At 31.5% G+C, this 57,671-nt stretch carries 52 protein-coding genes, 1 riboswitch and 1 other annotated feature (2 of these 54 only partly in view); of the genes, 46 read left to right on the top strand and 6 right to left on the bottom strand.

Annotated features, from left to right (window positions below; all coding sequences use genetic code 11):
* The 4 genes from ezrA to LQ608_RS01430 all read left to right on the top strand — a co-directional run.
* Positions 1–141, top strand: the 3' portion of a protein-coding gene (gene ezrA / locus LQ608_RS01445; RefSeq protein WP_239749264.1) for a septation ring formation regulator EzrA. The gene continues 1,554 nt to the left of window position 1, outside the view; only the last 141 of its 1,695 coding nucleotides appear in the window; its start codon lies beyond the left edge, outside the window; the stop codon is at positions 139–141.
* Between the two features lie 135 nt (positions 142–276).
* On the top strand, positions 277–1,422 hold the full coding sequence (locus LQ608_RS01440) for a cysteine desulfurase family protein (protein ID WP_239749263.1): 1,146 nt from the start codon (positions 277–279) through the stop codon (positions 1,420–1,422).
* Positions 1,412–2,629: a tRNA uracil 4-sulfurtransferase ThiI gene (thiI, locus tag LQ608_RS01435; RefSeq protein WP_239749262.1), complete on the top strand. Its 1,218-nt coding sequence runs from the start codon at positions 1,412–1,414 to the stop codon at positions 2,627–2,629. The genes LQ608_RS01440 and thiI overlap by 11 nt, the downstream gene beginning before the upstream one ends.
* Before the next feature lie 47 nt (positions 2,630–2,676).
* Positions 2,677–3,450: a sulfite exporter TauE/SafE family protein gene (locus LQ608_RS01430; protein ID WP_078356389.1), complete on the top strand. Its 774-nt coding sequence runs from the start codon at positions 2,677–2,679 to the stop codon at positions 3,448–3,450.
* A gap of 631 nt (positions 3,451–4,081) precedes the next feature.
* Here LQ608_RS01430 and LQ608_RS01425 read toward each other — a convergent pair.
* Positions 4,082–4,885, bottom strand: a complete 804-nt coding sequence (locus LQ608_RS01425; protein WP_239749261.1) for an NAD kinase — start codon at positions 4,883–4,885, stop codon at positions 4,082–4,084.
* 85 nt (positions 4,886–4,970) lie between these two features.
* On the opposite strand from LQ608_RS01425, the gene sppA reads away from it, so the two are divergent.
* From sppA to LQ608_RS01395, 7 genes are all read left to right on the top strand, one after another.
* Entirely contained in the window at positions 4,971–5,966 is a 996-nt protein-coding gene (gene sppA / locus LQ608_RS01420; protein WP_078356391.1) for a signal peptide peptidase SppA, read from the top strand.
* A 13-nt stretch (positions 5,967–5,979) separates the two neighbouring features.
* Positions 5,980–6,531, top strand: a complete 552-nt coding sequence (locus LQ608_RS01415; protein ID WP_239749260.1) for an RDD family protein — start codon at positions 5,980–5,982, stop codon at positions 6,529–6,531.
* An 80-nt stretch (positions 6,532–6,611) separates the two neighbouring features.
* Positions 6,612–7,112 carry a thiol peroxidase gene (gene tpx, locus LQ608_RS01410; RefSeq protein ID WP_239749259.1) on the top strand — a complete coding sequence of 167 codons (501 nt, stop codon included), beginning with the start codon at positions 6,612–6,614 and terminating at the stop codon, positions 7,110–7,112.
* Positions 7,113–7,173: 61 nt separating this feature from the next.
* Positions 7,174–8,118 carry a class I SAM-dependent methyltransferase gene (locus LQ608_RS01405; RefSeq protein WP_078356394.1) on the top strand — a complete coding sequence of 315 codons (945 nt, stop codon included), beginning with the start codon at positions 7,174–7,176 and terminating at the stop codon, positions 8,116–8,118.
* A gap of 75 nt (positions 8,119–8,193) precedes the next feature.
* Complete coding sequence (locus LQ608_RS01400; protein WP_239749258.1) at positions 8,194–9,390, top strand: acetate kinase; 1,197 nt, start codon at positions 8,194–8,196, stop codon at positions 9,388–9,390.
* A 178-nt stretch (positions 9,391–9,568) separates the two neighbouring features.
* Entirely contained in the window at positions 9,569–9,697 is a 129-nt protein-coding gene (locus LQ608_RS12460) for a hypothetical protein (RefSeq protein ID WP_256681917.1), read from the top strand.
* 217 nt (positions 9,698–9,914) lie between these two features.
* The gene (locus LQ608_RS01395) at positions 9,915–10,106 is read left to right on the top strand and encodes a hypothetical protein (protein WP_239749257.1); all 192 of its coding nucleotides are present in this window, start codon (positions 9,915–9,917) and stop codon (positions 10,104–10,106) included.
* A 123-nt stretch (positions 10,107–10,229) separates the two neighbouring features.
* Here LQ608_RS01395 and LQ608_RS01390 read toward each other — a convergent pair whose 3' ends face one another.
* Positions 10,230–10,736: a universal stress protein gene (locus tag LQ608_RS01390; RefSeq protein ID WP_107510073.1), complete on the bottom strand. Its 507-nt coding sequence runs from the start codon at positions 10,734–10,736 to the stop codon at positions 10,230–10,232.
* Positions 10,737–10,969: 233 nt separating this feature from the next.
* Between LQ608_RS01390 and ald the strand changes: the two genes are divergently transcribed.
* A complete protein-coding gene (gene ald, locus LQ608_RS01385) occupies positions 10,970–12,082 on the top strand; it encodes an alanine dehydrogenase (protein WP_107510072.1) in 1,113 nt (370 codons plus the stop codon).
* 622 nt (positions 12,083–12,704) lie between these two features.
* On the opposite strand, the gene LQ608_RS01380 is transcribed toward ald, so the two are convergent.
* Both LQ608_RS01380 and LQ608_RS01375 read right to left on the bottom strand, forming a co-directional pair.
* Complete coding sequence (locus LQ608_RS01380) at positions 12,705–13,334, bottom strand: copper homeostasis protein CutC (RefSeq protein WP_239749256.1); 630 nt, start codon at positions 13,332–13,334, stop codon at positions 12,705–12,707.
* Complete coding sequence (locus LQ608_RS01375; RefSeq protein WP_481817123.1) at positions 13,331–14,389, bottom strand: M24 family metallopeptidase; 1,059 nt, start codon at positions 14,387–14,389, stop codon at positions 13,331–13,333. Before LQ608_RS01375 ends, LQ608_RS01380 begins: the two co-directional genes overlap by 4 nt.
* Positions 14,390–14,497: 108 nt before the next feature.
* Between LQ608_RS01375 and LQ608_RS01370 the strand changes: the two genes are divergently transcribed.
* On the top strand, positions 14,498–15,187 hold the full coding sequence (locus tag LQ608_RS01370) for a metal-dependent hydrolase (RefSeq protein ID WP_078356401.1): 690 nt from the start codon (positions 14,498–14,500) through the stop codon (positions 15,185–15,187).
* A gap of 120 nt (positions 15,188–15,307) precedes the next feature.
* Positions 15,308–16,603 carry a DRTGG domain-containing protein gene (locus LQ608_RS01365; protein WP_239749253.1) on the top strand — a complete coding sequence of 432 codons (1,296 nt, stop codon included), beginning with the start codon at positions 15,308–15,310 and terminating at the stop codon, positions 16,601–16,603.
* Between the two features lie 33 nt (positions 16,604–16,636).
* Here LQ608_RS01365 and LQ608_RS01360 read toward each other — a convergent pair whose 3' ends face one another.
* The gene (locus tag LQ608_RS01360; protein ID WP_239749252.1) at positions 16,637–16,987 is read right to left on the bottom strand and encodes a YtpI family protein; all 351 of its coding nucleotides are present in this window, start codon (positions 16,985–16,987) and stop codon (positions 16,637–16,639) included.
* A gap of 74 nt (positions 16,988–17,061) precedes the next feature.
* Between LQ608_RS01360 and LQ608_RS01355 the strand changes: the two genes are divergently transcribed.
* From LQ608_RS01355 to pyk, 8 genes are all read left to right on the top strand, one after another.
* The gene (locus tag LQ608_RS01355) at positions 17,062–17,988 is read left to right on the top strand and encodes a DHH family phosphoesterase (RefSeq protein ID WP_208143740.1); all 927 of its coding nucleotides are present in this window, start codon (positions 17,062–17,064) and stop codon (positions 17,986–17,988) included.
* A 12-nt stretch (positions 17,989–18,000) separates the two neighbouring features.
* The gene (locus tag LQ608_RS01350) at positions 18,001–21,192 is read left to right on the top strand and encodes a DNA polymerase III subunit alpha (protein ID WP_239749251.1); all 3,192 of its coding nucleotides are present in this window, start codon (positions 18,001–18,003) and stop codon (positions 21,190–21,192) included.
* A 134-nt stretch (positions 21,193–21,326) separates the two neighbouring features.
* Complete coding sequence (gene ystJ / locus LQ608_RS01345; protein WP_239749250.1) at positions 21,327–22,556, top strand: NADP-dependent malic enzyme; 1,230 nt, start codon at positions 21,327–21,329, stop codon at positions 22,554–22,556.
* A gap of 20 nt (positions 22,557–22,576) precedes the next feature.
* Positions 22,577–23,032 (top strand): FadR/GntR family transcriptional regulator, encoded by a 456-nt coding sequence (locus LQ608_RS01340; RefSeq protein ID WP_078356407.1) that lies wholly within the window; start codon positions 22,577–22,579, stop codon positions 23,030–23,032.
* Between the two features lie 18 nt (positions 23,033–23,050).
* Positions 23,051–23,920, top strand: coding sequence for an acetyl-CoA carboxylase, carboxyltransferase subunit beta (gene accD / locus LQ608_RS01335; RefSeq protein ID WP_078356408.1), 870 nt, complete (start codon positions 23,051–23,053; stop codon positions 23,918–23,920).
* Positions 23,913–24,857, top strand: coding sequence for an acetyl-CoA carboxylase carboxyltransferase subunit alpha (locus LQ608_RS01330; protein ID WP_239749249.1), 945 nt, complete (start codon positions 23,913–23,915; stop codon positions 24,855–24,857). The genes accD and LQ608_RS01330 overlap by 8 nt, the downstream gene beginning before the upstream one ends.
* Positions 24,858–25,096: 239 nt before the next feature.
* Positions 25,097–26,062 (top strand): 6-phosphofructokinase, encoded by a 966-nt coding sequence (gene pfkA, locus LQ608_RS01325; RefSeq protein WP_239749248.1) that lies wholly within the window; start codon positions 25,097–25,099, stop codon positions 26,060–26,062.
* 31 nt (positions 26,063–26,093) lie between these two features.
* The gene (gene pyk, locus LQ608_RS01320) at positions 26,094–27,854 is read left to right on the top strand and encodes a pyruvate kinase (protein ID WP_208143745.1); all 1,761 of its coding nucleotides are present in this window, start codon (positions 26,094–26,096) and stop codon (positions 27,852–27,854) included.
* Between the two features lie 190 nt (positions 27,855–28,044).
* Here pyk and LQ608_RS01315 read toward each other — a convergent pair whose 3' ends face one another.
* A complete protein-coding gene (locus LQ608_RS01315; RefSeq protein ID WP_239749247.1) occupies positions 28,045–29,400 on the bottom strand; it encodes an amino acid permease in 1,356 nt (451 codons plus the stop codon).
* A 429-nt stretch (positions 29,401–29,829) separates the two neighbouring features.
* On the opposite strand from LQ608_RS01315, the gene LQ608_RS01310 reads away from it, so the two are divergent.
* The 24 genes from LQ608_RS01310 to LQ608_RS01195 all read left to right on the top strand — a co-directional run.
* A complete protein-coding gene (locus tag LQ608_RS01310) occupies positions 29,830–30,948 on the top strand; it encodes a citrate synthase (protein WP_239749246.1) in 1,119 nt (372 codons plus the stop codon).
* Positions 30,949–30,997: 49 nt separating this feature from the next.
* Positions 30,998–32,266 (top strand): NADP-dependent isocitrate dehydrogenase, encoded by a 1,269-nt coding sequence (icd, locus tag LQ608_RS01305; protein WP_078356414.1) that lies wholly within the window; start codon positions 30,998–31,000, stop codon positions 32,264–32,266.
* A gap of 63 nt (positions 32,267–32,329) precedes the next feature.
* Positions 32,330–33,262, top strand: coding sequence for a malate dehydrogenase (gene mdh, locus LQ608_RS01300; protein ID WP_107509859.1), 933 nt, complete (start codon positions 32,330–32,332; stop codon positions 33,260–33,262).
* A gap of 143 nt (positions 33,263–33,405) precedes the next feature.
* Complete coding sequence (locus LQ608_RS01295) at positions 33,406–34,116, top strand: response regulator transcription factor (RefSeq protein ID WP_078356416.1); 711 nt, start codon at positions 33,406–33,408, stop codon at positions 34,114–34,116.
* Positions 34,109–35,815 carry a two-component system histidine kinase PnpS gene (gene pnpS / locus LQ608_RS01290; protein WP_239749245.1) on the top strand — a complete coding sequence of 569 codons (1,707 nt, stop codon included), beginning with the start codon at positions 34,109–34,111 and terminating at the stop codon, positions 35,813–35,815. Before LQ608_RS01295 ends, pnpS begins: the two co-directional genes overlap by 8 nt.
* A gap of 191 nt (positions 35,816–36,006) precedes the next feature.
* Positions 36,007–38,628, top strand: a complete 2,622-nt coding sequence (polA, locus tag LQ608_RS01285) for a DNA polymerase I (RefSeq protein ID WP_239749244.1) — start codon at positions 36,007–36,009, stop codon at positions 38,626–38,628.
* Between the two features lie 21 nt (positions 38,629–38,649).
* Positions 38,650–39,522: a DNA-formamidopyrimidine glycosylase gene (gene mutM / locus LQ608_RS01280; protein ID WP_239749242.1), complete on the top strand. Its 873-nt coding sequence runs from the start codon at positions 38,650–38,652 to the stop codon at positions 39,520–39,522.
* A gap of 8 nt (positions 39,523–39,530) precedes the next feature.
* A complete protein-coding gene (coaE, locus tag LQ608_RS01275) occupies positions 39,531–40,124 on the top strand; it encodes a dephospho-CoA kinase (RefSeq protein ID WP_239749241.1) in 594 nt (197 codons plus the stop codon).
* Positions 40,125–40,353: 229 nt separating this feature from the next.
* A complete protein-coding gene (locus tag LQ608_RS01270) occupies positions 40,354–41,388 on the top strand; it encodes a glyceraldehyde-3-phosphate dehydrogenase (RefSeq protein ID WP_239749240.1) in 1,035 nt (344 codons plus the stop codon).
* Between the two features lie 191 nt (positions 41,389–41,579).
* On the top strand, positions 41,580–42,038 hold the full coding sequence (nrdR, locus tag LQ608_RS01265; RefSeq protein ID WP_078356422.1) for a transcriptional regulator NrdR: 459 nt from the start codon (positions 41,580–41,582) through the stop codon (positions 42,036–42,038).
* An 11-nt stretch (positions 42,039–42,049) separates the two neighbouring features.
* Positions 42,050–43,432 carry a replicative helicase loading/DNA remodeling protein DnaB gene (locus tag LQ608_RS01260; RefSeq protein WP_239749239.1) on the top strand — a complete coding sequence of 461 codons (1,383 nt, stop codon included), beginning with the start codon at positions 42,050–42,052 and terminating at the stop codon, positions 43,430–43,432.
* On the top strand, positions 43,432–44,352 hold the full coding sequence (dnaI, locus tag LQ608_RS01255) for a primosomal protein DnaI (RefSeq protein ID WP_239749238.1): 921 nt from the start codon (positions 43,432–43,434) through the stop codon (positions 44,350–44,352). Before LQ608_RS01260 ends, dnaI begins: the two co-directional genes overlap by 1 nt.
* A 316-nt stretch (positions 44,353–44,668) precedes the next feature.
* A complete protein-coding gene (gene thrS, locus LQ608_RS01250; RefSeq protein ID WP_239749237.1) occupies positions 44,669–46,597 on the top strand; it encodes a threonine--tRNA ligase in 1,929 nt (642 codons plus the stop codon).
* 69 nt (positions 46,598–46,666) lie between these two features.
* Positions 46,667–46,839: riboswitch (Lysine riboswitch) on the top strand.
* A gap of 89 nt (positions 46,840–46,928) precedes the next feature.
* The gene (locus LQ608_RS01245; protein ID WP_239749236.1) at positions 46,929–48,422 is read left to right on the top strand and encodes an amino acid permease; all 1,494 of its coding nucleotides are present in this window, start codon (positions 46,929–46,931) and stop codon (positions 48,420–48,422) included.
* A gap of 52 nt (positions 48,423–48,474) precedes the next feature.
* Positions 48,475–48,600, top strand: a sequence feature (ribosomal protein L20 leader region).
* Positions 48,601–48,623: 23 nt separating this feature from the next.
* Positions 48,624–49,154 carry a translation initiation factor IF-3 gene (gene infC, locus LQ608_RS01240; RefSeq protein ID WP_078356427.1) on the top strand — a complete coding sequence of 177 codons (531 nt, stop codon included), beginning with the start codon at positions 48,624–48,626 and terminating at the stop codon, positions 49,152–49,154.
* Positions 49,155–49,179: 25 nt separating this feature from the next.
* On the top strand, positions 49,180–49,380 hold the full coding sequence (rpmI, locus tag LQ608_RS01235) for a 50S ribosomal protein L35 (RefSeq protein ID WP_078356428.1): 201 nt from the start codon (positions 49,180–49,182) through the stop codon (positions 49,378–49,380).
* A gap of 42 nt (positions 49,381–49,422) precedes the next feature.
* On the top strand, positions 49,423–49,782 hold the full coding sequence (gene rplT, locus LQ608_RS01230) for a 50S ribosomal protein L20 (protein WP_208143750.1): 360 nt from the start codon (positions 49,423–49,425) through the stop codon (positions 49,780–49,782).
* A gap of 730 nt (positions 49,783–50,512) precedes the next feature.
* Complete coding sequence (locus LQ608_RS01225; protein WP_239749235.1) at positions 50,513–51,136, top strand: NUDIX domain-containing protein; 624 nt, start codon at positions 50,513–50,515, stop codon at positions 51,134–51,136.
* A 2-nt stretch (positions 51,137–51,138) separates the two neighbouring features.
* The gene (locus LQ608_RS01220; protein WP_239749234.1) at positions 51,139–52,065 is read left to right on the top strand and encodes a hypothetical protein; all 927 of its coding nucleotides are present in this window, start codon (positions 51,139–51,141) and stop codon (positions 52,063–52,065) included.
* A gap of 96 nt (positions 52,066–52,161) precedes the next feature.
* The gene (gene tig, locus LQ608_RS01215; protein WP_239749233.1) at positions 52,162–53,442 is read left to right on the top strand and encodes a trigger factor; all 1,281 of its coding nucleotides are present in this window, start codon (positions 52,162–52,164) and stop codon (positions 53,440–53,442) included.
* Between the two features lie 122 nt (positions 53,443–53,564).
* Positions 53,565–54,827, top strand: coding sequence for an ATP-dependent Clp protease ATP-binding subunit ClpX (clpX, locus tag LQ608_RS01210; protein WP_239749232.1), 1,263 nt, complete (start codon positions 53,565–53,567; stop codon positions 54,825–54,827).
* A gap of 120 nt (positions 54,828–54,947) precedes the next feature.
* Positions 54,948–55,535, top strand: coding sequence for a ribosome biogenesis GTP-binding protein YihA/YsxC (gene yihA / locus LQ608_RS01205; RefSeq protein WP_078356433.1), 588 nt, complete (start codon positions 54,948–54,950; stop codon positions 55,533–55,535).
* Positions 55,536–55,609: 74 nt separating this feature from the next.
* Positions 55,610–56,947, top strand: a complete 1,338-nt coding sequence (gene hemA, locus LQ608_RS01200; protein ID WP_239749374.1) for a glutamyl-tRNA reductase — start codon at positions 55,610–55,612, stop codon at positions 56,945–56,947.
* Between the two features lie 20 nt (positions 56,948–56,967).
* Positions 56,968–57,671, top strand: partial view of a cytochrome C assembly family protein gene (locus tag LQ608_RS01195; protein WP_107509049.1) — the 5' portion only. Its footprint extends 130 nt past the window's final position; 704 of the gene's 834 nt are visible here — the first part of the coding sequence; the start codon lies at positions 56,968–56,970; its stop codon lies beyond the right edge, outside the window.

Below are 57,671 nucleotides of genomic sequence, written 5' to 3'. Positions count from 1 at the left end.
CTGAATAAGAGTCTTAATGAAGCAGAAAGACTTTTTGCTAATAATAGATATAAGAGAGCTGTAGAAATTGCTGAAACAGCACTTGAAAAAGTTGAACCTGGAATCAGTGAAAAAATTGAAGAAGAAGTTAACAAACAATAATAGAACTTTAGAGGCTGAGACAAATTAATTTGTCTCAGCCTCTAAATGTTATCTACATGCTTTTATGAGCTAATAAGTATATCTATAGCAAATGACTTATGGTATCATTATATAATGAAAAAAAGAGGTGACAGTATGATATATCTTGATAATGCTGCAACTACGAAACCTAATGAGGACGTTATTCAATCATATATTCAAATGAATACACAATATTTTTTTAATCCGAATAGTCCTCATACAGCAGGTGTAAAAATTGCTCATTTAATTGATAAAGCTAGAGATAATATAAAACAGTACTTAAACTTAAACGATAAGTTTGACATCATTTTTACGAGCGGTGCGACTGAATCAAATAATATAGCATTGCAAGGTATGGCTCAAGCGAAGAAAAGGTTTGGTAAAACAATTTTAACTACAAAAATTGAACATCCTTCTGTTTTAGAAACTATGAGAGCACTAGAAGAACAAGGTTTTAACCTACAATATATCAACACGTTAGAGAATGGAAAGTTAGATATTACATCATTGAAAAAATTACTTAACGATGACGTTGTACTTGTAACATGTATGCATGTGAATAATATAATGGGACAAATTCAACCAATTGAAGAAATCAGTAATATTTTAAAAGACTATCCAAAAGTACATTTTCACGTAGATGGTGTTCAAGGATTTGGTAAAGTTAATTTAAATATTAATTTAGTAGATAGCTATAGTTTAAGTGCGCATAAATTTCATGGACTAAAAGGTTCTGGTATTTTAGCCTTTAAGCAAGCAAAAACGATTCAGCCAATTATTTTTGGTGGTGGACAAGAGTATGGTATTAGAAGTGGTACAGTAAATGCTCCCGTGAATATTGCTTTAGCAAAAGCAATGCGACAAATGAATGCTCAAATGGATAGTAATATTAAATTATTAACTGAAAAAGGAAAAGAAATACGTCAATTTATTGATCAGTATGAAGGGGTTTTAATTAATTCTCCTATAGATGCTGCACCATATATATTGAATGTATCGTTTCCAGGAGTTAAAGGAGAAGTATTAGTTAACGCATTTTCTAAATATGAAATTTATTTATCCACTACAAGTGCATGTTCTTCCAAAAAAAGTTCTCATAATGAAACATTGAAAGCTATGGGGCTAAGCAATATTATAATTGAAGGAAGTATAAGAATAAGCATTGCACCAGATTTAACAAACGAACAAATAGAAGCATTTAAAGATGCCTTTGACAAAGTATATAATGAGGTAAAGGAGTTATTAAAATATGAATTATGATCACATATTGGTTAGATATGGGGAATTGACCCTTAAGACAGGTAATAGAAATATGTTCGTTAATAAATTAAAAGCAAATATTAAAAGTAGATTAATGCCACTTCAAGGTTATAAAGTACGTGCTAATCGTGACAGAATGTATATAGATGTACATGAAGGTTCAGATATTGAAGAAATGATGAGTCGTATACAAACAGTGTTCGGCGTACACTCAGTAAGTCCAATAATAAGAATTGAAAAAGAATTGGACACTATGAAAGAAGTTGCTATAAAGTTTGCTGAGGATTTCAATGATGGTGATACTTTTAAAATTGATGTAAAAAGAGCAGATAAAACATTTGAACTAGATACATTTCAACTGCAACAAGAACTAGGTGGACACGTTCTTCAAAACACTGAAAATATAACAGTAAATGTTAAACAACCTGATCATAAAATTAAAGTTGAAGTACGTAAAGATGCCATTTATATGTATAACCGAGTACTCGAAGGAGTAGGAGGATTGCCAGTAGGAACGGGTGGTAAAACATTACTGATGCTTTCAGGTGGAATTGATTCACCAGTAGCAGGAATGGAAGTAATGAAAAGAGGCGTGACGATTGAAGCTATACATTTTCATAGTCCCCCATATACAAGCGAACAAGCGAAACAAAAAGTTATTGATTTAACAAAGCAACTTGCAAATTTAACTGGAGACATCAAACTACATATTGTTCCTTTTACAGAATTACAAAAACAAATTCATAAAGTAGTCGAAGAAAGTTTTACTATGACGAGTACTAGAAGAATGATGTTAAGAGTAACTGAAAAAGTAGCACATGAAATTGGTGCACTTGCAATCGTCAATGGTGAAAATCTTGGACAAGTTGCAAGTCAAACTTTAGGTAGTATGTATGCAATCAATAGCGTGACATCTATGCCAATTTTAAGACCGTTACTTACTTTTGATAAAGAAGACATCGTTAAAAAAGCTAAAGCAATAAATACATTTGAATTATCAATACAACCATTTGAAGATTGCTGTACAATATTTACACCAAAAAATCCAAAAACAAATCCTAAACTTGAAAAAGTTGAATATTTTGAGTCTAAATTTGATTTTGGTCCATTAATCGAAGAAGCGGTAAAAAATATAGAAACAATTACAATTTCTAAACATGATGATATACAGCAACAAAAAGATGAGTGGATGGATGAACTACTTTAATAATGACGTTGGGATGTCGCTATCATTAAAGTAGAGGAGATGTCCAGATGGAATTTGATTTAAATATTTTACTTATTATTATTTTATTTGGTTTAATAGCATCATTTATAGATTCCGTAGTTGGTGGAGGAGGACTAATTTCTTTACCAGCATTATTAGCTGTAGGTATGGATCCAGCAACAGCTTTAGGTACAAATAAATTAGCAAGTTCATTTGGAACGTTTACGAGTACAATGAAGTTTATAAAAGCTAGAAAAGTAGATTTTGATATAGTAGGAAAGTTGTTTCCGTTAAGTTTTGTCGGTTCAATATTTGGTGCGATTACTGCTACATATTTACCACCAGAATATTTAAAACCACTGGCAATTATAATATTAGCATTAGTGACTGTTTACTCAATTGTTAAAAAAGATTGGGGAGATATCAATAAATATAAGAAATTATCACTTAAAAAAGCAATCTTATTCATTATAGGTGTTATAGTAATCGGATATTATGATGGATTTTTAGGTGGAGGTACCGGATCATTCTTTTTATTTATGTTGTTATTAATCGGTCTGGATTATTTACATGCAGCAGGCAATGCTAAATTTTTAAATCTAGCTTCCAATCTAGGCGCTTTACTTTTATTTATGATATTAGGACAAGTGAATTATATTTATGGATTCAGCATGGCAGCAGCTATGGTAGTCGGTTCATATTTAGGAGTTACATTTGCTATAAGAAAAGGTGTATCCTATGTAAAAGTCTTATTTATAGTAGTCACAATTCTATTAATACTTAAAAATGTATACGACTACGTTAATAGTCATTTCATGTAAAGAACAGGGGCATAGGTGCCTTAGAAAATTAATAAGAGCAGAAATTCATTATTAAAATTGAATTTCTGCTCTTGTTTTTTATGAAAATCATTTTGGTAGCTCATAGAACTACCAAAATGATTGCCCGCAAAGTCTAAGACTTTGTTGGTATTTTTTATGCGCATGCTTTCCGCGGGCATGTTCTCAGCCTGTAGTCTTCGAATCATGCTTTTCCCGCAGGAGTCAGCGCTAAAAAATACCAAATATTAATTAAATATTTATTATATAATTGGAATTCATTCAAGAACTGTTTCTATGTTTAATAAATCTACTTATTAAAACAAAAAAACAAACTGAATTTATAAATTTAAGTTCAATTTGTTCACTGTCCGTAGTAGCACTTAGAGCTACCATTTTTCTATATAAAGCATCTCGTTAATTTGGTTTTTATTGTATATTTTCACGATTTTGTGAAGTGCTGACGCCTGAGGGAATAGTATGAGTGAGAGACTACAGGCTCGAACCATACCCCTAGGCAAGCATGCACGAACAAAATCGTAAGATTGTATAAAAAAATAAGTGAGCATGCACGAACGAAATCGTAAGATTGTATAAAAAATAGGCAAGCATGCACGAACAAAATTATAAGATTTTATAAGAATTTTCTTTGAACTTTGCTCCAAAATGAATTTTGAGGTAATTTAAGTGTTCTTATATATTTATCTTTAATTCTAAGGCTTATAAAATCAGTTTCTTGAATACTTAGTGCTTCATTATCTAGACCCATGATTGGATAATAATTGCCTTCTTTATCAAGTGATATTTTAAGTGTTCTTGTATCGCCTAATACAACAGAACTACTTACTGTTCTAAAATTATTATTATTTAATGATGCAATTTCTGTTAATTGCATACTTCTTATTTTAGGATCTATAATTGCGCCATCTAAAGATTTATTATAACCTGTAGATCCAGTTGGTGTAGATATCAATAATCCATCTCCGTTAAATGCCTCGAAGTATTCATCATCTATAAATATTTCCATTTTCATTGGCTTGATAACGCTAGATTTAATGTAAAAATCATTTAAACACATATAAGACATTTGATTGTTTAAATTTACTTCTAGTACTGGGTATTTTCTTACCATAACTTCTTCGGAATCTATTGATTTAATTAAGTGTGGTATATCATCAACGCTAAAATCAACATATAAATAATTTTGATCTAATCTTGTTTTTATACCAATATATACTTTATCTTTGTTGAAATTTGTTTTTCTACATGCTTGAAGGAAACTTCCGTCGCCACCAATTGAAGCAATAATGTCTGCATCATCATAGTTTGATACAAATTCAAAGCCGTGTGGTTCCATTTGGTTTTGTATTTTTTTTCGAGTCACTAAGACATCGCTATCTTTTGAAGTGAATAAGTAAATATGTTTTTTTGTTGCCATAATTTGTTCCTCCCAAAAGTTACAGTTATTATTAAAGTCTGTTATTATTATAAATGTAAATATTTAAAATAGAAAGGAAGATACTATGTCTAAAAGAATTATTGCTATTATCATCGCTGTTATTCTAGTGGTTGGTGGTATTGTTGTCAGTACTGTTGGCATATTTTTGGATGATTCATGGAAAAAAACTGTGACAGATTCAGATGGCATTAGCGAGTCGGTTCAATCTGGTAGTGATAGTAGTAATAAAATCGTAAAATTATCTGTGAATGGTACAATTCAAGATACAGGTGCGGAAGAATCACTATTCAGTGATGGAGGATATAACCATCAAGCATTTTTAAAACAACTTGATAAAATCAAGAAAGATAAAAGCGTTAAAGGTGTACTACTAGAAGTGAATTCTCCAGGTGGAGGAACATATGAGAGTGATGAAATACATAAAAAATTAGAAGAAATAAAAGCCAAAGATAAAAAAGTATATGTTCAAATGAAGAATATGGCAGCCTCAGGTGGTTATTATATCTCAACACCAGCAGATAAAATTTATGCAGGTTCTCAAACATTAACTGGTTCTTTAGGTGTTATTATTTCAAGTATAAATTACGCAGATTTAGCCAATGACTTAGGTGTTAAAGATGAATCCGTAACATCTGGTAAGCATAAGCAAATATTAAATCCAATGAAAGATATGACTAAAGAAGAACGTAATATTATGCAATCAATCATTGATGATAGCTACAAACAATTTGTAGATGTTATTAAAGATGGTAGACATATGTCTGAATCTGAAGTTAAAAAATTAGCTGACGGTAGAATTTATTCTGCACAACAAGCTAAATCAAATGGATTAATTGATGAGATTGGTTATGAAGATGATGCAATTAAAGACTTAAGAAGTGATATTAAATCTAAAAATGCACAAGTCGTAACTTATGATACATCATCAGGATTCTTAAACTTCCCAATGGGAGCTAAAAGTAAAATATCTTCTATGATGGGCTTAGATGATTTAAGTAAATATGAATCTTTAGTTAAAGCAAATAAATCACCACAACCTATGTACTTGTATGGTGAGTAAGGAGGGATTTTAAATGACTGAAGCAAGTTACGAACAAGTCGCTACAACTCGTGAACAAAGTGTTATTGAGCGTACAGTTAATAAACACATGTCTGATATAAAATCCATCGTATTTGCAGGATTCTGGGTTAGATTTTTAGCTTATATCATTGATATATTAGCTTTAGCAGGTTTTAAAGGAATAGTGTTAAGCCCTCTATTTGCATTAACACAAATTAAAAATGAATATTTATTTGTGCAATACTTTAGCGTTGGAAATATAATAAGTGCCTTAATATTTTATTTATATTTTGTACTTATGACATATTATTTTAAAGCAACACTCGGTAAAATGATTCTAGGATTAAGTGTATACAGAGAAGATGCAAAATCGCTGAAGTTGAAAGATGTACTATTTAGAGAGTGGATTGGAAGAATTATATCAGGTGCATTATTAGGAATACCATATTTAGTAGTAGCTTTTAATAAAAAACATAAAGGTATTCACGACTATTTTGGTGAGACAGTAGTGCTTAAAAATAAATATATTCAACTAAGAAACGACTTCCAAAAGGCTACAAGATAAGCATGTTATAAACAAAAAAATTTTAAAGTCTCTTTAATCATGATAAAATATATTTATCAAGAATAAGGAGGCTTTTTTTAATGGCGCAAGTTACATTCAAGAATGAACCAGTTACAATATTAGGCAAGGAAATTACAGTAGGTTCAGTAGCACCAGATTTTACTGTATTAGCAAATGATTTATCTGAAAAGACTTTAAAAGACTATGAAGGTAAAAAGAAACTTATTAGTGCCGTACCTTCTTTAGATACAGGAGTTTGTAGTCAACAAACTCGTAAATTCAACGAAGATGCTGCAAATGAACAAGATGGAGTTATCTTAACGATATCTAATGACTTACCATTCGCACAAAAAAGATGGTGTGCAGCTGAAGGTTTAGAAAATGTTGTTACATTAAGTGACCACCGTGATTTATCATTCGGTGAAAACTTTGGTGTTATAATGAAAGAACTTCGTTTATTAGCTCGTTCAGTATTTGTTTTGGACAAAGATAATAAAGTAGTTTACGCTGAAGTAGTGAGTGAAGGTACTAACCATCCTGACTATGATAAAGCTTTAGAAGCTTTTAGAAATTTAAACTAATTAACAACCATAAATCGCTGTCCATTAGATTGGACAGCTTTTTATACGAAAGAGGGCAATTATGACTGAAGAAAAGAATATAATGGAAATATTATTTGAAAAACTTGATGTAAAAAGTAAAGACCTCCATGACGAAAATGGCCAAAGCTATATTGAAAATTTAGGTTTAGCAATGGAAGAAATTTATACGAATCAAAGAGATTTGTTAGAACAATCTACTTTACAAGAACGTAGAAAAGCATTCCAATTTGCTTATTTAAGTTTATTAAAAGAAGAAGTTATTCAACCGAATCATCAAATGACGCCTGATTCAATCGGGTTTATTTTAAGTTATCTTGTAAACTTATTTAATAAAAATAGAGAATCACTAAATATAGTAGATATCGCAAGTGGTACTGGACATTTAAGTGCAACAATTAATGAACAAAACCAAGAAAAAACAGTTATGCATCATTTAATTGAAGTGGATCCAGTTTTACAACGTGTAAGCATTCATTTAGCTAACTTTTTAGAAATACCATTTGATGTATATCCACAAGATGCGATTATGCCTTTACCATTAGAGGAAGCAGATGTAATAGTTGGTGACTTACCAGTAGGCTATTATCCTGTTGATGAGCGTAGTAAAGAAATGAAATTAGGTTTTAGTGAAGGTCATAGTTATAGTCATTATTTATTATTAGAGCAAGCTGTAACTGCAACTAAGCCTGGTGGATATGTCTTTTTAATAGTTCCTACAAAATTATTTGAAGGTGAAGAAGTGAAACAGTTGCAAAAATATATTGCAACAGAGACGGAAATGCAAGCATTCTTGAATTTCCCTAACTCATTATTCAAAACAGAACAGTCGCGTAAATCACTATTGATCCTACAAAAGAAAGATCAAGGAAATACTAAGAGTGTAGAGGTATTGCTTGCTAATATTCCTGACTTTAAGGCACAATCACAATTGCAAACGTTTTTATCTGAAGTAGATGAATGGATGGAAAAAAATCATTCTTCATAAACTGTATTAATGCTTGATTCATAACTGTATTAGTGTTTAAATAGTATAGAAAAGTATTATCAGGAGGAAGTCTAAATGACAAAAATAATAGCAATTAATGCCGGTAGCTCATCTTTAAAATTTCAATTATTTGAAATGCCAGAAGAAAAAGTTATCACTAAAGGGTTAATCGAGCGTATAGGGTTAAAAAATTCAATTTTCTCAATTTCTGTAAATGGAGAAAAAATAACTGAAACATTAGATATAGAAAATCATGATGTTGCAGTAAATATTATGTTAGATGCATTGAAAGAACATAATATTATTAATGACATCAATGATATTCAAGGTACAGGACACCGCGTTGTACATGGTGGGGAACTATTCCCTGAATCTGCACTTGTTACTGATGATGTATTGGCTAAAATCGAAACATTAACTGATTTAGCGCCATTACACAATCCAGCCAATTTAATGGGTATTAAAGCATTCAGAAAATTATTACCAAGTATTCCACATGTTGCTGTATTTGATACATCATTCCACCAGACTATGCCTGAAGAATCATATTTATATAGTTTGCCATATCATTTCTATAAAGATTATGGTATTCGTAAATATGGTTTCCATGGAACAAGTCATAAATATGTATCAGAAAGAGCAGCTGAATTATTAGATCGTCCATTAGACCAACTTAGAATTATTTCTTGTCATATCGGTAATGGTGCTTCTATTGCAGCTATTGATGGCGGTAAATCTGTAGATACATCAATGGGCTTCACACCATTAGCAGGTGTTACGATGGGTACACGTTCAGGTAACCTTGACCCAGCGTTAATTCCATATATAATGGAAAAAACAGGTAAAAATGCAGAAGAAGTATTAAATATTCTTAACAAAGAATCTGGTCTTCTTGGTATCTCAGGATCATCTAGTGACTTAAGAGATATCCAACAAGATGCAAATGAAGGTAATGAACGTGCTAAATTAGCATTGGATGTATTCGCATCTAGAATTCATAAATATATGGGTTCATATGCAACAAGAATGCACGGCTTAGATGCAATTGTATTTACAGCAGGTGTTGGTGAAAACTCTGATACTGTACGTGCTAAAGTATTAGAAGGATTAGAGTTTATGGGTGTTTATTGGGATCAACGCCTAAACACTGGATTACATGGTGAAGAAGCATTTATTAATTATCCACATTCACCAGTTAAAGTAATTGTAATTCCAACAGATGAAGAAGTTATGATTGCACGTGATGTATTGAAATTCGGTAACTTAGGTTAATATATTAAAGAACTTCACAATTTGTGTCGTTCTTAAACTGTCAATAAAGTATGAGACTTTGTTGACAGTTTTTTTATACGAATTTTTAGTAAAAACCCCACTGAAAGTGAATATATATATGTTTAAAGTTATCTTGATTGGATATAACTAATTAATGTCTATTTTGAGGAGGATATTTATGAGACCAGAGAGAGCATTAATGCGTTTAGTCAGAATAGTAACGAGAAGAGTAGCTAAAGAACAATCTAGAAAACAAAAACAAGAAAACAAACAAAATTTAAAAAACCAAAATGTAGATAATAAATAAATATAAGAAAAAAGCGTTCAGTTATACTGAACGCTTCAGAGTGTCGACAAAGTCTTAGACTTTGCCGGCATTTTTTTATGCGCATGCTTTCCGCGGGCATGTTCTCAGCCTGTAGTCTTCGAATCATGCTTTTCCCGCAGGAGTCAGCGCAAAAAAATACCAAATATTAACAAATTATTTTATAATATAGATGAAATTTTATTTAGGAGTTGATTCTATGTTAAATAAATGTACGGAAAACAAAACCTATATTAGAGAAATCCGTAGACATGTTTGGCAAGATGATTTAGATATAATCGAAGATTTAAGGTTTATAGATACAATTAAAAAAGCATATAAATTAAGAAGTCAAACAGTAGAAAGACGATTTGACGATGCAAAAGAACAGCCTAGTTTAAACGCAGTTTAAGCTTAAATTTAATAAAATATACTCATTAAAACAAAAAAACAAACTGAACTTATTAATTTAAGTTCAGTTTGTCCACAGTCTGAAGCCTTCAGTTATACTGAACGCTTTTTTATATTGTAAGAATTATTTACTTTCATGGTGTTCATCAAATAATTCTTGTGTAGCTACAATAGGTTCGAAGTCATCTGGCATTGTTTCTGTTCTAACAACTAGAACGTCACAAGGTGAATTTCGCACGATTGATTCAGAAACTGAACCTACGATAAATCGTTCAACAGCATTTAAGCCTGAAGTACCACACATAATAAGGTCTACATCATAATCTATTGCTAATTTTTTAGGAATAACTGTTTTTGGTGAACCAAATTCAAGTTTAGTTGCTACATTAGAAACGCCATTTTTTTCAGCGAATTCTTTATATCCAGATAGTAAACTTTCAGCAAAGCTAGTAGCTTTATTTACTATTTGAGTATCGTAAGCCTCGACACTTGCATAAGATCGAGAATCTACAACATTGACGATTGTTAATTTTGCATCATTACGTTTAGCGACTGCCACAGCTTTGTTGTATGCCCATTCTGACTCAGTTGAACCATCTACAGCTATTAAAATATTTTTGTAACTTAACATAAAAACCGCCTCCTAGTTCTTTTGTTTAATTATATCATAATTTTCTGAAAAAATAACATTATAAACTTTTAAATAAAAGGGAATATTGAACAGTTTTATGAGAAATATGTTAAAGTATAAATGTAGTAATAATTATTTGAAAATTTAGAAAATAAAGATAATATAAAAATTGAATAATAATGATTGCGCTTTCAAATTAGTGGCGTTAAGATTGAATCAAGGAGGAATGTAAAATGATTATAGGGGTACCAAGAGAAATTAAAAATAATGAAAATAGGGTGGCATTAACACCTAGTGGCGTAGCTAGTTTAATCGCACAAAATCATGTAGTTAAAGTTGAGACAGAAGCTGGAATTGGTTCACAATTCACTGACGAAGATTATAAACAATCTGGCGCAGAAATTGTTAGTCAAGAACAAGCTTGGAATGTAGATATGGTTATGAAAGTTAAAGAACCACTTAAAGAAGAATATCAATTTTTCAAAAAAGATTTAATTTTATTTACATACTTACATTTAGCAGCAGAAGAGTCTTTAACTAACGCATTATTAGAAAAAGAAGTTACATCAATAGCTTACGAAACTGTACAGTTAAGCAATCGTTCATTACCATTATTAGCTCCAATGAGTGAAGTTGCAGGTAGAATGTCGACACAAATCGGCGCGCAATTTCTTCAAAAAACTAATGGTGGAATTGGTATACTATTATCTGGTGTTCCAGGTGTTAAACGCGGTAAAGTTACAATAATTGGTGGAGGACAAGCTGGTACAAATGCTGCTAAAATGGCAGTTGGACTTGGCGCAGACGTAACAATTATTGACTTAAATCCAACACGTTTACAACAATTAGACGATTTATTTGGTGCAAGTGTTCAAACAATGATGTCATCACCTTTAAATATTGAAGAAGCGGTAGTTGAAAGTGATTTAGTTATTGGTTCAGTACTTATTCCAGGAGCAAAAGCCCCGAAACTTGTAACTGAAGATATGGTTAAAAAAATGAAACCAGGTTCAGTATTAGTAGATATCGCAATTGACCAAGGTGGATCATTCGAAACTTCAGACAGAATTACAACACATGATGATCCAACTTACGTAAAACATGGCGTAGTACATTATGCAGTTGCTAACATGCCAGGAGCAGTTCCAAGAACATCTACAATTGCATTAAATAATGCAACTACACCATATGCAATTCAATTAGCAAACAAAGGCTATGTAAAAGCATGTCAAGATAATGAAGCACTAGCAAAAGGTTTAAACACAATTCATGGTAAATTAACTTATGAAGAAGTAGCTAAAGCTTTTGATAAAGAATTCACACCATATCAAGAAATATTAAAATAAGCAGAAATTGAAAAAATCCTGTCTCTCTAAAGCCTGAGACAGGGTTTTTTGTTTTTTTGCAGCTTGAGAAAATAAATATGAACAACTATAATTTGTATGTAATTTTATTGATTTACTTATAACAACGACGAGAAAGGTGAGCAAATGTTCCCATAGCATAATAAAGTGTAAGGGACATAATTCTGAGAAATGTCCGTAAGAGTGGTGCTAAGGGACATAATTCTGAGAAATGTCCGCAAGAGGTGTTGTTAGGGACATAATTCCGAGAAATGTCTGCAAGAGGTGTTGTTAGGGACATAATTCTGAGAAATGTCCGTAAGAGTTAGTATCTAAGGAGCAAAATTCAGAATTCTGCCAGTAAGAACAATCTAAGGAGCAAAATTCAGAATCCTGCCAGTAAGAACAATCTAAGGAGCAAAATTTAGAATTCTGCCAGTAAGAACAGTCTAAGGAGCATAATTCTGAATTATGCCAGTAAGCGCAATCTAAGGAGCATAATTCGTAATTCTGCCAGTAAGCGTAGTGCTAGTTCCAAAACCAAGACTAACTATATAGCTCTCCATTTTTAACACACTAAAATCCGCATCTCATTAAGGTATGAGATGCGGATTTATATTAATACTTATACTATTTTCGTACCGTGGACTTCATCAAATGGGATATCTTCTGTTAATGCTGAAAAATTATCTTTATTTAGTCCGCCACCTGGCATGATTGTTATGTTTCCTTTTGAATGGATTAATAATTTGCCAAGATGGTTTACGTTATCGAATATTGAAGTGTCACTTGGTCCGCCATGTGTTAATAAACGTGTAAATTGTTGGTTGATTAACCAATCTAACGATTTAAGTTGGTTGTACGGATTGATGGAATCAAATGCCATATGACAAACGGCTGGTATTACACCACATGCTTCTTTTAAAGACTGCATTTTCCATTCATCTAAATGTTCGTTTTCGTCTAAGCAACCAAATACAAAGGCATCAACATTTAATTCTTTTAATTGTATGATGTCTTGTCTCATTATTTCGTATTCAAAGTAATCATAATTAAAATCTCCGCCACGTGGTCTAATCATAACTGCAACTTCGACATTGTTTTGATGACAAAGTTCTACTGCTATTTTTACCATTCCATAGCTTGGTGTTGTGCCACCTACTGAAAGGTTATCACAAAGTTCTATTCTGTTAGCACCGTTTTTAATAGCGTTATTTATTTGAGTAATTGTTTCTACGCAAGCTTCTTTGATCATTTTTTATATCCAGTCAAAATTTTATGTCCGTCTTTAGTTACGACAATATCATCTTCAATTCTAACGCCAGCAACTGTAGGAACGTAAATACCTGGTTCTACTGTTAATACCATACCTTCTTGGAATTCATCCTTATTTGTACTAGAGATGTCTGGGAATTCGTGAACACTTAATCCGAGTCCATGTCCTAGTCTATGAGGGAAGTATTCACCATAACCTGCATTACTAATAATATCTCTTGCTACTTTATCGCAATCTGAAATTTTAGCACCAGGTTTTATCATGTCTATAGCTTGTTTGTTTGCATTAAGTACAACATTATAAATTTCTTTAGCTTTTTCTGACGGTGTACCGAATGGAACTGTTCTAGTTATGTCTGAACAGTAACCTTTATAAATTACACCTAAATCAAATAACACATATTCGTTGTCTTTTAACTTTCTATCTCCAGGTGTACCATGTGGAGCAGCAGCATGGTCGCCAAACAATACCATAGTATCGAAGCTCATTTTTGAAATGCCATGTTGTTTCATCGTTGTTTCGATATGATTTAATACTTCTATTTCAGAAATACCTTCTTCTAACTTTTCAACACCAGCTTGAATAGCTAAATCTGCATACTTAGCCGCTTCTTGTAACATTTCAATTTCATTATCTGTTTTAACATTTCTAATATCTTTTAATACTTGATCAATATCGACAATTGTTTCTACGTTAAAAGCTTTTTCAATTTCACGAAGTCTTTTAACAGATAAATGTTCAGATTCTATTGCAAATGTTTTATAAGTTTGTTGCTCGATTATATCAAAAGGTGATTCAGTATCTAAATAACCAACGATATTGCCTTTGAAACCAGCGTTCTTAGCTTCTTCTACTTCCATTTTTGGACAAAATAAAGTTTCGTCACCATCTTTAGTAATTAATAAACTAAATAATCGTTCATGAGGCTCAGATAAATAACCCGTTAAATAAAAAATGTTTAATGGAGTTGTTATCCATGCCGCATCTACACCTTTTTCTTTTAAAAATGTTGTAATTTCATTATGTTTCATTATTATGCCTCCCGCTTCTCTTTCTTACATTATTATTTTAGACTTCTTGATTCATAAATTCAAATTTAGGGTATATAACATATGGAAAAGACAATATGAGGAGGGAAAGTCATGAAAGTATCATTTCATGGACAATCAGTAATCTATTTTGAGAGTAAAGGACAAAAAGTGATTGTGGATCCATTTATTACTGGAAATCCAATGTCAGATTTAACAGCAGATGAAGTAGAGGTCGATTATATTATTTTAACTCATGGTCATGGAGATCATTTAGGTGATACTGCTAGCATTGCAAAAAGAACTGGTGCAACAGTAATTGCTTTCCCAGAAGCGATTGATTATTTATCAAATAAATATAACCTGGAAAACTTACATCCAATGAATATTGGAGGCAATGTTGAATTCAAATTTGGTAAAGTTAAATACGTTCAAGCATTTCATAGTAATAGTATTACAGAAGAAAATGGTGAAATCGTGTATTTAGGTATGCCAGCAGGGATTGTATTAGAAACTGAAGCTGGAACGATTTACCATACAGGAGATACAGGATTATTTAGCGATATGAAATTAATTGCAGATAGACATCCTGTTGATTTATGTTTCATTCCAATTGGTGATAATTTCACAATGGGAATTGATGATGCAAGTTATGCAATTAATGAATTTATTAAACCTAAAAAGGTAGTACCAATACATTACGATACATTTGATTATATTAAGCAAGATCCTAAAGAGTTTGAAAAGGCTGTTACGTCATCTGAAGTAAGTATTCTAAAAGCAGGAGAATACGTCGAATTATAAAATAGAGATTAGAAGTGGTTGCATATAAATGCAACCACTTTTCTTTTGTAAACATATCATTTAACCACTCAAAAATGTATAATAGAAAGTAATTCATTAAATTTGATAGAGGGTATAAACATGACGAAACATGAACAAATTATAAAGTACATTGAGTCGTTATCTGTTGGACATAAAATCTCTGTCAGGCAGATAGCCAAGGATTTAAATGTCTCAGAAGGTACTGCTTATCGAGCAATAAAAGAAGCGGATAACAAAGGGCTCGTAGCTTCAATTGATAGAGTTGGTACTGTTAGAATTGAGCGTAAGTCTAGAGAACAAATTGAGAATTTAACTTTTAACGAAATTGTTAAAATAGTAGATGGTCAAGTATTAGGCGGAAAGCAAGGTTTATATAAAACATTATCCAAATTTGCTATTGGGGCAATGGAGTTAAATGATGTAGTAAAATATTTAACTAAAAATACATTGCTTATAGTGGGTAACCGTGCTGATGTTCAATTGGAAGCTTTAAAGAGAGGTTCGGCAGTACTAATTACTGGTGGGTTTGAAGCAAATGAAGAAATTATTGAATATGCTAATGAATTTGAACTACCAATTATTTCTTCAAATTACGACACTTTTTTAGTTGCAAATGTTATTAATAGAGCCATCTATGATCAAATGATTAAGAAAGAAATTCTAATGGTCGAAGATATTATGATACCTATAGAATCAACTTCTCATCTTGATGACACACAAAAAGTAAGAGATTGGAATGAATTATCCCAACTTACTTCTCACACACGTTTTCCTGTAATTGACAGTGAATCGAAAGTTGTGGGCATCTTGACAAGTAAAGACATTGTGAATGAAGAACTAGATAGAAGTATTAAACCATTAATGACTAAATCACCTATAGTTGCACATTTGAATACAACGATTGCAACATGTGCGCATCTCATGATTTGGGAAGGTATAGAATTGTTACCAGTTGTTTCAAATTCTAAAGAATTGATTGGTATTATATCAAGAGAAGATGTATTAAAGACTATGCAGTTAATGAGTAAACAACCACAAATTGGAGAAACAATTCATGACCAAATTGCGAAACAAATAACGATGGTTAATGGAAATGTTGTTGTAAATATATCGCCACAACTTACAAATCAATTTGGTATGATGACGAAATCTGTATATATTGCTGTCATTGAAGAAGCATTGCGCTATGAAATACGAAAAATGAAAAAATCTGAAATTATGATTGAACATATAGATATTTATTATTTAAAGACCGTTCAAATAGATGATGATGTCGAAGTGAAAATCTCTACTTTAGATATCGGAAGATTATTTGCTAAATTTGAAGTGACTATGGTAAGTGGAAGTGCAACAGTTGCCAAAGCTTTACTTATGTGTCAAATTTTCGAAAAATAAAAAAGCGTTATAAATACAACGCTTTTAAAGAAATTAATTATGCTTTTTTTGTTCGAACTCTTCCCAAGCTTTATTTTCAATGGGTAAGTTGCCTTTAAAGTATTTGCTTGCTTTATAACCATAAGTAAGATTCAAAATACCAAAGAATAATAATACGATTACAATGATATACGTTACTAAAGTTGGAAATAAAAATACTTGGTCAGCTGCAAATGCTATCATAAATATACCGAAATAAAATCTAGAGCGTGCTTTATGATAGGCTTTTCTAACATCGCGTTTTGTTCTAAATGAACGCGCAAGATTTAAAATTGCAAATATTAAAGCTAGAATCATAATTGTTACTGCTAAAGCAACAAATGTGGACATAATTTCAGGTGACATGATTTATTCCTCCTACCAAATCGAATTATATCAATTAATAAAATATAAGTAAATATAAAGAAAGAAGGATAACAATGGAAGAAATATTAAATAAAATTAAGCAATATGAAACAATTATTATACATAGACATGTGAGACCGGATCCTGATGCATACGGTTCACAGTTAGGATTGAAATATATATTACAAGATACTTTTCCAGAAAAGAATATATATGCAGTAGGTCAATCAGAACCTACTTTAGAATTTATAGGTGATTTAGATGAAATATCTGATGATACTTATAATGGTGCACTAGTGATTGTGTGTGATACAGCTAATTCACCTAGAATTGATGATGAACGATTTAACAAAGGTTCAGAACTAATTAAAATAGACCATCATCCACCAGTTGATTCATATGGTGATATTAATTTCGTTAATACAAATGCATCATCGACTAGTGAAATAATCTTTGATTTAAATCATTCATGGAATTTGAATGACTCAAATGTTAGTGAGCGAGCAAGCCGAGTTTTATATTTAGGTATTGTTGGAGATACTGGAAGATTCTTGTTTGATAACACAACACCACATACTATGGAAGTTGCAGCACAATTGATGACGCAAGAGTTTGAACGTAATAGACTGCTCAATCAATTAAGTGAACGTGAACCTGAGTTATTACACTTTCAAGGTTATATATTACAAAACTTCAATTATGATGGTGAAGGCTTTTGTTCTATAAAAATTACGAAAGACATTCTTGAAAAATTTAATTTAAAACCTAACGAAGCTTCATTATTTGTAAATACAGTTGCAGATATTAAAGGACTTAAAGCATGGGTATTTGCTGTCGATGAAGGTAAGGAAATTAGATGTAGAATACGGTCAAAAGGAATTAAAATCAATCACATAGCTGCTAAGTATAATGGTGGTGGACATCCAAATGCTTCAGGTGCCTCCGTATATAGTTGGGAAGAGTTTGATGCATTAACTGCAGATATTAAATCTGAAATTTAGGAGGTGTAGCGCATGGTAAGTCATTTAAATATTCATTCATCATATGATTTATTAAATTCAAGCATCAGAATTTCAGATGTCGTTGAAAAAGGTAAAGATGAAAATTATCAAGCGCTAGCTTTAACGGATTTAAATGTTATGCACGGTGCATTACAATTTTATGATGAATGTTTAAAGGTAAATATAAAGCCGATTATTGGATTAACAGTATATTTAGATGATCAACTTAATCAAGTTGAATGCGTTTTATTAGCAAAAAACAATATTGGTTATCATAATTTAATTAAACTATCATCAGCAATTTCTCTTAAAGAGCGGTTTTCAACGCCTGTTGAGTGGTTGAATACTTATTCTGATGGCTTAATCATTATAGCAAAACAACTTAGCCCAGATAATGCCTATTTGTTCCAAGCAATTCAAATTAATGATGATGACAAATATTTATCTCATAATTCTAGTGCGGAATTAACACATAAAAAAGTGTATATACAATCTGCATTATATTTGAATCAAGATGACGGAGATAGTTTGATTGGTTTAAAAGCGATTAAAAATAATGAAAAATTAACGATTAGTGATTTTAACAAGAATATAAACAGACATTTCTTATCTGAAAAAGAATTGCCGAATTTAGATGTTTCAAATGAATATATTGAAAATACTGATGAGATAGCGCATAAATGTAACGTTGATATTACATATCATCAAGATTTATTACCTAAATTTGACACACCAGAGCATAAAACAAGTAATGAATACCTTTGGGAATTGTTAATGATTAATAAAGAAAGATACCCACAATTCAATGAAGAATATGAAAAAAGATTAAAATATGAATATGACATTATTGTCTCAATGGGCTATGCTGATTACTTTTTAATTGTTAGTGATTTGATTCAATATGCTAAAGAACAAAATGTACTAGTCGGACCAGGACGTGGATCATCAGGAGGTTCATTAGTTAGTTATATTTTAAATATAACGACAATTGATCCGATAGAGTTTGATCTGTTATTTGAACGTTTTTTAAATCCGCAACGTGTAACAATGCCAGATATTGATATTGATTTTCAAGATACTAAAAGAGATAAAGTAATTCAATATGTACAAAATAAATATGGAGACAATAAAGTAGCAGGTATTGTTACATATGGTCATTTACAAGCAAGAGCGGTAGCAAGAGATGTAGGAAGAATTCTACAGTTTGATGATGCGACTTTAAATTATATATCTAAACTGATACCACATAAATTAGGTATTACACTGAACGAAGCATATGAGAGTGAAGAATTTAAGCAATTTGTTAATCAAAATCATTTACATGAAAAATGGTTTGAACTCAGTAAACAACTTGAAGGATTACCACGTCATACGTCTACTCATGCAGCGGGTATTATTATAAATGACCAATCATTACATCAATTTGTTCCTACTATGATGGGTGACACAGGTGTTTTAACACAGTGGACAATGACAGAAACTGAAAAAATAGGCTTGCTAAAAATTGACTTTCTTGGATTAAGAAACTTATCTATTATTCAACAAGTCGTTAATCAAGTTAAATATCAAGAAAATAAAAATATAGATATTGAAGAAATACCTTTCGACGATGCTAAAGTTTTTCAGCTTTTATCAAGAGGAGAAACTACAGGAATATTCCAACTTGAATCACAAGGCGTTCGAAGTGTATTAAAAAGATTAAAGCCTGATCATTTCTTGGATATTGTTGCCGTAACTTCTCTTTATAGACCTGGCCCAATGGAAGAAATTCCTACTTATATAAAACGGCGAAGACAGAATGAACAAATTGAATACTTACATCCAGATTTAGAAGGTATATTGAAATCAACATATGGTGTTATTATTTATCAAGAACAAATTATGCAAATTGCAAGCAAATTTGCTGGATTTTCTTATGGGGAAGCGGATATTCTAAGACGTGCGATGAGTAAGAAAAATAGAGCAGTATTAGAAAATGAAAGAAAGCATTTTGTTAACGGTAGCTTAGAACGTGGGTACGAGGAATCAACAGCAATAAAAATATTTGATTTAATTCTTAAATTTGCTGATTACGGTTATCCGAAAGCGCATGCTGTAGCTTACAGTAAAATTGCATATATCATGACATATTTAAAAGTTCATTATCCGACTTATTTTTATGCCTCTATACTATCCAATGTAGTAGGTAATGAAGTGAAAACTGAACAAATGGTAACTGAACTGAAAAGAATAGGTGTTAAAATTTATCCACCATCCATTAATGATAGTGAATGGTTTTATAAAGCAACTTCAGACGGAATTTACACATCACTTGGAGCAATAAAAAGTGTTGGTTATCAAAGTGTCAAAAGTATTGTCGATGAAAGAAAGACAAATGGTAAATATAAAGATATGTATGATATTGTTCATAGACTTCCTAATAAAGTGAAAAATAAAAAAATGATACAATCACTTATTTATTCAGGTGCATTAGATACTTTCGGTCAAACAAGAGCTACCATGTTACAGTCAATTGACGATGTTTATGAAAGTAGTGAGTCAGTTGGAGATGCCAATAATTTACTTGCAGAACTAGGCTTAAATGTAAAAAAAGAATTCAAAGAAGTTGAAGAAATGCCTAGCCTTATGAAAAGTGAATATGAAAAAGAATATTTAGGATTTTATGCGACTGAGCATCCTATTCTATCTTTATTCAAACAACTCCAATATTTATCTATTTATCCAATTAGAATACAAAATGACAAAGTACCTATGTTAGTTATGATTTCTTCTTTAAGAAAAATCAGGACTAAAAAAGGGCAAAATATGGCTTTTGTAAATATAATTGATGGTATAAATGAAGTGGAAGGTGTTATTTTTCCAGATGCATATAAACTAATTGAAACAACTGAAATTATAAACGTACCAATTATTATTCAAGGTAAGTTTGAGAAAAGAAATGGAAAGATGCAAATCATTATTAATAGTATAGAAATGTTAGAAGACTTTAAAAAAGAAAAGTTAGCAACTACTAAAGAAGTTGTGGTTAGAAATGTGACAAGTCTGGATGAATGGGTAACAAAATCAGAGGAAAGTAAAATTAAAGTAACATACTTTAACGATAATGATTTTACCTCAAAATCACTTGGATATTTAAATTTGAATAAAGGTGATTTTGAAGAATTTATAAATATAGTAGGTTATGAAAATGTACGACTTTTATAGTCTTTATTAATTAAATAAATTATGATATAGTATTCTTCATGGTGGTCTGACCACTGTGGAGAATTTTTTAATTTAAATAATAAAATTTCATGTATAATAAAGGGATAGATACATAAAATGAAGGGATGATCATTTTGTCACTAAGAGACGATGCTCTATATATGCACAAAGAAAAACAAGGTAAATTAGGTGTCTACGCAAAGGTTAAAGTTACTAATAAAGAGGAGTTAAGCCTTGCTTATTCACCGGGAGTTGCTGAGCCATGTAAAGATATACATGAAGATGTACGTAAAGTATATGACTATACAATGAAATCAAATGCTGTAGCAGTTATTACTGATGGTACTGCTGTATTAGGTCTTGGAGATATTGGTCCTGAAGCAAGTATTCCAGTTATGGAAGGTAAAGCAGTATTATTTAAAAGCTTTGCAGGCGTAGATGGCGTTCCAATTGCATTAAACACGACAGATGTTGATGAAATTGTAAACACAGTTAAACTACTAGAACCTAACTATGGCGGCGTTAACTTAGAAGACATTTCAGCTCCTAGATGTTTTGAAATTGAAGAGAGACTTAAAAAAGAAACTAAAATACCTGTATTTCATGATGATCAACATGGTACTGCAATCGTCACAGTGGCTGGATTAATAAATGCACTCAAAATTACTAACAGAAAAGTATCCGATATAAAAGTAGTCTTAAATGGCGCTGGTGCTGCTGGTATTGCAATTATAAAATTATTATATAGTTATGGCGTAAGAAACATGATTATGTGTGATTCTAGAGGTGCAATTTATGAAGATCGTCCTTATGGAATGAATCCTACTAAAGATTTTGTAGCTAAATGGACTAATAAAGACAAAATCGAAGGAAAACTAGAAGATGTTATTAAAGAAGCTGATGTTTTTGTTGGTGTTTCAGTAGAAGGCGCATTAACAAAAGAATTAGTTGAAACTATGGCAGAGGACCCAATTATTTTTGCTATGGCCAATCCGGTTCCTGAAATTATGCCTAATATTGCAAAAGAAGCTGGTGCAAAAGTTATAGGCACAGGACGTTCAGATTTTCCAAATCAAATTAATAATGTATTAGCATTCCCTGGTATTTTTAGAGGTGCTTTGGATATTAGAGCAACACATATAAACGAAGAAATGAAACAAGCGGCTGTAGAAGCCATTGCTAACTTAGTTTCAGAAGATGAATTAAATTCAGACTATGTAATACCTGGTCCATTTGATGCAAGAGTTGCCCCTTATGTTGCTAGAGCTGTAGCTAAAGCCGGTATGGAATCAGGTGTAGCACGTATTGAAGTCGATTTAGATGAAATTGAGCGAAAAACATACGAATTAGCTGACTTGTCATAGCTTGGGAAGGAGGCACCACATTGGATAAAAATAAGCAAAAAGGTTTAATCAAGATTGTCGAACAAATTCAATCAATTATTGTTGAAAAAAATATTCAAGTGGGCGAAAAGCTACCTTCTGAAAGATTTTTAAGTGAGACACTTAATGTCGGGCGTTCAAGTATAAGAGAAGCTCTTAGAGCATTAGAGCTTCTCGGTGTAATACATACTAGGAGAGGTGAAGGTACATTTCTAAGTGATATGTACCAACACCAACTTTTTGATTTGATTGGTAGGTTTTTGATCCATAATGAATCTCAATTAGATGAAATAAATGAACTTAAATGGATGATTGAAAATTTTTGTGAAGAACATAATAGCATTGAAACAAATTCAAAAGAAGAACTTGTTTCTTCTAATAATAATCAAATTATGTATATGATTTGGAAACTACTCTCTCAATATAGTGATAGATTTGAAAGAGATAATTGTAAATAAGATCAGGGGGATAGTGACATGTTTAAAGACTTGTTCAATCGAAACCAAAAAAAGAAAAAATATGTAACTGTTCAAAACAGTAAAGATAACGACGTGCCAGAAGGTATTATGACTAAATGTCCAAAATGTAAAAAAATTATGTATACGAAAGAACTCGTACAAAATTTAAATGTTTGTTTTAATTGTGATCATCATATTGCGCTTAGTGCTCACGACAGAATTAAAACTGTAAGTGATGAAGACGCGTTTAAAGAATTCGATGTCGGTATGACTGCTTCAAATCCTTTAGAATTTCCTGGATATGAAGATAAGCTTGAAAAAGATAGACAAAAAACAGGTCTTAATGATGCTGTTGTGACAGGTGTTACAACAATAGATGGTATCCCTTATGGTATTTGCGTTATGGATTCCAGATTTAGAATGGGTAGTATGGGTGCTGTAGTCGGAGAGAAAATTTGTAGAATAGTAGATTATTGTGCAGATCATGATTTACCATTTGTATTATTTACAGCAAGTGGTGGTGCACGGATGCAAGAAGGTATAATTTCCCTTATGCAAATGGCTAAAACAAGCGTTTCAATCAAACGTCATAGTGATAAAGGTTTACTTTTTATTTCTTATATGACACATCCAACTACAGGAGGCGTTTCAGCTAGTTTCGCATCTGTAGGGGATTTAAATTTTGCAGAACCAAAAGCATTAATTGGATTCGCAGGTAGAAGAATCATTGAACAAACTATAAGTGAAAAACTACCTGATGATTTCCAAACGGCAGAATTTTTACTAGATCATGGACAACTTGATAAAGTTGTACATAGAAAAGATATGTACAAAACATTAAGTACTGTTCTTAAGATGCATCACAACGAGGTGAGAGATAATGCTTGAATTTGAAAAACCTTTAGAAGAGATTAAAGAGAAGATAGCATCTCTAAAAGCTTATCAAGAAAAGCATGGTGTTAATTTAGTAGATGAAATTGAAATATTAGAAGCAACTTTGTCTAAAGAAACAGAACAAATATATAAAAACTTAAAGCCTTGGGATAGAGTACAAGTTGCTAGGTTGCAAGAAAGACCAACAACGCTAGATTATATTCCATATATATTCGATGACTTTATAGAATTACATGGCGATCGTACATTTAGAGATGATCCAGCATTAATAGGTGGATTAGCTTATTTTAATGGATTACCTGTAACAGTTATTGGTCATCAAAGAGGTAAAGATACGAAAGATAATATTTACCGAAACTTCGGTATGGCACATCCTGAAGGGTATCGTAAAGCTTTGAGATTAATGAAACAAGCAGAAAAATTCAACCGTCCTATTATAACCTTTATTGATACAAAAGGTGCATATCCAGGTAAAGCAGCTGAAGAACGTGGCCAAAGTGAATCAATTGCTAAAAACTTAATCGAAATGGCTTCATTAACTGTACCCGTTATTTCTATCGTAATTGGTGAAGGTGGAAGCGGCGGGGCACTTGGTTTAGGTGTTACGAACCGTTTACTTATGCTTGAAAATAGTACGTATTCTGTAATCTCTCCTGAGGGTGCAGCTGCATTATTATGGAAAGATTCAAGTTTAGCACAAATGGCAGCTGAAACGATGAAAATTACTGCTCCTGATTTATTTGAATTAGGGGTTGTAGATGAAGTGGTTAAAGAACCATTTGGTGGAGCACATAAACATTTAGAAAATCAAGCAACACTTATAAAGACTTCGATTAACAAACATATGTCTGAGTTAAAAACATTATCTCCAGAAAGTTTAGTTGAAGATAGGTTTAAAAAGTATCGTAATATAGGAAGTTATATTGATTAATAACAAACATGGAAAAGAAAGGTCTTGTTTAAAAGACTTTTCTTTTTCTTTGTTATGAGTATATATGCATAATAGAAATAAATGTATAGCGTTTTCAAGATTCCGAATATTACAAAACTTAGAATCTTTGTTTAAGAAGACGTTTACATATCTAAATAACGTTAGTTTTAATGGAATCAAGCAATTATTTGTGTTATTTTTAAATTAACAAACATATAACAAGAGAGGTCTGTATATTTATGAAAAAAATTGCAGTATTAACGAGTGGTGGAGATTCACCAGGGATGAACGCAGCTATTCGTGCGGTTGTTCGTAAAGCTATTTATCATGATATTGAAGTTTATGGTGTTTACCAAGGATATTTAGGTTTAATCAATGATAATATTGAAAAACTTGAATTAGGCTCAGTAGGTGACATGATTCAAAGAGGTGGAACATTCCTTTATTCTGCAAGGTGTCCAGAATTTAAAGAAAAAGAAGTTCGTGCTAAAGCTATCGATAACCTTGAAAAAAGAGGTATAGAAGGCTTGGTTGTTATCGGAGGCGATGGTAGCTATAGAGGCGCACAAAGATTAAGTGAAGAAGCAAAAAACCTTAAAACAATTGGTGTACCAGGTACAATCGATAATGATATAAATGGTACTGACTTCACAATCGGCTTTGACACAGCTCTTAACACAATTATAGAGTCTGTTGATAAAATTAGGGATACAGCATCAAGTCATGAACGTACTTTTATTATCGAAGTTATGGGTAGAGATGCTGGGGATTTAGCATTATGGTCAGGATTAGCTGCTGGAGCTGAAACAATTTTAATTCCAGAAGTAAAAGCGGACATAGAAGAAATTGCTGAAAAAATCCAACAAGGCATGGATCGTGGTAAGAAACACTCAATTATAGTATGTGCTGAAGGTGTTATGACAGGAAATCAATGCGGCGAAGAATTAAAAAAATATATCAACATTGATACACGCGTTTCATGTCTAGGTCATATTCAAAGAGGTGGTACACCTACAGGTATGGATAGAGTATTAGCATCAAGATTAGGTGGATACGCTGTCGAATTACTTATGCAAGGTGAAAGTGCTAAAGCAGTTGGCATTCAACAAAATGAGTTAACATGTACTCACTTTGATGGAATATTCCAATCAGAACATAATATCGATAGCAAAATGTATGAATTAGCGCATCAATTATCTATTTAAATCAAGTAAAAACTATGGAGGTCATTTTAAAATGAGAAAGACAAAAATTGTATGTACGATAGGTCCAGCATCAGAATCAGAAGAAATGTTAGAAAAATTAATGCTTGCAGGGATGAACGTCGCTAGATTAAACTTCTCTCACGGCAGTCACGAAGAACATAAAGGTCGTATAGATACAATTAGAAAAGTAAGTGCAAAATTAAACAAAAATATTGGTATCTTACTTGACACTAAAGGTCCAGAAATCAGAACGAATAATATGAAAAATGGTTTAATTGAACTTACTAAAGGTAGTGAAGTTACAGTTAAAACAACAGAAGTTGAAGGTACTCCTGAAGCATTTTCAGTAACTTATGAGAAATTAGCTGAAGACCTTGAAGTTGGTTCAACAATTCTACTTGATGATGGTTTAATAGAACTTACTGTTAAATCTATAGACGTTACTAAAGGTGAAGTTGTTTGTCATGTAGAGAATACAGGAGAACTTAAAAATAAAAAAGGTGTTAACTTACCAGGTGTTAAAGTAAATCTTCCAGGTATTACTGAGAAAGATGCTAGTGATATTCGTTTTGGTATCGAACAAAATGTAGATTTCATAGCTGCAAGTTTCGTAAGACGTCCTTCAGATGTTTTAGATATTCGTGGAATTTTAGAAGAAAAAGAAAACAATACAATTAAAGTTATTCCTAAAATTGAAAATGAAGAAGGAATTGAAAATATAGATGAAATTCTTCAAGTTTCAGACGGCTTAATGGTAGCTCGTGGTGATATGGGTGTTGAAATCTTACCAGAAGCTGTACCAATGGTTCAAAAACAATTAATTAAGAAATGTAATAAATTAGGTAAACCAGTTATTACAGCTACACAAATGTTAGACTCAATGCAAAGAAATCCTCGTTGTACAAGAGCTGAAGCAAGTGACGTAGCCAACGCTATTTATGACGGTACAGATGCAGTAATGTTATCTGGTGAAACTGCAGCTGGATTATATCCAGAAGAAGCTGTACGTACTATGCAAAATATCGCAGTAGCTGCTGAAGATGCGCAAGATTACAAAAAATTATTGTCAGACCGTTCAAAAATGATAGATACAAACTTAGTAAATGCTATAGGTGTGTCAGTGGCACATACAGCATTAAACTTAAATGTAGAATCAATCGTAGCTGCAACAGAAAGTGGAGCAACTGCACAAACAATTTCTAAATATAGACCACATTCACATATCATTGCTGTAACACCAAACGAAACAACAGCTCGTCATATGACATTAGTATGGGGTGTATTACCGGTTGTTAAAAAAGGTGAGCAAAATACGGATGAGTTATTAAACAATGCAGTATCAACAGCAGTAAACACTGGTTTAGTTGATAATGGTGATTTAATCATTATTACAGCAGGTGTTCCTACTGGAGAATCAGGTACAACTAACTTAATGAAAATACATTTAGTTGGGGATGAATTAGCTAAAGGCCAAGGTATTGGTCATAATTCAACAGTAGGTAAAGCAGTAGTTGTAAATAAAGCTGAAGATTTAAAAGGAAAAGATTTAAGTGAATCAATCGTAGTTACACAATCTACAGATGCAGAAATGGTTCCTTACTTAGAAAAAGCAAAAGGGATTGTAACTGAAGAAGGTGGTTTAACTTCACACGCAGCTGTAGTTGGACTTAACTTAGGCGTTGCAACAATAGTTGGAGTAGAAGATGCTCGTCAAAAAATTGTAGACGGTACTTTAATTACATTAGATCCTAAACAACATAAAATATATGAAGGATACGCTAACGTACTTTAATATATAGATTAACTTTAAAAGAGGATGAGACAATTAATTTGTCTCATCCTCTTTGTCATAGGTCCTCTATATTCACACAAGTCGAGAGAAGTGTAAGTAACCTATATAAAAAAAGAGTAGAAATTCACTTTCAACAATGAATTTCTACTCTTTTTTATATTTCTAAGACATTGTGTCCAAGCACTTTATCTTATTTAAATACTTTGTTCTTTTGCATAAAATACATCAAAGTTAAAAGGATAAACCAAATTGGAGTGATTAAGATAGCGATTAAGGTAACTTTGTTTGTCATCAATAAAATGAATACAAAGATAAAGAATATTAATGTTATCCATGCTACAGGTACGCCACCTGGCAATTTGAATTTAGAACTTTTATTTAACTCAGGGGAAATCTTACGATATTTAATATAAGCAATAATAATCAGCGACCATACAACTAAAAATAAAACGGTTGAAACAGATGTAACGTATTTAAATACTTCTCCAGCATCTTTTATAACGTAGTTTAGAATTACAGAAATCATTAATAAAAAACAACTGAATAGTGTAGCTTTATAAGGAACACCTGTCTTGTTTGTTTCGCCAAATCTTTTATTAGCTTGTCCATTTTGAGATAAACCATAGAGCATTCTACTATTTGAAAAGATTCCACTATTACAAGATGATGCTGCAGCTGTAAGAACTACAAAGTTAATAATTGCTGCAGCTATTGGAATCCCTATGAGGCCAAATAGTTTAACAAATGGACTTTCTGCAGGATCAATTTTATCCCATGGCGTAATAGACATGATGATAATTAGTGAACCTACATAAAAAATCATAATACGAATAGGGACACTGTTTATTGCTCTAGGAATTGTTTTGTGAGGGTCTTTCGTTTCACCTGCAGTGACACCTATTAATTCAATTCCAACAAAAGAAAATGTAGCCATTTGGAATGACATGAAGAATCCATTCATACCATTTGGAAATATTCCATCATGATCCCATATATGTGTTATAGATGCAGTACCATAAGGTGTTTCATACGCCATAACAATCATTATAATTCCTACAATTATTAGTGCTACAATTGTTGTGATTTTGATAATCGAAAACCAAAATTCTAATTCTCCAAATAGTTTAGCAGTCATTAAATTCAAGGACATTAAAACGAGTATAGTAAATAATGCTGTTAGCCATGTTGGTATATTTGGAAACCAAAAACTTATGTATTTTGCAACTGCTGTAACTTCAGCCATGCCTGTTACAATCCAACAGAACCAGTAAGTCCATCCTGTTATGTATCCAGCAAATGGTCCGATATATGTATGAGTTACATCTGCGAATGAATGAAAATCAGTATTTGACAGTAAGATTTCACCTAAAGCTCGCATAAATAAAAATAGTATTAATCCTATAATAATATAGGTAAGTAGAATTGATGGTCCGGCAGAATGAATTGTTTCTCCAGCGCCTAAAAACAAACCAGTACCGATTGCTCCCCCTATAGCAATAAGCTGTACGTGTCTATTACTCAACTCCCTTTGTAAATTATTAGACATAAATCCTATTTCCTTCTTTCATATTCAAAATTTTATGTTTTTATTATGCACTTGCTGTCAGAAAATAGCAATTAAAAACTTAAGTATATTAAAGCTTAAATTTTACTTAAATCATGATTTATAATTTTTATCATATATAATAATAAAAATGAATGGTTAAAGTGTAAAAAGGACTAAATCTGATAAATGTGATAAGATATAATTATCTTAAAAATCCTTTGTTGTTCACGTTTTGGAGGTATATTTAATTTATTATATGAATATTATAAAAACGATAAATTTACATTTGTTTAATTTAATTTAATTTCAATTACTAACTTTTTTCAAGTTTCAAAGGTCTTCGCATTCACAAATCAACAGAAATTATATATAATGTAATATGAAAGCCATTACATATATGGGCAATTATTTAGTAAGGGGGATATTATTATGGCACAAGTAGCAAAAGGTTTAGAAGGTATCATTGCTTCTGAAACTGAAATTAGTTCAATTATAGATAATCAATTAACTTACGCAGGTTATGAAATAGATGATCTAACTGAAAATGCATTATTTGAAGAGGTAATGTTTTTACTTTGGAATTTAAGATTACCTAATAAAGCAGAATTAGAAGAATTAAATGGGAAGTTATTTGATTATATGACTTTAAATCCAAGAATGTATAGTCACTTTGAAGATTATGCAACGGATAAAATACACCCAATGACAGGGTTACGTACATCGTTATCTTATCTTGCTCATTTTGATCCTAAAGCAGAAGTATTCGACGAAGAATCTAATTATGAACGTGCAATAAGAATCCAAGCGAAAATAGCTTCATTAGTAGCTTCATTTTCACGTGTGAGACAAGGTAAGCAAGTTGTTAAACCTAAAAAAGAATTAACATATGCAGCAAACTTCTTATATATGTTAAGAGGAGAAATACCAACTGATGTTGAAGTTGAAGGTTTCAATAAAGCTTTAATTTTACATGCAGACCATGAATTTAATGCATCTACATTTACAGCGAGAGTTGCAGTTTCAACTTTATCTGATATGTATTCAGGTGTAACTGCAGCAGCTGGAGCTCTTAAAGGACCATTACATGGTGGCGCTAACGAGCAAGTTATGAAAATGTTAACTGAAATTGGTACAGTCGATAAAACAGACGATTATATTAAAGAAAAAATAGCAAATAAAGAAAAAATTATGGGCTTTGGACATAGAGTATACAAAAATGGTGATCCAAGAGCTAAATATTTAAAAGAAATGAGTCGTCGTATAACAGATGAATCAGGTCAAAAAGAATTATTCGAAATTTCATTACGCATTGCTGAAATAATGAAAGAAGAAAAAGGATTATTACCTAATGTAGATTTCTATAGTGCTACTGTATATCATAGTATGGGTATTGACCATGACTTATTTACACCAATTTTCGCAATTAGTCGTATGTCAGGTTGGACAGCTCATATTCTTGAACAATATAGAACAAATAGAATAATGAGACCAAGAGCTGAATACACTGGCGCGCGTGATCGTAAATACGAAGCGATTGAAAAACGATAATATAGTTAATATAATATAAATAACACAAATTAGATGGAGGAATAATATAATGACAGCAGAAAAAATCACAACAAATCAAGGCGTATTAAATGTTCCAAATAACCCGGTCGTACCATTTATTATCGGAGACGGAATTGGTCCAGATATTTGGAATGCAGCAAGTAGAGTATTAGATGCTGCAGTAGAAAAAGCATATAATGGTGAGAAGAAAATCGAATGGAAAGAAGTTTTAGCTGGTCAAAAAGCATTCGATGAAACTGGCGAATGGTTACCTGAAGCGACTTTAGATACAATTAGAGAATATTTAATCGCAATTAAAGGACCATTAACAACTCCAATCGGTGGAGGTATTCGTTCACTAAACGTTGCTTTACGTCAAGAGTTAGATTTATTCACTTGTCTACGTCCTGTACGTTGGTTTAAAGGTGTTCCTTCACCAGTTAAACGTCCAGAAGATACAGATATGGTTATCTTCCGTGAAAATACAGAAGATATCTATGCTGGTATTGAATTCCAAGAAGGCACAGATGATGTTAAAAAAGTAGTAGACTTCTTACAAAATGAAATGGGTGCTAAAAACATTAGATTCCCAGAAACTTCAGGTATCGGTATCAAACCAGTTTCAAAAGAAGGAACTGAAAGACTAGTAAGAGCAGCTATTAACTATGCATTCGATAACAACCGTAGAAATGTTACTTTAGTGCATAAAGGTAACATCATGAAATTCACTGAAGGTGCATTCAAAAAATGGGGTTACGATCTAGCTGAACGTGAATTCGGTGATAGAGTATTTACTTGGCAACAATATGATAAAATTGTTGAAGAACAAGGTAAAGATGCAGCAAACAAAGCACAATCAAATGCTGAAGCAGAAGGTAAGTTAATTGTTAAAGATTCAATTGCTGATATCTTCTTGCAACAAATCTTAACTCGTCCAGCTGAATTTGATGTTGTAGCGACTATGAACTTAAATGGTGACTACATTTCAGATGCATTAGCAGCTCAAGTTGGTGGTATTGGAATTGCTCCAGGAGCGAATATTAACTATGAAACTGGACATGCAATATTTGAAGCTACTCACGGTACAGCTCCAAAATACGCTGGTTTAGACAAAGTAAACCCTTCATCAGTTTTACTTAGTGGTGTATTAATGTTAGAACATTTAGGATGGCAAGAAGCTGCAGATAAAGTAACTCAATCTGTAGAAGCAACAATTGCTTCTAAAGTAGTAACATATGACTTTGCTCGTTTAATGGATGGCGCGACTGAAGTTAAATCTTCAGAATTTGCTGATGAATTAATTAAAAATTTACCATAATTAAAGCATTAATTGAGGAAGGTTATTTATAACCTTCCTTTTATTTATAAGGAGATGAATATTATGGCAAGGAAGAAGATATCAATAATTGGTGCAGGATTTACTGGTGCAACTGCTGCTTTCATTGCAGCTCAAAAGGAATTAGGTGACATTGTTTTGGTAGATATGCCACAGTCAGAAAATCCTACTAAAGGAAAAGCACTCGATATAGCAGAAAGTGCTCCAGTATTATCTTTTGATTCAAAAGTAATAGGTACTTCAAACTATGAAGATACTAAAGACTCAGATGTTGTTATTATTACGGCTGGTATTGCGAGAAAGCCAGGTATGTCACGTGACGATTTAGTTCAAACAAATCAAAATGTAATGAAATCAGTAACAGAACAAATCGTTAAATATTCACCTAATACAGTTATTATAGTATTAACAAATCCTGTTGATGCAATGACTTATACAGTTTACAAAGAATCAGGTTTACCAAAAGAACGAGTAATCGGTCAGTCTGGTGTCCTTGATACTGCAAGATTTAGAACATTTGTCGCAGATGCTTTAGATTTATCTGTAAAAGACGTTACAGGATTCGTATTAGGTGGTCATGGTGATACAATGGTACCTTTAATTAGATATTCTACAGCTGGTGGTGTACCATTAGAAAATTTATTATCACAAGATAAAATTAATGAGATTGTAGATAGAACTAGAAAAGGTGGAGCTGAAATCGTTAACCTATTAGGGAATGGTTCTGCTTATTATGCACCTGGTGCAGCTTTAATAGAAATGACTGAAGCAATCTTGAAAGATCAGAAAAGAGTATTGCCTTCAATTGCATATTTAGAAGGCGAATATGGATATAATGATATATATTTAGGTGTGCCTACTGTATTAGGTAAAAATGGAATAGAAAGCGTCCTTGAATTAGACTTAACTGATGAAGAAAAAGAACTATTAGATGAATCTGCTGAATCAGTTAAAGTTGTCAGAGATATTTTACAATAAAATAATATGAATAAGGCTGATTCGGTAAAGAATCAGCCTTAATGTTTAGAAAGTGTTAACTTTTTGTAAAGTTCTCTAAATATGCATTATTTTTTTAATAATTTAAGTTATAATTATATTAAATCGCTTAAGGAGGACCTTGCATGTCACAAAAAGTATTGGTTGTAGACGATGAACAATCTATCGTTACATTGCTGAAATATAATATAGAACAAGCTGGATACCAAGTAATCGTAGCTTACGATGGTGTTCAAGCATTAGAAATGGTTAACGAAGAAAAGCCTGATTTATTAGTATTAGATGTAATGTTACCTGAAAAAGATGGAATTGAAGTATGTAAAACGATTCGTTCTGACAAAAATCAAGTTCCAATTTTAATGCTTACTGCCAAGGATGACGAATTTGATAGAGTATTAGGTCTAGAATTAGGTGCAGATGATTATATGACGAAGCCATTTTCACCTCGTGAAGTGGTAGCTCGTGTTAAAGCAATTTTACGACGTGTCGGTCAAGTTGAAACTCAAAACTCAGATGACGATGAAGATATTATTTTAGGTTCAATTAGAATCAGACCTGACTTTTTCGAAGTTTATAGAAATGACGAATTATTAGAATTAACACCTAAAGAATTTGAGCTTTTACTTTATTTAATTGAAAGACAAGGACGAGTTATAACACGTGAACATATGTTAAATTCAGTATGGAATTATGAATTTGCTGGCGACTCTAGAATAGTTGATGTACATATTAGCCATTTGAGGGATAAACTTGAAGAGAATCCTAAGCAACCTCAATTTATTAAAACAGTTAGGGGTTTAGGCTATAAGTTAGAAAGACCAAAGAACAATGATTAAATTTTATAATAAGTTATTAATTATACTTACAACGGTCACTGTTGTAAGTTTTCTTATATTAGGGTTTTTCCTTCATAATTCTAGTTATGATTTAATTTCTAAACAACAGCAAAAATTATTAAAAACAGAATCTCAAAAAATATATAACATTGCTAAAAAAGAGCCACAAAAAATTAACGAAATACTTGATGTATTTGAGCAAGATGTTTATCTAGAGAAAAATGGTAAAGTAATCTATAACTCAACAAAAAATAATACAAAACTATTTAAAAAAGAAAAAAATAAAGCAATTTCAGATGCAAAATCTTTTGATGAATATTTCTCAGTAGACAAAACTGATTCTGAAATTTTGTATGCTAAAAAATACAATGAATATACTATAGCTATAGCTAAGCAAACGGATACTATATCTATTATTCAAAAAGATATATGGAAGTATTTATTACTCGTACTATGCTTTATGTTACCGCTTATATATTTTGTAGTTAGATATATTAATACTTCTTATATACATCCAATAAAAGAAGTAACTTATGCTACAAAATTATTAGCTTCAGGAAAATATCGTGTTAGAGTTCCAGAAAGTAATGTTAAAGAAACGAAAGAGCTATTTATTAATACAAATGAGCTTGCTAGAACTTTAGATGATTTAAATAATGAGCAAAAATTACAAAGAAACAGATTAGAGACTACATTAGAAAATATACCTAGTGCAACATTGATGGTAGATAGAGATGGTGTTATCGTTATTGCGAATAAAACATATCATGATTTATTCGATCGTGTTGGTAATGCAGAAGGTCAATTATTTAAAGATGTAATGCCAAACGCTGAAATCTCTCAAATGATGAATGAATCATTAAAATTAGAAGAACCGATGTTTGAACAAGTTGAAATAACTATTAATAATGTTCATAATAAATTTTTTGAAGTATCAGTTATACCTGTGTTATCTAGAAGAAAGCGTAACTTATTAGGTTTGGTTGTCGTTATGCATGATATAACAAAATTAAAAAAATTAGAACATATGCGAAAAGATTTTGTTGCCAATGTTTCTCATGAGTTACGTACACCAATAACATCTATAAAAGGTTTTGCAGAAACATTGTTAGATGGAGCTAAAAATGATCCAGAATCATTAGATATGTTCTTAAATATTATTCTTGAGGAGTCTAATAGAATTCAGTCGTTAGTTCAAGATTTACTTGATTTATCAAAAATTGAACAAAATGATGAAATTCCAAAAGAGCAAATATCTCTCACTGAAATAGGAGAACATACAATAAATACAGTTGCCAATGTTGCTATGAAGAAAGACATAGAAATAATAAACAAAATAGACGAAAATGTTATTTCATTTGGAGATAAAGATAAAATCACTCAAGTTTTGATTAATTTATTAACAAATGCAATTAGTTATTCACCAAAATCTAGTCAAATCGTTCTTACAATCAAAAATGATGGAGATGGCCAAGTCATTTCAGTTAAAGACAATGGTATTGGTATATCAGTAGATGAACAAAGACGAATATTTGAAAGATTTTATAGAGTGGATAAAGCAAGAAGTAGAGATTCAGGTGGAACAGGATTAGGATTATCAATTACAAAACATATCATTGAAGCACATAATGGACAAATTAAAGTAGAATCAGAAGTCGGTAAAGGTTCTGATTTTATTGTGAAGCTATTTAATAAATAATCTTTATAGAATCTTTACAATTTATTCATGCTGAATTAATTATTGATAGATAGAATAAATATAGACCCCTTCATTTTGATGATTGAGCGAAATACATATGTATTTCGCTTTTTTTATTTTATGCGAAACAATCTGATTATAGTGTGAGGTATGATAAAATAAAATCAATATAATAATGGAGGTATCCTACATTGGAAAAATTGGTACTGATTGATGGTAATAGTTTATCATTTAGAGCGTTTTTTGCATTGCCTTTATTAACTAATAAAGCTGGTGTTTATACTAATGCAATATATGGTTTTACAATGATTTTAGATAAAATTATAAAAGAAGAAGAACCTACACACTTTATGGTTGCATTTGATGCAGGGAAGACTACGTTTAGAAATAAAATGTACAGTGAATACAAGGGTGGACGAGAGAAGACGCCAGATGAACTAAGAAGCCAATTACAATATATACGTCAGTTAGTAGAAAGCTATCATATTAAACATTATGAATTAGAAAATTATGAAGCAGATGACATTATCGGTACACTATCAAAACAAGCTGATGAAAAAAACTTAAAGACAATCATTATTACGGGTGATCGTGACTTAACACAATTAGCTAGTGAAAACGTAACGATTTATTATACAAAAAAAGGTGTAACTGATATTGATCATTATACTCCTGAATTTATTTCAGAAAAATATGATGGACTAGAACCAAAGCAAATTATAGAAATGAAAGGACTTATGGGTGATAAGTCTGATAACATTCCTGGTGTGCCTGGAATTGGCGAGAAAACTGCGATTAAATTGTTGAAACAATATGATACTGTTGATGGCGTTTATAATAATATAGATGAATTAAAACAATCTAAAATGAAAGAAAAACTTATAGATAATGAAGATAATGCAAAGCTTAGTAAAGAACTTGCAACAATCAATAGAGATAGTCCAATTGAAGTAACTTTAGATGATTTGAAGTTAACGGATAATGGTGATGAGGAAAAAATTAAATTATTCAAAACTTTAGAATTCAAACAGTTACTTGATCAAATGGATGCGAGTACTGAAGCATCAGACGATCGCATCATAGAATATCAAGATCATTTAAAAGATTTTGATTTTGCAAATATTAAAGAAGCAGCTATACATTTTGAAACAAACGAAAACAATTATTTAAAGGCTGATATTCTTGGATTTGCAATTCATGCCAATGATAAAACGTATGTCATTTCACTTGAAGAACTCGAACAAAATAAAGACTTACACGCTTGGTTAGAAAATGGGAATGTGAAATTCTCAGCATATGATTCTAAAAAGACAATTATTTTATGTGAAAGATTAGGTATTAAAGTTGAAAATATTCAATTTGATACAATGCTTGCTAGTTATATATTGGATCCATCTAGAACAATCGATGATGTGTACTCAGTTGTTTCTGAGTTTGGCATTTATTATGTACCAAATGATGAAAGTATATATGGTAAAGGTAAAAAGCTACATGTTCCTGAACGTGAAGTACTTTTTGAATGTATTGCTAAAAAAGTAACTGCAATATTTGAGTCAAAAGAAAAAATGGTCGAGCTACTGAAAGAAAGAGCGCAACTTAGTCTACATGATGATTTAGAGTTGCCATTAGCAAGAGTATTAGCTGAAATGGAATATATCGGTATAACTGTAGATAAAGATACATTAGTTGAAATGCAAGAAGATTTAAAAGTTCGTATCGATAAATTGATTGAACAGATTCACAATCATGCTGGAAGTGAATTTAATATAAATTCACCTAAACAGCTAGGTGTAGTTTTATTTGAAGATTTAAAATTACCTATTATTAAAAAAACAAAAACCGGCTATTCTACAGCAGTTGATGTATTAGAACAATTGAGAAATGAACATCCAATTATTGAAGATATTTTAGTTTATAGACAACTTGCTAAATTACAATCCACTTACATTGAAGGCTTACAAAAAATGATAACTTCAGAAGGTAAGATTCATACTAGATTTAATCAAACCTTGGCTCAAACTGGTAGATTAAGCTCAATAGAACCTAACTTACAAAATATACCGATACGGTTAGAAGAAGGTAGAAAAATCAGAAAAGCATTTCGTCCTAGTAAAGAAAATCACGTTATTTTTGCTGCTGACTATTCACAAATCGAGTTGCGAGTGTTGGCTGATATAACAGGTGACGAACATATGAAAGAAGCTTTTACTGCTAATGAAGATATCCATACAACTACTGCGATGAGAGTGTTTAACGTAGAAAAAGAGGAAGTAACGTCAAATATGAGGAGACAAGCAAAAGCAGTAAACTTTGGAATTGTATATGGTATAAGTGATTATGGACTTAGCCAAAGTTTAGGTATAACAAGAAAAGCTGCTAAAAAATTCATAGATGATTATTTAGATAGTTTCCCTAAAGTGAAAGAATATATGGATACTATCGTTCAAGATGCTAAACAAAAAGGTTATGTGGAAACATTGCTTCATAGACGTAGATACACACCTGATATTACGAATAGAAACTTTAATTTAAGAAGTTTTGCAGAAAGAACTGCAATGAACACACCAATTCAAGGTAGCGCAGCTGACATTATAAAATTAGCAATGGTTCAATTTTCTAATAAAATGAAAGAAAAAGAATTTAAAGCTAAATTGTTATTACAAGTACACGATGAATTGATTTTTGAAGTTCCGAAAGACGAATTAGAAACATTTAAACCATTCGTAGAAGATATCATGGATAATGCACTCGAGTTATCAGTGCCATTAAGTGTAGAATCAAGTTATGGAGAAACATGGTACGATGCAAAATAAGTAATAGAAAGAAGATTGAATATGCCAGAATTACCAGAAGTTGAAAGTGTTAAAAGAGTGATTACACCTAGAATACTAGGTGCAACTATTCAAAATGTAACTTTTTCAGATAAAGTGAAAATTGGAAAAGATGTTGGGAAAGAAACAATTATAAAAGGAACAACTTTAGAATTGTTTAAGGAACGAACAGAACAATTTAAAATCATAAATGTATATAGAAGAAGTAAATATATTTTTATGGAAATTGAAAAAGAATCAGAAAGTAAAATCATTATGTGTCATTTTGGAATGACTGGTGCATTCTTTACTGTTCCTGAGCTATCTAATATAGAAATAGAAAATCATAGAAAACATTGGCATGTGATTTTTGCATTAGATAATGGATTGAAACTTATTTATACAGATATTCGTAGATTTGGTGAATTGAGAGCGTTAGATGAGTTGAATGAGTATCCCTCTGTACTGAAAATAGCACCTGAACCATTTGTCAAAGAAGCTTATGAACATTATCTGAATAAAATTATGTCAAAGAAATTTATTAATAAACCAATAAAAGTTGCTATATTGGATCATACTGTTATATCAGGTTGTGGGAATATATACGCTTGTGAAGCTTTATTAAGAGCAGGCGTTTTACCTACGAGAATTATAAAAGATTTAACAGTAAATGAGAGAGAAAAAGTGTTTAAAGAAGTGGTTAACGTCCTGCAAGAAGGAATAGATAATGGTGGTTCGAGTATATCAGACTATTATAATGCAGACGGTGAAAAAGGAACGATGCAAGAGAAACATTTAATATATGGTAAAAAAGTATGTGGTCAATGTGGTGGGCCAGTACTCCAGAAAGTTATAGCGACAAGAAATACACATTATTGTCCAAATTGTCAAAAGTAGGTGAAAAAATGCCGAAAGTCATAGGCTTAACAGGAGGCATTGCAACGGGTAAATCAACCGTTTCAAAGATGTTAAAAGAACGTGGATTTTATATTGTTGATGCTGATGTTGCAAGTCGAAAAGCTGTAGAAACAGGTAGTAAAGGGCTTCGACAAGTAGAAGAAGTATTTGGTAATGAAGCAATATTAAATGGTGAAATGAATAGACAGTATGTAGGATCAATCGTTTTTAAAGACGAAGACATGAGGAAAAAACTTAATAACATTGTTCACCCTATTGTTAGAGAAATTATGGAAGAAGAAAAACAGTTAGGGTTAAAAAAAGATAAAAATGTCATTATGGATATACCATTATTATTTGAGAACAATCTTCAAGATACAGTAGATGAAACATGGTTGGTTTATACTACAAAGGAAACACAAATAGTTCGTCTGAAACAGCGCAATCAATTAACTGATGAAGAAGCATTATCAAGAATCAAATCACAAATGCCTATTGAAGAAAAAAAAGAAATGGCAGATGTTATTATAGACAATAATGGATCATTAGTAGATTTAACTCAAAATATAGAAACATTACTCACAAACAACTTTAATATATAGGTCGCTAAAGTAATAATTCTTATAAAATATATATAACACTCTCAGTCTGTTTGGAATTAATGGACTGAGAGTGTTTTTTGATACATTAGTATTTTTATTGCGTATTTTTATTTACATTAAACTAATGATAAATTTTTAAAAAACATATTAGAAAACGTTTTCAATAAACTTTTAATGTGATATACTAATTGCAATAAATAGTATATCACATTAAAAGGGGTTCTCGACTATGACGAAAAATATTGCAATTAATGGTTTAGGAAGAATTGGAAGAATGGTATTGAGAGGTTCACTTAAATCTGATCTTTTAAACATTGTAGCTATCAATGCTTCTTATCCACCAGAAACAATTGCACATTTAATTAAATATGATTCAACGCACGGTAAATTAGATGGAGAAATTGAAGCGGTTGAAGATGGTATTGTTATAGATGGTCATAAAATACTACTTGTTTCTGAAAGAGATCCTAAATTATTGCCATGGGGAACTTTAGATATTGATATCGTTATCGAAGCAACTGGTAAATTCAATCATGGAGATAAAGCAATTTCTCATATTGATGCTGGTGCTAAAAAAGTTATATTAACTGGACCTTCTAAAGGTGGTCAAGTTCAAACTATCGTAAGAGGTGTAAATGATAATGCGATTGATTTGAATGAGTATGACATATTATCCAACGCATCTTGTACAACAAATTGTTTAAGTCCTGTTGCTAAAGTACTTAATGATACTTTTGGCATTGAAAATGGATTAATGACAACTGTTCATGCTTTTACAAATGATCAAAAAAATCTAGATAATCCGCATAAAGATTTAAGAAGAGCTCGTTCTTGTACTGATAGTATTATTCCAACTTCAACAGGCGCTGCTAAAGCTTTAGCACTCGTACTTCCTGAACTTGAAGGTAAGATGCACGGTATGGCTTTGAGAGTTCCGACTTCCAATGTATCTCTTGTTGATTTAGTAGTAGATTTAAAAACAGATGTGACAGTTGAACAGGTTAACGATGCATTACGTCAAGCAAGTAATGGTCCATTGAAAGGTATTATGGATGTAAATGATGAACCGCTTGTATCTATAGACTTTAATACAGATCCTCATTCGGCAATTGTTGACGAGCAATCTACAATGGTAATCGATTCAAATAAAGTTAAAGTGTTAGCTTGGTACGACAATGAGTGGGGCTATTCAATGAGAGTAGTAGAATTAGCTGAACAAGTTGCAAATATTTTATCAGAAGTTAGAGAACAAAAAATTTCATAATTAATATAATTTACGAAAAGAACGTAATGTGGTAAAACTAATTCCACATTACGTTCTTTTTATTAAAATAATTTCTTTTAAGTGATAAATGTATTATTGTATACCCTATGTAAAATAGTGAGCGTTTAAAAATATACGAAACTACTGTATAATTTATGTATGAAATTAAATGTATATAAGAGGTGAAACGAATGAGATGTCCAAACTGTAAATACGAAAATTCTAAAGTAGTAGACTCTAGACATGCTGATGATTTAGTTGCAATTAGACGAAGAAGAGAATGTGAATCATGTGGCTTTCGTTTCACAACTTTCGAGAGGGTAGAACTTACGCCACTAATAGTCGTTAAAAAAGATGGAGCTAGACAAACTTTCAATAGAGATAAAATATTAAATGGATTGGTTCGATCATGTGAGAAAAGACCGGTTGCTTATCAAAAGTTGGAAGATATTACGAATCAAGTAGAAAAAGAATTAAGATCTGAAGGTATTACAGAAGTATCTTCCAATGATATTGGCGAAAAAGTTATGGAACATTTAATGGACGTGGATCAAGTTTCATATGTAAGATTCGCTTCAGTATATAGAGAATTTAAAGATGTCGATCAATTATTAAAATCAATGCAAGGTATATTGAAAGACCGAAAGTAAGGTGAGTATTAATGGCGGAATATTTTAATGGCGTAAAACCAAGTGATGGTTTTTATGTTAAATCAAATTATAATTATACACATGTTCATCAAGATATATTAATCAGCTTATACACGCCATTAATTGGAACAGATGCAATTGGTGTTTATTTATATTTATCACAATTTAACTATCATAATGAAATAGAAGCATATAACCATTACACGATAATGAATGATTTGAAAATTAATTTATCTAGTTTTAGAGATTCACTCGATTTGTTAGAAGGTATTGGTTTATTAAAAACTTTCTTTAAGACTAATCAACAAGAACAAACATTTGTATATATGCTAGAACAACCAGCAACAACAGAACAGTTTTTCAATGACCCATTGTTATCGGTATTTTTATACCAACAAATCGGTAAATCGAGATATATTTCATTAAAAAATAGATACAAAGATAAAAGTATATCAACAACAGAATATAATGAAGTGACGAAAAGTTTCACTGATGTGTTTAAAATTCCTAATTTATCAGAATTAGAACATCAAGATGATATTCAAATTAAATTAGACTCTAAAAGTAAAGGGCTTGATTTATCGGATGTGCAATTTGATTTTGAAATGTTAGAGTTATTATTGAATAATCATTTGATTTCTAAAGAAATATTGAACAAACAAACTAAAGAAGTCATTATTCAAATTGCAACTTTATATGGCATTACGCCAGTTGAAATGAAATCAATTATTTTAAAATCAATAACAGAAAATCAAACGATTTCTCTACAAGATTTAAGAAAACATGCACGTTCCATATATCAAATTGAGCACGAAGGTGAACTTCCTGCGCTAGAACTAAAACGAGAAAAACCAAAATCTGAACTAAATGATTCACAGCAGGAAGTATATTCTTTGTTGTCATGGTTTGAATTACTTGATACAACTAGTCCGATTGAGATGTTGTCATCATTTACAAAATCAGAACCTACGACTGCGCAAAAAAGGGTTGTTGAAGATATTATAACAAGAGAGAAATTACCGTTTGGCGTATTGAATATATTGTTACAATATGTAATGTTTACAAAAAACATGCAGTTACCGAAAGCATATATTGAAGAAATTGCTTCAAATTGGAAAAAACTAAAATTATCTTCTGCTGAAGAAGCGTATCATCATATTAAAAAACTTGATAAACAAACTGAAGAAAAGAAAAAAGAGCGTATTAATACATCGAATAACTCATTTAAGTTAAAATCAATTGAAAAAACGCCTGAATGGTTGTTGAAACAAAAGTCATCTGAAAAACCAAAAGATGAACAACAGAAAAATAACGAATCGAACGCTGCATTTGAAAAAAGAAAACAAGAGCTTCAAAAAGAAATGGAAGCTTTTTGGAAAGAAGGTGATCATTAATGGAAACATTAGGTCAACATTTAAAACAAAATAAAGATTTTCAAAAGAGATTGGAAAAGATAAAAAAAGATACACTCACTCATAAAGAAGTTAAAGCATTTTTAGATGAACACCAGTCAGAGTTAACAAATGAAATCATTGAGACTGATTTAGACCAGTTACAAGCTTATAAAGATCAATCTAAATGCTGTGAAAAATGTGCGAGTTATAGTAAATGTATAAATTTTGTAAAAGGGCATGTACCAGAATTATATATTGAAAATGATCACATAAAAACAAGGTATTTACCTTGTCCAAATAAAATTGAATATGACGAACGTAAATTTGAATCAAATCTTGTCACTTCATTCCAAATGCCAGAAGAAACTTTAAAGGCAACAATTAAAGATATATATGTTGATAATGAGTCGAGGATGACTATTATTAAAAAAGCCATGGAAATATGCAATAAAATTGTTGCTGGAGAAGATACAAAAGGTCTTTATGTTCATGGTCCTTTTGGTACAGGTAAATCTTATATTCTAGGTGCGATATCTAACCAACTTAAATTAAAAAAACAGCCATCTACAATAATTTATTTACCAGAATTTATTAGAGTGTTGAAAAATGGATTTAATGATGGATCCTTTAGTGATAGATTTGAATCAGCTCGTGAAGCAAAAGTATTGATGTTGGATGATATTGGTGCGGAAGAATTAACACCATGGGTAAGAGATGAAATATTAGGACCATTGCTACATTATAGAATGGTTCACAAATTGCCGACATTTTTTAGTTCTAATTTTAACTTTGATGAATTAGAGTTTCATTTAAGTAAGACGAGACAAGGTGCAGAAATTACAAAAGCGAGTCGTATTATGGAAAGAATCAAAACAATAACTGAAGATTACGAGCTAGAAGGTAAAAATTATAGAGCTTAAATTTAACTTGATATTTTAAAATAGAGTTGTATAATTGAATTATCTTAAATGAATATAAAAATTTAGAGGACATGACGTCTATAAAGCATTTACAGAGAGTCTCATATCGCTGGAATTGAGATAATGCAATATAAATTGTTACTCCCTCATACATGATGTGTTAATCCACATACGGCTCAAGACCGTTATCTTATGTAGAGTTATCGTGCTCAGTTTTTGAGTGCGTTAATGAGGGTGGTACCGCGAGAGATTTCGTCCCTTTGGATGAGGTCTCTTTTTTATGTTCTTTAATAGAAAAAATGAGGAGGAAGTCGTTATGAGTGAAATAAACATTAAATTTCCAGATGGTAATGTGAAAGGGTTTGAACAAGGCACTACAACTGAAGAAATTGCTCAATCTATTAGTCCAGGATTAAGAAAAAAAGCAGTTGCCGGTAAATTTAATAATCAACTAGTAGATTTAACAAGACCTTTGGAAAATGATGGGGAGCTAGAAATCGTTACACCAGGTAGTGATGATGCTTTAGAAGTATTAAGACATTCTACAGCACATTTAATGGCTCAAGCATTACAAAGATTATACGGTGATGTAAAGTTTGGTGTTGGTCCTGTTATTGAAGGTGGTTTCTATTATGATGTAGATACTGAACACAAAATTTCTAGTGACGACTTCGAAACTATAGAAAAAGAAATGAAGCAAATCGTAAATGAAAACTTTAAGATTGAACGTAAAGTTGTAACACGCGATGAAGCAAAAGATTTCTTTAAAAATGATGAATATAAATTGGAATTAATAGATGCTATACCTGAAGATGAAAATGTAACTTTATACGCTCAAGGTGAATTCACTGATTTATGCCGTGGCGTTCACGTACCTTCAACTTCAAAAATTAAAGAGTTCAAACTATTATCAACAGCTGGTGCTTATTGGAGAGGCGATTCAAATAATAAGATGCTTCAACGTATTTATGGCACTGCATTTTTCGATAAAAAAGAATTGAAAGCATATTTGAAAGTTTTAGAAGAAAGAAAAGAACGTGACCATAGAAAAATTGGTAAAGAGTTAGAATTATTTACTACTAACCAAGATGTTGGGGCAGGTCTACCATTATGGTTGCCTAATGGTGCAGTTATTAGACGTGAATTAGAACGTTATATTGTAGATAAAGAAGTAGCAATGGGCTATGACCATGTTTATACTCCAATTATGGCAAACGTTGATTTCTATAAAAAATCTGGTCACTGGGATCATTATCACGAAGACATGTTCCCTACAATGGATCTAGGAAATGAAGAATTAGTTCTTAGACCTATGAACTGTCCACATCATATGATGATTTATAAAAATAGTCGTCATTCATATAGAGAATTACCAATACGTATTGCAGAATTAGGAATGATGCATAGATATGAAGCAAGTGGTGCAGTATCTGGTTTACAACGTGTTAGAGGTATGACTTTAAATGATGCACATATCTTTGTAAGACCTGATCAAATTAAAGAAGAATTTAAACGTGTTGTAAATATGATTCTTGATGTATACGATGACTTTGGATTCGAAGATTATACATTTAGATTAAGTTATCGCAACCCAGAAGATAAAGAAAAGTATTTTGACGATGATGAAATGTGGAATAGAGCACAAACTGTTCTTAAAGAAGTAATTGATGAAATGGAATTACCTTATGAAGAAGCTATAGGGGAAGCGGCCTTTTATGGTCCAAAATTAGACGTACAAGTAAAAACAGCAATGGGTAAAGAAGAAACTTTATCAACAGCTCAACTTGATTTCTTATTACCTCAAAAATTTGATTTAACTTATATCGGTAATGATGGTGAAGAACATCGACCAGTCGTAATTCATAGAGGCGTTATTTCTACTATGGAAAGATTTACTGCATTCTTAATAGAAGAAACAAAAGGTGTATTCCCAATTTGGTTAGCACCGAAACAAGTGGAAATCATTCCTGTAAATATTGATTTACATTATGATTACGCTAGAACAATTCAAGAAGATTTGAAATCTCAAGGTGTACGTGTTCATATTGACGATCGAAATGAGAAAATGGGATATAAAATTCGTGAAGCTCAAATGAAAAAAATACCTTATCAGCTCGTTGTTGGTGACAAAGAAATGGAAAATCAAGAAGTGAATGTTCGCCAGTACGGTTCTAAAGATTCTAAAACAGTTGAAAAAGATGAATTTATTTGGAGCTTAGTTGATGAAATTAGATTGAAAAAGTAATAATCTATTGAAATTACTCGTTTCATCGGGTATAGTTTTAATAGTGAAATTTAATTAAATATTCCTCAGTAATGAGTTAGAGGTTGCGATGTTCAAAAGTAATTATTCAGAAGCGTAATGGCGCGTATGTTGAAATGATGAAAGGGGACGTTGCCGAAATAAATAGTATCCATAATACTATTTATTGGGCCAGTGTTGAATAAATACTGGACTGTCACACTAAGTGATGTGCTACCAATTTGTATGGAATGATCATATATAGGTCGCATATCTTAATGATATGCGACTTTTTTTAGTGGCTCGATTGTGGAATAAAGAAAGGGAAAAAACAATGGCTCAAGAAAAATCAACGAACAATGTTCAAAGAAAGCTTAAAGATAGACATATTTCTATGATTGCCATTGGAGGTTGTATAGGTACTGGTTTATTTATGACTTCTGGTGGTGCGATTAGAGATGCTGGACCAGGTGGAGCATTATTAGCATATGCTGTCGTAGGATTAATGGTGTTCTTCCTTATGACTTCTTTAGGAGAAATGGCAACATATTTGCCAGTTTCAGGATCTTTTAGTACGTATGCAACACGATTTGTAGATCCTTCATTAGGATTTGCATTAGGATGGAATTATTGGTTCAACTGGGTTATTACTGTTGCTGCAGATATTACAATTGCTTCACAAGTTGTCAGCTATTGGGAACCGTTAGAAATTATTCCATCGTGGTTATGGAGTGTCATATTTATGGCCGTTATATTTGGTCTGAATTCATTATCTGTACGTGTATATGGAGAAAGTGAATATTGGTTTGCTTTCATTAAAGTAGCTACAGTTATAATCTTTATCGGGATTGGGTTATTAACGATATTCGGATTACTAGGTGGAGAGTATTTAGGATTCGAAAACTTTGTAGCTGGAGATGCACCGTTCCTTGGAGATTCCAATGTTAATACATTCTTGCTAGTTCTAGGTGTGTTCTTAGTAGCAGGATTCTCTTTCCAAGGTACAGAGTTAATAGGTATTACTGCAGGTGAATCTGAAAATCCAGAACGTGCAGTACCTAAAGCAATTAAACAAGTATTTTGGAGAATAATATTATTCTATGTTTTAGCAATATTTGTAATTGGTATGATTATTCCTTATACTAATCCAAACTTAATGGGTGGAGATGAAATAGCAAAATCACCATTCACATTGGTATTTGAAAATGCTGGTTTAGCATTTGCTGCTTCATTTATGAATGCAGTAATATTAACTTCAGTATTATCAGCAGGTAATTCTGGTATGTATGCATCTGTGAGAATGTTATTCTCTATGAGTAAAGATAAACTTGCTTCACCAGTATTTTCTAAAACAAATAAATTTGGGGTGCCTTATACAGCACTTATGGCTACTGCAGTAGTTGTCGTTCTTATATTTGCTATAGAGCATTTAAGTGGTGGGGCGTATGAGTATATTATCGCAGCATCAGGTATGACAGGATTTATTGCTTGGCTAGGTATAGCAATCAGTCACTTTAGATTTAGAAGAGCATTTGATTTACAAAATTATGATAAATCAAAATTAAAATATACTGCAAAGCTATTCCCATTTGGTCCGTTATTTGCGTTTGCACTTTGCGCAATTGTAATTGTCGGTCAAGATGTTGACTTCATACAAACTGGTGAGTTTGAACCAAGAAGATTCTTCATCACATATATGGGTATTCCAGTATTTTTAGCATTCTTTATTTTCCATAAAGTGAAATATAAAACAAAAATGATACCACTTAAACAAGTTGATTTAAGTCAAGATATCGATATGAAAGAATTTGAAAATAATATTAAATAAAGATTGACATAAAGGTTTATAATTGGTAAGATAAGTTTTGTTGAATACGAAACGGACCAAGTAGAGGCATACCCGCTTCTCACCTGTAGTGACGCGTAAAGCAGTTAGCAGGTACAATAAACCTTTAATGTTTATGGAGGAGAGCGGGTGCATTGTGCATTCGTTCTTTTTTTCTTGGACGACTTCGTAAAATTCTAGGAGGTGTCAACCATAGCTAAAGATCAGACTCAAATAAACGACAAAATTCGTGCGAAAGAACTTCGCCTTATTGGCCAAGATGGGGAACAAATTGGTGTTAAATCAAAATTTGAAGCCATTGAAATGGCTGAAAGAGTAGATTTAGATGTAGTAGTAGTAGCGCCAAATGCTAAACCACCTGTTGCAAGAATTATGGATTACGGTAAATATAAATTCGAACAACAGAAAAAAGAAAAAGAAATGCGTAAGAAACAAAAAATTGTTAGTGTAAAAGAAATTCGATTAAGTCCAACTATCGAAGAACATGACTTTGAAACTAAATTGAAACATGCACAAAAATTCTTATCTAAAGAAGATAAAGTTAAAGTATCTATTAGATTTAGAGGACGTGCGATTACGCATAAAGAAATTGGTCAACGCGTGTTAGAACGCTTTGCAGAATCTTGTAAGGATATAGCAACAGTTGAACAAAGACCTAAAATGGAAGGGCGTTCAATGTTCTTAATGTTAGCGCCAATTTCAAACGACAAATAAACCGAAATAATAGGAGGAAATCTCAATGCCTAAAATGAAAACTCATCGTGGAGCAGCTAAACGTGTTAAAAGAACTGGTTCAGGTCAATTAAAACGTTCTAGATCATTTACTTCACACTTATTTGCAAACAAATCTACTAAAGCGAAACGTAAATTACGTAAAGCTTCATTAGTTTCTAAATCAGATACTAAACGAGTTAAACAAATGTTAACGTACGTAAAATAATAAACATAGCGGACTAATGGTCCATTTTAAGGAGGAATTATAATGCCACGTGTTAAAGGTGGAACAGTGACGAGAGCTCGTCGTAAAAAAGTTTTAAAATTATCTAAAGGTTACTTTGGATCAAAACATACATTATATAAAGTTGCTAAACAACAAGTAATGAAATCAGGTAACTATGCTTACCGTGACCGTCGTCAGAAAAAACGTGAATTCCGTAAATTATGGATTGCACGTATTAATGCAGCATCTCGTCAAAACGACATCAGCTATAGCCGTTTAATGAATGGTCTTAAATTAGCTGGTATTGAAATCAACCGTAAAATGCTTTCTGAAATCGCTGTTTCAGATGAAAAAGCATTTGCTGAATTAGCTACTAAAGCTAAAGACGCATTAGCTAAATAATATATTCTATATAAGAGCAGAAATTCTTCATTGAATTTCTGCTCTTATTTTTTTATAAAAATCATTTTGGTAACTCTTAGACTTTGTTGGTATTTTTTTGCTCGTGCTTACCCCACAGGAGTCAGCGCTACAAAATACCAAATATTAATTAAATATTTATAGTATAGGTGAAATTTATCCTAGAGTTGATTCTATGTTCAATAAATCTACTTATTAAAACAAAAAAACTGAACTTATAAATTCAAGTTCAATTTGTCCGCTATCCGTAGTAGCACTTAGAGCAACCATTTTTCTAATAAAAATAGATATTAAGAACGATTTTGTAAGTGCTGACGCCTGAGGGAATAGTATGCGTGAGAGACTACAGGCTCGAACCATACCCCTAGGCAAGCATGCACGAACAAAATCGTAAGATTGTATAAAAAAGGCAGACAAGCATGCACGAACAAAATCGTAAGATTGTATAAGAAAGTAGATAAGCATGTACGAACAAAATCGTAAGATTGTATAAAAAAGGTAGGCAAGCATGCACGAACAAAATCGTAAGATTGTATAAAAAGGTAGGCAAGCATGCACGAACAAAATCGTGAGATTGTATAAAAAAGGCAGGCAAACATGCACAAACAATATCATAAGATGTTATTAAAAAAAAGAACGAGTAGACCCAACTCCTTTACGCTTTATAAACGCTTTGATAAAATAGTGTAGAAATAAGAATAAGGAGATTATTATGTCTAAATTTGATGAAATGATAACAGTGGTACCAAGAAAGACAATTTTTAATAATGAAACATATCAATTCGATGGATTTAAATCTATCCAAGATGAAGAAACAAAATATATTTACGAAACAATTAATCAATACGAAACTAAAAGACGTGGTGACATGGAAGAAGATCCATCATATAAACAGTTAATTTCATATTGTATTTTAGAAAATGAAAATAACGAAGTGCTAGTTTATGAAAGGTTAACTGGTGGTGGAGAAGGTAGACTTCACGGATTGAGTTCAATAGGTGTAGGTGGACATATGAATGATGTTCCTAATGCTACTAATGTTGAAGAAGTGATAAGAGAAAATGCTGCAAGAGAACTTGAAGAAGAAGTTGGTTTGAGTAAAAAAGATGTAGAAAACATGGAGTTAATCGGATTTATCAATGATGATCAGAATGAAGTTGGTAAAGTTCATATTGGCGTAGTGTTTAAATTAAAAGTCCAAAAAGATAGTGTCGAAGCTATCGAAACTGACACATTGAAAATTAATTGGGTCAACCAATCGGAGTTATCTAATAATGAAAACTATGAAACATGGAGTAGTCTTATTATAGATGGTATATACAGAAGAGGTGAGTAACCTTGAGTGAAATCATTCCATTTCCAAAACTGAAAAACCAACTTATACAAAATATTAATACTGCTATGCAAAAGGAACAATTTGATGAAGCGTATCAAGTGTTCGAATTATATGAACAACATTTTGCAATGGATGAAGACTTATCATTAAAAAAATGTGAAGTTTTAAAAGCGTGTGGTCATTATTTAGAATTGAGAGAAGAAGCAAGTATATTGCTAAATCAAGGGCATGACTATTATGATAAGATTGTTATTTATTTTGTAGAAAGCCTATATTATTTAGAACAATATCAAACAGTAGTTGAAATCATTAATCAAATTAAAGATGAAAATATTGAACATTCTACTAGGATGGCACTACTTCCTATTCAAGATATGGCAAAAGACAAACTTAATCAAAGACAGTTAAAAGCATCAGAAATTTTGAGAGCATTTAAAGAAACACAATTTGAAGAACAAATTAATCTCTTAATAGACTTAATTGATAATCATTTAGGTGTGTTTAATTTAACTTTAGCTCAGATTATAGAGAATGAAACATTGCATCCCAATGTACAAAGTTTGATTTTAGAGTATTTAAGATTAAGTGAATGGTCTGCTGAAGTAAAATTTGAAAAATTAAACGAATTTTTAACTGTTAATCCTATAGAATTAGATGGCATTGAGAGAACAAATTTAAACAAAAATATAATACCTAAAGTAATAGATCAACTTGAAATTGATAGTCCTTCATCGATTGAATTAGCTAAAAGTTTATTGAATCAACATGCTATCGTAATGTATCCAATTGATTTTAGCGAGCTAGAAGATGAAACTTTAATTGCATGTTACTTGAAACTTTTATCAGAACGTTTTATTATAGACGCTAGCTACAATAGTGTTAATCAAGCAGATTGGGACAAATTCATAGATTTTATTGAAAAATTATAATGAATGTAAACACTATAGTTGAAACATCAGAAAGCTATGTTATAATTAAAGAGTTGAAAATTTATAAAATTAGGTTAATCACGGAGGTTTTTATACATGACAGCAACATGGGAAAAGAAGGAAGGTAACCAAGGTTTATTAACTGTTACGGTTCCTAAAGAAGAAGTAGATAAAGGTTTAGACAAAGCATTCAAAAAAGTTGTTAAACAAATTAATGTACCTGGTTTCCGTAAAGGTAAAATGCCAAGACCATTATTTGAACAAAGATTTGGTGTTGAATCATTATACCAAGATGCGTTAGATTTCATTTTACCTGAAGCATATGGTAATGCAGTTGAAGAAGCAGAAATCAACCCAGTTGATCGTCCGGAAATCGACGTTACACAAATGGAAAAAGGTAAAGAACTTATCTTTGAAGCTACTGTAACAGTTGAACCAGAAGTTGAATTAGGTGACTATAAAGGCCTAGCTATAGAAAAACAAGATCGTGAAGTAACTGACGAAGAATTCGATAAAGCTTTAGAAGAAGCAGTTAGTCGTCAAGCTGAATTAACAGTTAAAGAAGGCGAAATCGCTCAAGGTGACGTTGTAAACATTAACTTTGATGGTTATGTTGACGGCGAAGCATTTGAAGGTGGACAAGCTGAAGGTTATGATCTTGAAATTGGTTCTGGATCATTCATTCCAGGATTTGAAGAACAACTTATTGGTCTTAAAGCTAGCGATAGCAAAGAAGTTGTTGTTACATTCCCTGAAGAATACCATGCTGAAGAATTAGCTGGTAAAGAAGCAACATTCAAATGTGAAATTAACGAAGTAAAATCTAAAGAAATTCCAGAATTAGATGATGAGTTAGCTCAAGAGCTTGACGAATCAGTTAAAACAGTAGATGAATATAAAGAAAAATTACGTAAAGATTTAGCAGATGCTAAATTAAATCAAGCAGAAGCAACTGAAAAAGAAGAAGCAATTACTAAAGCTTCTGATAACGCTACAGTTGAAATTCCTGAAGCTATGATTAACACAGAATTAGATCGTATGATGCAAGAATTCGAACAACGTATTTCACAACAAGGATTAAACCTTGAATTATACTATCAATTCTCAGGCCAATCAGAAGAAGAACTTAAAGCACAAATGAAAGAAGACGCTGAAAAACGTGTTAAAACTAATTTAACTTTAAGAGCTATCGCTGATGCTGAGAACATTGAAGTTTCTGATTCAGATGTTGAAGCAGAATTGACTAAAATGAGCGAACAATTTGGATTATCTGTTGAAGATATTAAATCAACATTAGGTAATAACGATATTTTAGTTAACGACCTTAAAATTCAAAAAGTTATCGACTTATTAGTTGCTGAATCAGTTGGAGAATAATTGTTATTCGGTATAAATTAATTATAGTAGCAGAATTTTTCTGCTACTATTCTTTTTTAGTTCGTTTAATTTGAAAAAGTAAAAAACATTTAGTATAGTCTAAAAAGAATAGGGGTGTAAAAATGTTTAAATTTAACGATGGTGAAGAAAACTTAAAATGTTCTTTCTGTGGTAAAGAGCAGGATCAAGTTAAAAAACTTGTAGCTGGTAGTGGTGTCTATATATGTAATGAATGTATAGAGCTTTGTTCTGAAATAGTTGAAGAAGAATTGAAGTCACAAGAGCCAGAACAATTTACTGAAGTTCCTACACCTAAAGAAATTATGGAGCAATTAAACGATTATGTTATCGGACAAGAAAATGCTAAAAAATCATTAGCAGTTGCTGTCTATAACCATTATAAACGTGTTCAACAACCTTCAGAAAGTGAAGATGGTGTTGATTTACAAAAAAGTAATATCGCATTAATTGGGCCTACTGGTAGTGGTAAAACATTACTTGCTCAAACATTAGCCAAATCATTAAACGTTCCATTTGCAATAGCAGATGCAACTAGTTTAACGGAAGCTGGTTATGTAGGTGAAGACGTAGAAAATATACTTTTAAGATTAATCCAAGCAGCTGACTTTGATGTTGAAAGTGCTGAAAAGGGTATTATATATGTTGATGAGATTGACAAAATCGCACGTAAATCTGAAAATACATCTATAACAAGAGATGTTTCTGGTGAAGGTGTTCAACAAGCATTGCTTAAAATTCTTGAAGGTACAACAGCTAGTGTTCCGCCACAAGGTGGTAGGAAACATCCTAACCAAGAATTCATTCAAATAGATACAACAAATATACTATTTATTCTTGGTGGTGCGTTTGATGGAATCGATGAAGTCATTAAACGTAGATTAGGTGAAAAGATCATTGGATTTAGTAGTTCTGGTGAAGAAATTAGTGATGAAGAGTCATTACTATCACAAATCAGACCTGAAGATTTACAATCTTATGGTTTAATCCCAGAATTTATCGGCAGAATTCCTATTGTAGCTAATCTTGAAACATTAGATGTTGATGCATTGAAAAACATCTTAACTCAACCTAAGAATGCATTAGTAAAACAGTATACTAAAATGCTTGACTTAGATGACGTTGAATTACAATTTGATGAAAATGCATTAACTGCTATTAGTGAATTAGCTATAGAACGTAAAACTGGTGCACGTGGATTACGTTCTATAATTGAAGAAGCACTTATTGATATCATGTTTGATATTCCTTCAAGCAACGATGTTAGTAAAGTTGTGATTACTGAAGATACAATTAGAGATAATAAATTACCTAACTTATTTGATAGTGAAGGTAACTTAATAAATGATGAAAAAACATCAGCATAATCTTAATTAATCTATTAGAGGCTGGGACAATATATTGTCTCAGCCTTTAATCTTTGTGGTTTGTTTAAAATATAGCCAATATAAGATATAATAAAAGAAACAAATTTGTAGGAGAAAACAATGAAAATTAATCCGAATAACGTAGATATAATTATAAGTGCAGTTGATCCAAAGCAATATCCTGAAACTGGTTTGCCAGAGATTGCTCTAAGTGGGCGTTCTAATGTTGGTAAGTCAACGTTTATTAATACATTAATATCAAGAAAAAAAGTTGCTAGAACGTCATCTAAACCTGGGAAGACACAAACTTTAAACTTCTTTAATATAGATGAACAACTTGTATTTGTTGATGTACCAGGATATGGATATGCAAAAGTGAGTAAAAAGCAAAGAGAACAGTTTGGTAAGATGATAGAACAATATTTAACTACTAGAAATGAGTTGAAATGTGTCATTCAATTAGTGGATATAAGACATAAACCGACTCAAGATGATGTGTTGATGTATAATTATTTAAAACATTTTGAAATACCTACAATTATTATCGCGACTAAAGAGGATAAGATACCAAAAGGTAAAGTTCAAAAACATTTAAAAATTATACGAGAAACATTAGAGGTTGATTCTGAGGATAAATTAATAAGTTATTCTTCATTAAATAAAGATAAGACAGACAATATATGGGCGTTATTGTCACAATTTATTTAAACAAAATCCTCACATTCCTAAATTAGAAATGTTATAATTTAGACATTGGACATAAATTAATGGGGGCGTTAGAAGTGCATGTTGTTGTAGTAAGCGTAAACTATAAGACTGCAGATGTTGCGATGCGAGAAAAACTAGCATTTAATGATCAAGAAATTGAGAATGCACTCGTAACTCTTAGTAATAAAAAATCAATTTTAGAATGTGTCATTTTATCGACATGTAATAGAACTGAAGTATATGCTGTTGTAGATCAAATACACACTGGTAAATATTATATTCAGTCTTTCTTAGCTGATTGGTTTGACCAATCGTTAGATACAATTAAATCTTATACAAATGTGTTAACTGAGAATGAAGCAGTAGAACATTTGTTCAGAGTAACATCTGGTTTAGATTCAATGGTTCTAGGTGAAACGCAAATTTTAGGACAGATGAAAGATGCGTTTCAAATTGCACAAACTGAGGTTACAACAGGTACTATGTTTAATCGATTATTCAAACAAGCTATAACATTGGCTAAACGTGGTCATCACGAAACAGACATAGCTTCTAATGCCGTATCAGTTTCATATGCAGCTGTGGAATTATCGAAAAAAGTACTTGGCAAACTAGATAATAAGAAAGCATTAATCATTGGAGCAGGAGAAATGGCTGAGTTAGCAGTAGCTAATTTGAATGGTAGTGGTGTAAATGACATTACTGTTTTAAATAGAACTGTTGCAAAAGCTGAAGCATTAGCTATGCAATATAAAGGTGTAGCTAAAAGCATGAATGAACTACAATGTTCGTTGATGGAAGCTGATATCGTCATTAGTTCTACGAGTGCGGAGCATTATGTATTAACTAAAGATATGATGAAAGATGTTGAGCGCTTTAGAAAAAATAAACCACTTGTATTAATTGATATTGCTGTGCCGAGGGATATAGATCCTGAAGTGAATGATTTAGAACTAATGTTTAATTATGATGTGGATGATTTAAACGGCCTTGTAGATGCAAATCTAGCTGAACGTGAGCAAGCAGCTCGTGAAATAGAATTGCTTATTGCTAAAGAAATTGATAAGCATGAAGAATGGGTGAATATGCTTGGCGTTGTGCCGATAATTACAGCACTTAGAGGTAAAGCATCACATATACAAGAAGAAACAATGGTAAGTGTCGAAAGAAAACTACCTGATATGACTGAAAGAGAAAGAAAAGTCATTTCTAAGCATATGAAAAGTATCGTAAATCAATTATTAAAAGATCCGATAACTCAAGCTAAAGAATTATCAACTGATAAAAAATCAGCAGAAAAATTAGAATTATTCCAAGAAATCTTTAATATTACGAATGAAGTAGATCAATTAAATGATACAAAGAAAGAAATAAAAAGAAGTCAATTGTCTCCTAACACAGTTGAAACTTAATCAAAATATATGGTGATGCTATGCAAGATGTAATTGCGGTACGTTTGCATGAAATTGTCTTAGTTATTTACATGATTTGTTTAGGGTGCTATTTCTATGACTTTATTCAAAAAAATTCTAAAGTAAGAAAGCTTGGGTATTATGCACTGGGGATTGTTTGGATTTTTCAAACAATCTTTTTGTGCATGTATATTGTTACAACAAAACAATTTCCAATCTTGACGATATTTGAAGGATTTTATTTTTATACATGGATGATTATTACAGTTTCATTAGTTTTAAACTATTTTAAATCAACGGATTTAACAGTCTTTATTATTAATTTAATTGGATTTGTATTTTTAGTTATTCATACATTTAGACCTGAGCAATATGATACGGAAAATACGGCATCTAATATTATGAATGAATTACTATTAATACATATTTCTTTGGCTATATTAAGCTATGTTCTGTTTGCATTGAGTACATCACATGCAATTTTATATTTACTCCAGAGAAAAAATCTAAAAGAGAAAAAGTTCAACCAAAAGTTCTTTAGAATGGGTAGTATTGAACAACTAGAGCAAAATGTTTTTAGATTTTCTTTAATAGGATTTTTAGTGTTACTTATTAGTTTAATATTAGGTATACAATGGGGCTTAATTATAATTGGTAGTGAGATATGGATAGATATGAAAGTGATCGGTTCTTTAATTGTTTTACTACTTTATGGTGTTTATTT

This window comes from Mammaliicoccus sp. H-M34 (assembly GCF_022386495.1).
Taxonomy (GTDB): Bacteria; Bacillota; Bacilli; order Staphylococcales; family Staphylococcaceae; genus Mammaliicoccus; species Mammaliicoccus fleurettii.
The sequence above is the reverse complement of the archived record's forward strand: the minus strand, read 5'-3'. Positions and strand labels throughout refer to the sequence as shown.

Bases quoted from the DNA above. Each gene is read 5' to 3' on its own strand.
- LQ608_RS01415 (WP_239749260.1), top strand. From the start codon at position 5,980: ATGACTGAAGCAAGTTACGAACAAGTCGCTACAACTCGTGAACAAAGT.
- pfkA (WP_239749248.1), top strand. From the start codon at position 25,097: ATGAAAAAAATTGCAGTATTAACGAGTGGTGGAGATTCACCAGGGATG.
- coaE (WP_239749241.1), top strand. From the start codon at position 39,531: ATGCCGAAAGTCATAGGCTTAACAGGAGGCATTGCAACGGGTAAATCA.
- LQ608_RS01245 (WP_239749236.1), top strand. From the start codon at position 46,929: ATGGCTCAAGAAAAATCAACGAACAATGTTCAAAGAAAGCTTAAAGAT.
- tpx (WP_239749259.1), top strand. From the start codon at position 6,612: ATGGCGCAAGTTACATTCAAGAATGAACCAGTTACAATATTAGGCAAG.
- LQ608_RS01440 (WP_239749263.1), top strand. From the start codon at position 277: ATGATATATCTTGATAATGCTGCAACTACGAAACCTAATGAGGACGTT.
- LQ608_RS01310 (WP_239749246.1), top strand. From the start codon at position 29,830: ATGGCACAAGTAGCAAAAGGTTTAGAAGGTATCATTGCTTCTGAAACT.
- pnpS (WP_239749245.1), top strand. From the start codon at position 34,109: ATGATTAAATTTTATAATAAGTTATTAATTATACTTACAACGGTCACT.
- ald (WP_107510072.1), top strand. From the start codon at position 10,970: ATGATTATAGGGGTACCAAGAGAAATTAAAAATAATGAAAATAGGGTG.
- rplT (WP_208143750.1), top strand. From the start codon at position 49,423: ATGCCACGTGTTAAAGGTGGAACAGTGACGAGAGCTCGTCGTAAAAAA.
- LQ608_RS01430 (WP_078356389.1), top strand. From the start codon at position 2,677: ATGGAATTTGATTTAAATATTTTACTTATTATTATTTTATTTGGTTTA.
- LQ608_RS01395 (WP_239749257.1), top strand. From the start codon at position 9,915: ATGTTAAATAAATGTACGGAAAACAAAACCTATATTAGAGAAATCCGT.
- LQ608_RS01405 (WP_078356394.1), top strand. From the start codon at position 7,174: ATGACTGAAGAAAAGAATATAATGGAAATATTATTTGAAAAACTTGAT.
- LQ608_RS01225 (WP_239749235.1), top strand. From the start codon at position 50,513: ATGTCTAAATTTGATGAAATGATAACAGTGGTACCAAGAAAGACAATT.
- thiI (WP_239749262.1), top strand. From the start codon at position 1,412: ATGAATTATGATCACATATTGGTTAGATATGGGGAATTGACCCTTAAG.
- LQ608_RS01425 (WP_239749261.1), bottom strand. From the start codon at position 4,885: ATGGCAACAAAAAAACATATTTACTTATTCACTTCAAAAGATAGCGAT.
- LQ608_RS01390 (WP_107510073.1), bottom strand. From the start codon at position 10,736: ATGTTAAGTTACAAAAATATTTTAATAGCTGTAGATGGTTCAACTGAG.
- clpX (WP_239749232.1), top strand. From the start codon at position 53,565: ATGTTTAAATTTAACGATGGTGAAGAAAACTTAAAATGTTCTTTCTGT.
- dnaI (WP_239749238.1), top strand. From the start codon at position 43,432: ATGGAAACATTAGGTCAACATTTAAAACAAAATAAAGATTTTCAAAAG.
- mutM (WP_239749242.1), top strand. From the start codon at position 38,650: ATGCCAGAATTACCAGAAGTTGAAAGTGTTAAAAGAGTGATTACACCT.
- LQ608_RS01260 (WP_239749239.1), top strand. From the start codon at position 42,050: ATGGCGGAATATTTTAATGGCGTAAAACCAAGTGATGGTTTTTATGTT.
- accD (WP_078356408.1), top strand. From the start codon at position 23,051: ATGTTTAAAGACTTGTTCAATCGAAACCAAAAAAAGAAAAAATATGTA.
- sppA (WP_078356391.1), top strand. From the start codon at position 4,971: ATGTCTAAAAGAATTATTGCTATTATCATCGCTGTTATTCTAGTGGTT.
- LQ608_RS01355 (WP_208143740.1), top strand. From the start codon at position 17,062: ATGGAAGAAATATTAAATAAAATTAAGCAATATGAAACAATTATTATA.
- thrS (WP_239749237.1), top strand. From the start codon at position 44,669: ATGAGTGAAATAAACATTAAATTTCCAGATGGTAATGTGAAAGGGTTT.
- LQ608_RS01270 (WP_239749240.1), top strand. From the start codon at position 40,354: ATGACGAAAAATATTGCAATTAATGGTTTAGGAAGAATTGGAAGAATG.
- nrdR (WP_078356422.1), top strand. From the start codon at position 41,580: ATGAGATGTCCAAACTGTAAATACGAAAATTCTAAAGTAGTAGACTCT.
- rpmI (WP_078356428.1), top strand. From the start codon at position 49,180: ATGCCTAAAATGAAAACTCATCGTGGAGCAGCTAAACGTGTTAAAAGA.
- LQ608_RS01360 (WP_239749252.1), bottom strand. From the start codon at position 16,987: ATGTCACCTGAAATTATGTCCACATTTGTTGCTTTAGCAGTAACAATT.
- LQ608_RS01295 (WP_078356416.1), top strand. From the start codon at position 33,406: ATGTCACAAAAAGTATTGGTTGTAGACGATGAACAATCTATCGTTACA.
- LQ608_RS01380 (WP_239749256.1), bottom strand. From the start codon at position 13,334: ATGATCAAAGAAGCTTGCGTAGAAACAATTACTCAAATAAATAACGCT.
- icd (WP_078356414.1), top strand. From the start codon at position 30,998: ATGACAGCAGAAAAAATCACAACAAATCAAGGCGTATTAAATGTTCCA.
- pyk (WP_208143745.1), top strand. From the start codon at position 26,094: ATGAGAAAGACAAAAATTGTATGTACGATAGGTCCAGCATCAGAATCA.
- LQ608_RS01400 (WP_239749258.1), top strand. From the start codon at position 8,194: ATGACAAAAATAATAGCAATTAATGCCGGTAGCTCATCTTTAAAATTT.
- mdh (WP_107509859.1), top strand. From the start codon at position 32,330: ATGGCAAGGAAGAAGATATCAATAATTGGTGCAGGATTTACTGGTGCA.
- LQ608_RS01315 (WP_239749247.1), bottom strand. From the start codon at position 29,400: ATGTCTAATAATTTACAAAGGGAGTTGAGTAATAGACACGTACAGCTT.
- LQ608_RS01350 (WP_239749251.1), top strand. From the start codon at position 18,001: ATGGTAAGTCATTTAAATATTCATTCATCATATGATTTATTAAATTCA.
- LQ608_RS01365 (WP_239749253.1), top strand. From the start codon at position 15,308: ATGACGAAACATGAACAAATTATAAAGTACATTGAGTCGTTATCTGTT.
- LQ608_RS01370 (WP_078356401.1), top strand. From the start codon at position 14,498: ATGAAAGTATCATTTCATGGACAATCAGTAATCTATTTTGAGAGTAAA.
- yihA (WP_078356433.1), top strand. From the start codon at position 54,948: ATGAAAATTAATCCGAATAACGTAGATATAATTATAAGTGCAGTTGAT.
- tig (WP_239749233.1), top strand. From the start codon at position 52,162: ATGACAGCAACATGGGAAAAGAAGGAAGGTAACCAAGGTTTATTAACT.
- LQ608_RS12460 (WP_256681917.1), top strand. From the start codon at position 9,569: ATGAGACCAGAGAGAGCATTAATGCGTTTAGTCAGAATAGTAACGAGA.
- LQ608_RS01330 (WP_239749249.1), top strand. From the start codon at position 23,913: ATGCTTGAATTTGAAAAACCTTTAGAAGAGATTAAAGAGAAGATAGCA.